Source organism: Stenotrophomonas africana, from assembly GCF_013004645.1.
Lineage (GTDB): Bacteria > Pseudomonadota > Gammaproteobacteria > Xanthomonadales > Xanthomonadaceae > Stenotrophomonas > Stenotrophomonas africana.
The window spans coordinates 1-54,222 of record NZ_JABEME010000001.1 but is presented as its reverse complement, the minus strand read 5'-3'; the positions used below and the strand labels follow the sequence as shown (position 1 = coordinate 54,222).

The 54,222-nt window shown below is 65.5% G+C and carries 61 protein-coding genes and 1 tRNA gene (1 of these 62 only partly in view); 49 read left to right on the top strand and 13 right to left on the bottom strand.

Annotated features, from left to right (window positions below):
• From HLA98_RS00310 to HLA98_RS21080, 13 genes are all read left to right on the top strand, one after another.
• A protein-coding gene (locus HLA98_RS00310) for a hypothetical protein (protein ID WP_232015554.1) crosses the window boundary here: on the top strand, positions 1-817 show its 3' portion. Its footprint begins 275 nt before the window's first position; the window shows 817 of its 1,092 coding nt (coding positions 276-1,092); its start codon lies off the left edge, out of view; the stop codon is at positions 815-817.
• A 212-nt stretch (positions 818-1,029) separates the two neighbouring features.
• The gene (locus tag HLA98_RS00305) at positions 1,030-2,076 is read left to right on the top strand and encodes a phage major capsid protein (RefSeq protein WP_232015553.1); all 1,047 of its coding nucleotides are present in this window, start codon (positions 1,030-1,032) and stop codon (positions 2,074-2,076) included.
• 79 nt (positions 2,077-2,155) lie between these two features.
• Positions 2,156-2,398 carry a hypothetical protein gene (locus HLA98_RS00300; RefSeq protein ID WP_032127453.1) on the top strand — a complete coding sequence of 81 codons (243 nt, stop codon included), beginning with the start codon at positions 2,156-2,158 and terminating at the stop codon, positions 2,396-2,398.
• Positions 2,399-2,410: 12 nt separating this feature from the next.
• The gene (locus tag HLA98_RS00295; RefSeq protein WP_057499565.1) at positions 2,411-2,956 is read left to right on the top strand and encodes a hypothetical protein; all 546 of its coding nucleotides are present in this window, start codon (positions 2,411-2,413) and stop codon (positions 2,954-2,956) included.
• A 66-nt stretch (positions 2,957-3,022) separates the two neighbouring features.
• Complete coding sequence (locus HLA98_RS00290) at positions 3,023-3,769, top strand: phage adaptor protein (RefSeq protein WP_057499566.1); 747 nt, start codon at positions 3,023-3,025, stop codon at positions 3,767-3,769.
• A complete protein-coding gene (locus HLA98_RS00285; protein WP_057499567.1) occupies positions 3,766-4,569 on the top strand; it encodes a hypothetical protein in 804 nt (267 codons plus the stop codon). The genes HLA98_RS00290 and HLA98_RS00285 overlap by 4 nt, the downstream gene beginning before the upstream one ends.
• A complete protein-coding gene (locus HLA98_RS21130) occupies positions 4,569-7,067 on the top strand; it encodes a putative Ig domain-containing protein (RefSeq protein WP_232015552.1) in 2,499 nt (832 codons plus the stop codon). The genes HLA98_RS00285 and HLA98_RS21130 overlap by 1 nt, the downstream gene beginning before the upstream one ends.
• Before the next feature lies 1 nt (position 7,068).
• Positions 7,069-7,563 carry a hypothetical protein gene (locus HLA98_RS00275; RefSeq protein WP_057499568.1) on the top strand — a complete coding sequence of 165 codons (495 nt, stop codon included), beginning with the start codon at positions 7,069-7,071 and terminating at the stop codon, positions 7,561-7,563.
• Positions 7,560-8,051, top strand: a complete 492-nt coding sequence (locus tag HLA98_RS00270) for a hypothetical protein (protein ID WP_232015551.1) — start codon at positions 7,560-7,562, stop codon at positions 8,049-8,051. Before HLA98_RS00275 ends, HLA98_RS00270 begins: the two co-directional genes overlap by 4 nt.
• Entirely contained in the window at positions 8,048-8,659 is a 612-nt protein-coding gene (locus HLA98_RS00265) for a hypothetical protein (RefSeq protein ID WP_232015550.1), read from the top strand. Before HLA98_RS00270 ends, HLA98_RS00265 begins: the two co-directional genes overlap by 4 nt.
• 3 nt (positions 8,660-8,662) lie before the next feature.
• Positions 8,663-9,367, top strand: a complete 705-nt coding sequence (locus HLA98_RS00260; RefSeq protein WP_057499569.1) for a hypothetical protein — start codon at positions 8,663-8,665, stop codon at positions 9,365-9,367.
• 1 nt (position 9,368) lies between these two features.
• The gene (locus HLA98_RS00255) at positions 9,369-10,700 is read left to right on the top strand and encodes a hypothetical protein (protein WP_129550544.1); all 1,332 of its coding nucleotides are present in this window, start codon (positions 9,369-9,371) and stop codon (positions 10,698-10,700) included.
• Positions 10,700-13,246, top strand: coding sequence for a hypothetical protein (locus HLA98_RS21080; protein ID WP_057499571.1), 2,547 nt, complete (start codon positions 10,700-10,702; stop codon positions 13,244-13,246). Before HLA98_RS00255 ends, HLA98_RS21080 begins: the two co-directional genes overlap by 1 nt.
• On the opposite strand, the gene HLA98_RS00245 is transcribed toward HLA98_RS21080, so the two are convergent.
• The gene (locus HLA98_RS00245) at positions 13,237-13,593 is read right to left on the bottom strand and encodes a hypothetical protein (RefSeq protein ID WP_129550543.1); all 357 of its coding nucleotides are present in this window, start codon (positions 13,591-13,593) and stop codon (positions 13,237-13,239) included. The two genes, HLA98_RS21080 and HLA98_RS00245, sit on opposite strands and share 10 nt — an antisense overlap.
• A 148-nt stretch (positions 13,594-13,741) precedes the next feature.
• Between HLA98_RS00245 and HLA98_RS00240 the strand changes: the two genes are divergently transcribed.
• The 8 genes from HLA98_RS00240 (at position 13,742) to HLA98_RS00205 (ending at position 18,487) form a co-directional block, all read left to right on the top strand.
• A complete protein-coding gene (locus tag HLA98_RS00240) occupies positions 13,742-14,725 on the top strand; it encodes a P63C domain-containing protein (protein WP_057499573.1) in 984 nt (327 codons plus the stop codon).
• 133 nt (positions 14,726-14,858) lie between these two features.
• Positions 14,859-15,311, top strand: a complete 453-nt coding sequence (locus tag HLA98_RS00235) for a lysozyme (protein WP_057499574.1) — start codon at positions 14,859-14,861, stop codon at positions 15,309-15,311.
• On the top strand, positions 15,308-15,625 hold the full coding sequence (locus HLA98_RS00230) for a hypothetical protein (protein ID WP_005412901.1): 318 nt from the start codon (positions 15,308-15,310) through the stop codon (positions 15,623-15,625). The genes HLA98_RS00235 and HLA98_RS00230 overlap by 4 nt, the downstream gene beginning before the upstream one ends.
• Positions 15,622-15,864 (top strand): hypothetical protein, encoded by a 243-nt coding sequence (locus HLA98_RS00225; protein ID WP_129550542.1) that lies wholly within the window; start codon positions 15,622-15,624, stop codon positions 15,862-15,864. Before HLA98_RS00230 ends, HLA98_RS00225 begins: the two co-directional genes overlap by 4 nt.
• Positions 15,851-16,285 (top strand): hypothetical protein, encoded by a 435-nt coding sequence (locus tag HLA98_RS00220; protein WP_057499575.1) that lies wholly within the window; start codon positions 15,851-15,853, stop codon positions 16,283-16,285. The genes HLA98_RS00225 and HLA98_RS00220 overlap by 14 nt, the downstream gene beginning before the upstream one ends.
• A complete protein-coding gene (gene lysC / locus HLA98_RS00215) occupies positions 16,261-16,524 on the top strand; it encodes an Rz1-like lysis system protein LysC (RefSeq protein ID WP_057499576.1) in 264 nt (87 codons plus the stop codon). Before HLA98_RS00220 ends, lysC begins: the two co-directional genes overlap by 25 nt.
• Positions 16,524-17,303, top strand: coding sequence for a hypothetical protein (locus HLA98_RS00210; protein ID WP_057499577.1), 780 nt, complete (start codon positions 16,524-16,526; stop codon positions 17,301-17,303). The genes lysC and HLA98_RS00210 overlap by 1 nt, the downstream gene beginning before the upstream one ends.
• Positions 17,303-18,487 (top strand): tail fiber domain-containing protein, encoded by a 1,185-nt coding sequence (locus HLA98_RS00205; protein WP_057499578.1) that lies wholly within the window; start codon positions 17,303-17,305, stop codon positions 18,485-18,487. The genes HLA98_RS00210 and HLA98_RS00205 overlap by 1 nt, the downstream gene beginning before the upstream one ends.
• Positions 18,488-18,496: 9 nt before the next feature.
• On the opposite strand, the gene HLA98_RS00200 is transcribed toward HLA98_RS00205, so the two are convergent.
• Positions 18,497-19,162, bottom strand: a complete 666-nt coding sequence (locus HLA98_RS00200; protein ID WP_057499579.1) for an SOS response-associated peptidase — start codon at positions 19,160-19,162, stop codon at positions 18,497-18,499.
• A 245-nt stretch (positions 19,163-19,407) separates the two neighbouring features.
• Between HLA98_RS00200 and HLA98_RS00195 the strand changes: the two genes are divergently transcribed.
• Positions 19,408-19,911, top strand: coding sequence for a hypothetical protein (locus tag HLA98_RS00195; protein WP_057499580.1), 504 nt, complete (start codon positions 19,408-19,410; stop codon positions 19,909-19,911).
• Between the two features lie 125 nt (positions 19,912-20,036).
• On the opposite strand, the gene HLA98_RS00190 is transcribed toward HLA98_RS00195, so the two are convergent.
• Positions 20,037-20,123 (bottom strand) — tRNA-Leu (locus HLA98_RS00190).
• 131 nt (positions 20,124-20,254) lie between these two features.
• On the opposite strand from HLA98_RS00190, the gene HLA98_RS00185 reads away from it, so the two are divergent.
• The 4 genes from HLA98_RS00185 to HLA98_RS00170 all read left to right on the top strand — a co-directional run bounded on the left by HLA98_RS00185 (position 20,255) and on the right by HLA98_RS00170 (position 24,359).
• Entirely contained in the window at positions 20,255-20,689 is a 435-nt protein-coding gene (locus tag HLA98_RS00185; RefSeq protein ID WP_049447502.1) for a BLUF domain-containing protein, read from the top strand.
• Between the two features lie 141 nt (positions 20,690-20,830).
• Positions 20,831-22,117 (top strand): nucleotide sugar dehydrogenase, encoded by a 1,287-nt coding sequence (locus HLA98_RS00180; RefSeq protein WP_057499581.1) that lies wholly within the window; start codon positions 20,831-20,833, stop codon positions 22,115-22,117.
• 55 nt (positions 22,118-22,172) lie between these two features.
• Complete coding sequence (locus tag HLA98_RS00175; protein ID WP_043402155.1) at positions 22,173-23,795, top strand: FMN-binding glutamate synthase family protein; 1,623 nt, start codon at positions 22,173-22,175, stop codon at positions 23,793-23,795.
• Positions 23,796-23,897: 102 nt separating this feature from the next.
• Entirely contained in the window at positions 23,898-24,359 is a 462-nt protein-coding gene (locus tag HLA98_RS00170) for a GNAT family N-acetyltransferase (RefSeq protein WP_057499582.1), read from the top strand.
• A 97-nt stretch (positions 24,360-24,456) separates the two neighbouring features.
• On the opposite strand, the gene HLA98_RS00165 is transcribed toward HLA98_RS00170, so the two are convergent.
• Both HLA98_RS00165 and HLA98_RS00160 read right to left on the bottom strand, forming a co-directional pair.
• Positions 24,457-25,704, bottom strand: coding sequence for a TIGR03862 family flavoprotein (locus HLA98_RS00165; protein WP_057499583.1), 1,248 nt, complete (start codon positions 25,702-25,704; stop codon positions 24,457-24,459).
• Positions 25,691-26,125 carry an FKBP-type peptidyl-prolyl cis-trans isomerase gene (locus tag HLA98_RS00160; protein ID WP_057499584.1) on the bottom strand — a complete coding sequence of 145 codons (435 nt, stop codon included), beginning with the start codon at positions 26,123-26,125 and terminating at the stop codon, positions 25,691-25,693. The genes HLA98_RS00165 and HLA98_RS00160 overlap by 14 nt, the downstream gene beginning before the upstream one ends.
• Before the next feature lie 69 nt (positions 26,126-26,194).
• Here HLA98_RS00160 and HLA98_RS00155 point away from each other — a divergent pair, with 69 nt between their 5' ends.
• From HLA98_RS00155 to HLA98_RS00140, 4 genes are all read left to right on the top strand, one after another.
• Positions 26,195-26,560 (top strand): DUF6164 family protein, encoded by a 366-nt coding sequence (locus HLA98_RS00155; RefSeq protein ID WP_057499585.1) that lies wholly within the window; start codon positions 26,195-26,197, stop codon positions 26,558-26,560.
• A gap of 290 nt (positions 26,561-26,850) precedes the next feature.
• Positions 26,851-27,618, top strand: a complete 768-nt coding sequence (locus HLA98_RS00150) for a sulfurtransferase (RefSeq protein ID WP_057499500.1) — start codon at positions 26,851-26,853, stop codon at positions 27,616-27,618.
• Positions 27,619-27,810: 192 nt separating this feature from the next.
• Positions 27,811-28,806, top strand: a complete 996-nt coding sequence (locus HLA98_RS00145; protein WP_057499499.1) for an LLM class flavin-dependent oxidoreductase — start codon at positions 27,811-27,813, stop codon at positions 28,804-28,806.
• A 68-nt stretch (positions 28,807-28,874) separates the two neighbouring features.
• Positions 28,875-29,372: a pyridoxamine 5'-phosphate oxidase family protein gene (locus tag HLA98_RS00140; protein WP_049448161.1), complete on the top strand. Its 498-nt coding sequence runs from the start codon at positions 28,875-28,877 to the stop codon at positions 29,370-29,372.
• A gap of 92 nt (positions 29,373-29,464) precedes the next feature.
• Here the strand turns inward: HLA98_RS00140 and HLA98_RS00135 are convergent, their stop codons facing one another.
• Together HLA98_RS00135 and HLA98_RS00130 are read right to left on the bottom strand one after the other, a co-directional pair.
• Positions 29,465-30,124, bottom strand: a complete 660-nt coding sequence (locus HLA98_RS00135; protein ID WP_049448162.1) for an exopolysaccharide biosynthesis protein — start codon at positions 30,122-30,124, stop codon at positions 29,465-29,467.
• Positions 30,108-31,412 (bottom strand): hemolysin family protein, encoded by a 1,305-nt coding sequence (locus HLA98_RS00130; RefSeq protein WP_057499498.1) that lies wholly within the window; start codon positions 31,410-31,412, stop codon positions 30,108-30,110. The genes HLA98_RS00135 and HLA98_RS00130 overlap by 17 nt, the downstream gene beginning before the upstream one ends.
• Positions 31,413-31,704: 292 nt before the next feature.
• Here HLA98_RS00130 and HLA98_RS00125 point away from each other — a divergent pair, with 292 nt between their 5' ends.
• Both HLA98_RS00125 and HLA98_RS00120 read left to right on the top strand, forming a co-directional pair.
• Positions 31,705-32,331, top strand: coding sequence for a DUF47 domain-containing protein (locus tag HLA98_RS00125; protein WP_004152833.1), 627 nt, complete (start codon positions 31,705-31,707; stop codon positions 32,329-32,331).
• Positions 32,332-32,344: 13 nt separating this feature from the next.
• Positions 32,345-33,466 (top strand): inorganic phosphate transporter, encoded by a 1,122-nt coding sequence (locus tag HLA98_RS00120; protein WP_057499497.1) that lies wholly within the window; start codon positions 32,345-32,347, stop codon positions 33,464-33,466.
• 260 nt (positions 33,467-33,726) lie between these two features.
• On the opposite strand, the gene HLA98_RS00115 is transcribed toward HLA98_RS00120, so the two are convergent.
• The 3 genes from HLA98_RS00115 to parE all read right to left on the bottom strand — a co-directional run bounded on the left by HLA98_RS00115 (position 33,727) and on the right by parE (position 37,950).
• Positions 33,727-35,223: a S10 family peptidase gene (locus HLA98_RS00115; RefSeq protein ID WP_057499496.1), complete on the bottom strand. Its 1,497-nt coding sequence runs from the start codon at positions 35,221-35,223 to the stop codon at positions 33,727-33,729.
• 109 nt (positions 35,224-35,332) lie between these two features.
• On the bottom strand, positions 35,333-35,908 hold the full coding sequence (locus tag HLA98_RS00110; protein ID WP_057499501.1) for a GNAT family N-acetyltransferase: 576 nt from the start codon (positions 35,906-35,908) through the stop codon (positions 35,333-35,335).
• Positions 35,909-36,060: 152 nt separating this feature from the next.
• Positions 36,061-37,950 carry a DNA topoisomerase IV subunit B gene (gene parE / locus HLA98_RS00105; protein WP_049447768.1) on the bottom strand — a complete coding sequence of 630 codons (1,890 nt, stop codon included), beginning with the start codon at positions 37,948-37,950 and terminating at the stop codon, positions 36,061-36,063.
• Between the two features lie 172 nt (positions 37,951-38,122).
• Between parE and HLA98_RS00100 the strand changes: the two genes are divergently transcribed.
• The 10 genes from HLA98_RS00100 (at position 38,123) to truD (ending at position 46,016) form a co-directional block, all read left to right on the top strand.
• Positions 38,123-38,356: a hypothetical protein gene (locus HLA98_RS00100; protein WP_014036734.1), complete on the top strand. Its 234-nt coding sequence runs from the start codon at positions 38,123-38,125 to the stop codon at positions 38,354-38,356.
• A gap of 400 nt (positions 38,357-38,756) precedes the next feature.
• On the top strand, positions 38,757-40,421 hold the full coding sequence (gene pyrG, locus HLA98_RS00095) for a CTP synthase (RefSeq protein ID WP_014036735.1): 1,665 nt from the start codon (positions 38,757-38,759) through the stop codon (positions 40,419-40,421).
• 89 nt (positions 40,422-40,510) lie between these two features.
• Positions 40,511-41,341 carry a 3-deoxy-8-phosphooctulonate synthase gene (kdsA, locus tag HLA98_RS00090; protein WP_014036736.1) on the top strand — a complete coding sequence of 277 codons (831 nt, stop codon included), beginning with the start codon at positions 40,511-40,513 and terminating at the stop codon, positions 41,339-41,341.
• A complete protein-coding gene (locus tag HLA98_RS00085; protein ID WP_057499495.1) occupies positions 41,338-41,685 on the top strand; it encodes a hypothetical protein in 348 nt (115 codons plus the stop codon). Before kdsA ends, HLA98_RS00085 begins: the two co-directional genes overlap by 4 nt.
• Positions 41,685-42,014, top strand: coding sequence for a hypothetical protein (locus HLA98_RS00080; protein ID WP_057499494.1), 330 nt, complete (start codon positions 41,685-41,687; stop codon positions 42,012-42,014). Before HLA98_RS00085 ends, HLA98_RS00080 begins: the two co-directional genes overlap by 1 nt.
• A 96-nt stretch (positions 42,015-42,110) precedes the next feature.
• Positions 42,111-43,403 carry a phosphopyruvate hydratase gene (gene eno / locus HLA98_RS00075; protein WP_057499493.1) on the top strand — a complete coding sequence of 431 codons (1,293 nt, stop codon included), beginning with the start codon at positions 42,111-42,113 and terminating at the stop codon, positions 43,401-43,403.
• 4 nt (positions 43,404-43,407) lie between these two features.
• Positions 43,408-43,761 (top strand): cell division protein FtsB, encoded by a 354-nt coding sequence (gene ftsB / locus HLA98_RS00070; protein ID WP_049447762.1) that lies wholly within the window; start codon positions 43,408-43,410, stop codon positions 43,759-43,761.
• Complete coding sequence (gene ispD, locus HLA98_RS00065; protein ID WP_057499492.1) at positions 43,758-44,456, top strand: 2-C-methyl-D-erythritol 4-phosphate cytidylyltransferase; 699 nt, start codon at positions 43,758-43,760, stop codon at positions 44,454-44,456. Before ftsB ends, ispD begins: the two co-directional genes overlap by 4 nt.
• A 34-nt stretch (positions 44,457-44,490) precedes the next feature.
• Complete coding sequence (gene ispF / locus HLA98_RS00060) at positions 44,491-44,988, top strand: 2-C-methyl-D-erythritol 2,4-cyclodiphosphate synthase (protein WP_005409005.1); 498 nt, start codon at positions 44,491-44,493, stop codon at positions 44,986-44,988.
• The gene (gene truD / locus HLA98_RS00055; protein WP_057499491.1) at positions 44,985-46,016 is read left to right on the top strand and encodes a tRNA pseudouridine(13) synthase TruD; all 1,032 of its coding nucleotides are present in this window, start codon (positions 44,985-44,987) and stop codon (positions 46,014-46,016) included. The genes ispF and truD overlap by 4 nt, the downstream gene beginning before the upstream one ends.
• Positions 46,017-46,085: 69 nt before the next feature.
• Here truD and HLA98_RS00050 read toward each other — a convergent pair whose 3' ends face one another.
• On the bottom strand, positions 46,086-46,625 hold the full coding sequence (locus HLA98_RS00050) for a Smr/MutS family protein (RefSeq protein ID WP_049447759.1): 540 nt from the start codon (positions 46,623-46,625) through the stop codon (positions 46,086-46,088).
• Between the two features lie 209 nt (positions 46,626-46,834).
• On the opposite strand from HLA98_RS00050, the gene surE reads away from it, so the two are divergent.
• From surE to HLA98_RS00030, 4 genes are read left to right on the top strand one after another with little or no spacing between them, the layout of a single operon-like run.
• On the top strand, positions 46,835-47,614 hold the full coding sequence (gene surE / locus HLA98_RS00045; protein WP_025878905.1) for a 5'/3'-nucleotidase SurE: 780 nt from the start codon (positions 46,835-46,837) through the stop codon (positions 47,612-47,614).
• Positions 47,611-48,288, top strand: a complete 678-nt coding sequence (locus HLA98_RS00040) for a protein-L-isoaspartate(D-aspartate) O-methyltransferase (protein WP_010485977.1) — start codon at positions 47,611-47,613, stop codon at positions 48,286-48,288. Before surE ends, HLA98_RS00040 begins: the two co-directional genes overlap by 4 nt.
• Before the next feature lie 18 nt (positions 48,289-48,306).
• Complete coding sequence (locus HLA98_RS00035; RefSeq protein WP_005409010.1) at positions 48,307-48,921, top strand: YqaA family protein; 615 nt, start codon at positions 48,307-48,309, stop codon at positions 48,919-48,921.
• Positions 48,918-49,703 (top strand): peptidoglycan DD-metalloendopeptidase family protein, encoded by a 786-nt coding sequence (locus HLA98_RS00030; RefSeq protein ID WP_057499490.1) that lies wholly within the window; start codon positions 48,918-48,920, stop codon positions 49,701-49,703. Before HLA98_RS00035 ends, HLA98_RS00030 begins: the two co-directional genes overlap by 4 nt.
• 321 nt (positions 49,704-50,024) lie before the next feature.
• Here the strand turns inward: HLA98_RS00030 and HLA98_RS00025 are convergent, their stop codons facing one another.
• Positions 50,025-50,399, bottom strand: a complete 375-nt coding sequence (locus tag HLA98_RS00025; protein WP_005412930.1) for an Mth938-like domain-containing protein — start codon at positions 50,397-50,399, stop codon at positions 50,025-50,027.
• 13 nt (positions 50,400-50,412) lie between these two features.
• On the bottom strand, positions 50,413-50,718 hold the full coding sequence (yhbY, locus tag HLA98_RS00020) for a ribosome assembly RNA-binding protein YhbY (RefSeq protein WP_004152868.1): 306 nt from the start codon (positions 50,716-50,718) through the stop codon (positions 50,413-50,415).
• A gap of 65 nt (positions 50,719-50,783) precedes the next feature.
• On the opposite strand from yhbY, the gene rlmE reads away from it, so the two are divergent.
• From rlmE to HLA98_RS00005, 3 genes are all read left to right on the top strand, one after another.
• Positions 50,784-51,416, top strand: a complete 633-nt coding sequence (rlmE, locus tag HLA98_RS00015) for a 23S rRNA (uridine(2552)-2'-O)-methyltransferase RlmE (RefSeq protein ID WP_005409014.1) — start codon at positions 50,784-50,786, stop codon at positions 51,414-51,416.
• A 69-nt stretch (positions 51,417-51,485) separates the two neighbouring features.
• On the top strand, positions 51,486-53,420 hold the full coding sequence (gene ftsH, locus HLA98_RS00010; RefSeq protein WP_010485966.1) for an ATP-dependent zinc metalloprotease FtsH: 1,935 nt from the start codon (positions 51,486-51,488) through the stop codon (positions 53,418-53,420).
• A 102-nt stretch (positions 53,421-53,522) separates the two neighbouring features.
• On the top strand, positions 53,523-53,708 hold the full coding sequence (locus HLA98_RS00005) for a hypothetical protein (RefSeq protein ID WP_021202558.1): 186 nt from the start codon (positions 53,523-53,525) through the stop codon (positions 53,706-53,708).
• The last annotated feature ends 514 nt before the right edge of the window (positions 53,709-54,222 follow it).

Genomic DNA, 54,222 nt, shown 5'->3' with positions numbered 1-54,222 from the left:
CGAGCGGTTCCGCGGCATGGCCGCCGAGATCAAGGAGCTTGCCCCGCTGCGAGAGGCGATGAAGGCGGCCGGCATCGAGGACGTGGCTCGCCTGCCGGAGCTGGTCCAGCGCTCCAAAGTGGGCGAGGACATGGTTCAGATGGTGATGGAGACCGGCGCCAGCTCCGAGCAGTACGGCATGGCGCTGGACTACCTGAGCCTGATCAGCAAGGCGGGGCAGGGCGATCTTGAGGCGGCGGAGAAGGCCTACAAGGTCATGGGCAAGGAGTACGCCGCCCTGGCCAAGATTCTGGGCAAGGAGGCGCCTGGCATCCACGACCCGCTGGCCAACCACCAAGACCTGCGCGCCGAGGTTGAAGCTGGCGACCTGCCGCGCGCGCGTGCCGTCGAGATCGCTGGCCAGCGTGACCGTGCCGCCTACACCGGCACCGTCGAGCGGCAGCGGACCGAGACGCAGCAGGCAATGACACAGGCACAGAAGGATGCCTTTGACGGCCTTCAAGCTTACGACGCGGAGATGACTGCGGCCGATCCGAGCTATCTGGCCAAGCGCGACATCCTCCAGGTGCACGTCAACGAAATCATGGCCAAATACCCGCCGCGGGAGTGGGAGCGCCGTACCGCGATCGCGTACACAAGAATCAAGCTTCCGGCCCAGGCTGCCGCTGCCGCTGCTACGCCAACGCCAGCCCCGCCGCTGCAGCCGCGCCCTGGCCCAATTCGGCCGGGTGGTCCTGGCCCGGCGCTGGTGCCGACTACCTTCGCCAGCCCGATGGACGCGCTGGAGTTTGGCATTCAGCAAGCCACCAACGGCTGAGCAGAGCCAAGCTCTGTCCTGACAAGACCCCGCTCCGGCGGGGTTTCTTGTGTCCGTTGACGCATCCCGCAACACGGGCAATCTGGCCCTGCGGCTGACAACCGCGCCACGCAGCAGTACGCCGGAGTCGCGCCCGGTAGGGCAGTGAGAGGCCTCGCCCCCCTCGAACGTGGATGGAAGCAAGACACCCATTCCCCTTCGAGGACATCATCATGGCCTGGACCACTGCCCAGCTCACGCAGGGCGCCAACTACACCTTGGAGAGCTACTCCACCAAGGACCCCGTCGACCAGATCAACGTCGCGCACCGCACGCTGGACCTGTTCGTCACCAACAAGCAGGTTTCGTTCTTCGGCAACGGCATCTTCAACGAGAAGCTGTTCACCTCGAACGACAGCAACTACCAGAACTACGAAGGCGCCGACCAGGTCACCTACAACGAGCGTGACCCGAACCGCTTCGCCAAGTTCCAGTACTACTCGAACCACGAGGGCTTCTGGTTCGATGAAGACCGCCTGATCCGCAACGGCATCCTGATCGATGATTCCGGCGTCGCGGTGCCGAGCTCGCAGGAGAAGGAACAGCTGGTCAACCTGCTGCAGTCGAGCTGGACTGCCATGAAGAATGGCCTGCAGGAAGGCCTTGCGCTGGAGACCCTACAGAACGGTTCGCAGTCGGCCAAGGCCGTACCCGGCCTGGACCACATCGTCTCGACTACCCCGGGCACCGGCGACATCGTCGGCGGAATCAACGCCAGCACCAGCACCTACTGGCGCAACAACGCCAGCATGGCCATCGCCTCGGGCGGTGTCGTTGCTGCGCTGGACGCGATGTATGACGCCTGCGTGCGCTACGGCGGCGCGATCCCGACCGACATCCGCTGCGGCCAAGCGTTCCTCAACGCCTACAAGGCCGAGGCAAAGATCGAGATCAACCGGCAGATCATCGTCGGCGCCAACGGCGGTACCGGCCTGGACGCTTCGGTCACTGCGGTGTTCTACCGCGGCATCGAGCTGATCTGGGATCCGACCTTCGAGCTGCTCGACGCCAAGCTCGGCGCGATCACCTACCCCTGGACCAAGCGCTGCTACCTGCTGAACCGCAACTTCATCACTTTCCGCCCGGTGAAGGGCAACTGGATGAAGAAGCGCAAGCCGGAAAAGCTGCCGGACCGCTACGTCACGTACTACGCGCAGACCAACAAGTACGGCCTGACCACCGGCAAGCGCAACGTGCACGCCGTGCTGTCCATCGCCTGATCGGGCCTGGCCTGATCCGAGCGTCCCGGCTTCGGCCGGGCGCTCATGGGAACCCCAATCGGCTACAGGAGCCATCCCCATGAAGTCCACCCCGATCACCGATACCGCCTTCAAGACTGGCAACAGCCCGTTCCTGCGCGGCGGCAGCGCGACCTTCTCCAATCTGTCCGGCACCGCGGCAACCCTGCAGGGTTCCGACACCCAGACCGGCACCTACACGACCCTCGCGACCCTGGCCGCCAACAGCCAGACCGAGGTCCAGAACCTGCCGCAGTGGATCAAGCTCTCCGCCGCCGGCACCGTCTACGCCCTGGCGGGCTGAAAGGAGCCGCACATGAGCAAGTCCACCGTCATCGTTCCCGTCGTGCTGCTGACCATCATGCGCAGTACCGAGGTCACCATCACCGAATCCGTGTTCAAGCACGAGGTGCCGATCCTCGAATTGATTCACGGCGAGGACAACGTGGAGGTCATCAACGATGACTACCACGCGATCGAACTTCCGGACAACGCCACGCAGGAGTACCAGCGCCTGCTGACCAAGTACGGCGACAAGTACCGCCCGGTGATTGACCAGGTATTCCGCAACGGGCCGCGCGACATTGCCAAGGAAGTCGGCATGGAGCTGGGCAAGGACAGCTTCAAGAAGCAGTCCGAGGCCGTGATCATCAGCCGCCTGCCGGCACGTCCGGGCCAGGCCAGCGACGCCGCGCAGGCCGGCGCCGATGGAGAAGGCGGCGAACAGCCGGAACTGACCCACAGCGAGCTGCGCGGCGAACTGACCCGCCTGGGCATCGAGCACAAGGGGAACGCGCCGAAGGCCGAACTGCAGGCGCTGTATGACGCCGCGCAGGCCGGCGCCGGCACCCTGGGCGGATGATCGCCAGCACGACGCGGTAAACCGACGGGCTGGGGAAACCCGGCCCGTCTCCACAAGAGGGCTCTCATGAGCATCACCGACGGCATCCAGTGCGCCTGTTCCAGCACCGACGGTAACGCGACGCTGGCAGACCTGCGTAAGCGGCTGATGATCCGGCTGGGCTTTGCCGCGCAGGCGAACAACCCACCGCCGGGCATGAAGGAGCTGCTCAACGAATTCCTGCAGAGCGCGCAGGTGGCGCTGTTCCGGCGCCCGACCGGCGAGTTCCGCAACGAGCGCTGGTTCTCCTGGCCTCTGGTGGCCGGCCAGCGCCTCTACGACTACCCGGACAACGACGAGAAAAACGGCCCGCAGACCTGCCCGGCCACTTTGGACCCGCGCAAGGTGACTTGGGTGGGCCGCGAGCGGGATGGCGTCTGGGCCGAGATGCACCAGGGCATCAACCTGCGGAGCTACACGACCAGCGAGCTGACCGGCTTGCCGCAGCGCTACGAGTTCCGCAACTGCATCGAGATCTGGCCGGCGCCCGACGAGACGCTGGGCAATCTGGTCATCAAGGGCAAGTTCGACCTCAACCGGTTCACCGAGGACGCGGACAAGACCACGATCGACAGCGAGATCGTGTTTCTGCTGGCGCTGGCCAACGGCAAGGCGCACTACCGCCAAGCTGATGCGCAGGCCTACATCCAGCAGCTGGAGGTGATGATCACCAATCTGGTGGCCGGCACGCATGCCACGGCTCGCTATATCCCCGGGCCACCGTCTGGTGAAGGCGTCTACGTTCCGCCGCGGCCGGAGGTGCCATTCCCATGACCGGCCGCATTGTCACGCTCAATGCCGCCAAGGGCGGGATCAACCGCCTACGGGTGAAGGGTGGCGCAGACCCGGCGACGCTGTACGACCTGGTAGACGGATACGTCGATCAGGCGGGCGTACTGCGATCGCGCCCTGGCTCCGAGAACACGGTGGTCTTGCCTACAAACGCTACGAAGGGTATGTGCGCCTACGACGGCAAGCTGATCGTCTTCAGCCACACCCCGCAGACCATTCCGGCGAGCACGCCTAGCGTGGAATGCGAGGTCCTGCGGCACCCGTCACTCCCCGCGATGCCAATCAAGGAAATCCACTTCGCTGGACCGTTCCTTGGCTACCTGTACGTGGTCCCTGAGTTCGACAACGGCGAGGTGTTTCACTACTGGCTGCAGCGCGGCAGCACCTGGGAGCCCGGAAAGATCTACCTTCCCGGGTCGTTGGTCGCCCCGACCAACTCAAACGGCATCGCCTACCAGCTGGATAGCGGAACGGAACAGTTTGAGGTTTGGCTCAAGAACTTGGCGCGCGCGGTGGGCGACAAGGTCGTGCCGACCACTGACAACGGCTACTACTACACGGTCACCGACGCCTTCGGTCCTGCGCCTCGGTCGGGAGCCACTGAGCCCTCGTGGCCGACATCGCCGGGCGCGACCGTATTTGAGGATAGCGACGTGGCCAACCCAGCGCCGATTCCGGGTGAGCAGTCTGGGAACCAACTGCCGCCGGACGTGACAGACCGCTACGGCAGTAGTGGCGGCAACAGCCCTTGGCGCAGCATGAACAATCAGGAGATCCAGTAATGGCCGCGCCTGTCTGGCAGCCGGGAACCCTGTACCTGCCCGGTGATCTGGTTCAGCCGATCACTCAGCCAGCGCCGAACAATCCGCAGGTCGCCAACGGCGATTTCTCGGCCGGCAACACGGGCTGGACCTTCAGCGGCGATGCCGCCTACACGCCTACCGACGGATACGGGGGCGGCGGCCCATCGATGATCCTGCCCGGAAACAAGCCGGACGGTCTGGGCATCAACAACACGACGCTGGTCGTCCCGGTTGGCGGCCAGCTCGTCGCCACCTCGATGATCAACCAAGGCGCGTCATCTGCCGGCAAGACGGCAGGCTGGACCGAGATCCGCTGGTTCGACTCGCTCAACACGCTGCTGCAGACGGACAAAGGCAACGTCGTTGATAGTGGATCTGGCGGCGCGTGGCACCAGTCCAAGGTCACCGGTACCGCCCCAGCATCGGCCGCATACGCCAAGGCTGCGATTCACTTGACCTCGGTGGCCGACCACAATGCGCCGATCTGGGGCGACAACCTGTCTGTGAGCGGCGCTTCCGCTGGCCTGCCTGACGGCCTGGTCTACAAAGCCGTGCAGGCGGAGTCGGGGACTTCCGGCAGCAGCGAGCCGGCGTGGCCAGGAATCCTTGGCCAGCAGGTTGTAGACAACGAGGTCATCTGGGAGGCGGTCACCACCAGCCGTGTGACCTGGACGGCTTCGCCGCGGTACGTGAGCGGTGCCACGGAACCAGTGTGGCCAACCGACATCGGCGCCATGGTCAAGGACGGGACCATCAACTGGCGCGCAATCTCTCGCCGGGTTGAAGATGAGAAGTGCCCGCAGTCGAAGGTTGTGGCCATCGTTGCGTCCAAGGTGTTCGCAGCGGACAAGGACATCGTCCGTTTCAGCGCCACGGCCAACCCGCTGGATTGGTCCACTGCCGACGACGCCGGGTATCTGCCGACGGGGCTGCAACAGGCGAACGCCAACGATATGGCGGTGCTTCAACAGTACCGATCAAACCTGGTAGCACTCAACGCGAGCAGCTTCCAGAACTGGCAGGTCGATCCCGATCCGGCATCGATGGCGATCCTGGACCAGATGGACGGTATCGGCTCTATCTGGCCAAAGGCGGCGGTCCCGGTCTCCAATGACCTGTTCTACCTTTCCCAGCTCGGTGTGCGCACGGTGGGCATCGCCAACGCAGCTGAGAATCTTGCGGCAGGTGACGTTGGCGCTCCGATCGATGATCTGGTCAGGGTGGCGCTGCGCGTGTCGAGCGGGAACAGTTCGAAGGTGATCGGCGCCTACTACCCGGGCGCCGGCCAGTATTGGCTGGCCTTCAGCGAGTACCCGCAAGCACCGTTGTCGCTGTCTGGCGGCATCCAAGGCGACGCCTACATGAACCAGACTGTAGACGCCCGTTACATCGCATTGGGCGGCGTGACGCCATATCGCTTCGACATTGTGGCCGGCAGCCTGCCAACCGGCATCAACATGGACCCCAACTCTGGTGTGCTGACTGGAGGCTTCGCCCAAAAGGGCAACTTCGCGTGGACAGTGCGCGTGACGGATGCCCTCGGCGACTCTGTGCAGCTCAACGACCACACCTTCGTGTGCAATCTGCTATGGAACTTCACCACATGGTTTGCAGGAGGATCGTATGCGTCCCCATACGGTGTGGGCCAGGTAATTTGGTCATCCTATTGGAACCGATTCGTCTCGTGCACCGGGCCTGGGCGGAAGATCAGCGCAGATGGCATCACATGGACCGCAAACGGGGCCGCGAACTACTTCGATGGAGCAGAGAATCCAACCACTGGCATAATGGCGTTTGCAACCGGCTCAACCATCGTGAGCTCCATTGACGGCGGAACGACCGTTGTTTCGCGGTCCACTTCTTTCACTATCGACATCGCGACGTTGCAGTTTGCCAATGGTTCGTTCCTTGCAATAGAGGGATCAAACGTGGTGTCGGGCAGTGCTAATGCACTCACATGGGTTCGCGGCGCCAGCTTCTCCGCGTTGGTGGGCAGCTCTCCGAAGTGGGCGTACATGGCGCATCTCGGGAAATACGTGTTCATCTCTGGCCAGGACGGCAGGGTAGCCACCTCGCTCATTGACGTTGGGCCCTACACCGCATCCACGACCGTTCCCTCCTGGGGTGGCAACAGCGCGATCGGACTCACCTACGTTGCGCGGCTCCAGAAACTGTTCATCTGGCGCAGCGACGGCGTGATCCTGGAAACCAAGGACCTTGTCACCTTCACGGTGCGCAGGAACGTCCCTGGTCTTGCGTTCTCCAGCCTCATTGATGTTCCAGAGATGAACGCGCTGATCGCGGTAGGCAGTGGATCGCAGCCAAGCACGCATGTGAGCAGGGATGGCGGCGTTACCTGGGCGGGCTACACGGGCCTCAACTCCTACCGGCTGCTGGCTTGGTCCGAGCCGCTGAAGAAGATTGTGGCCATCGGCCAGAACGTGGCCAGCTACGCAACTCCGACATGCGAGGTGTGAGATGACGACAACGACTTGCTACGTCTACACCATGCGCGGGACAGGGAAGCAGGGGGCGTGGAGCCGCTACCTGTTCCCGTTCGCCGTTGATGCCTTTGCCCAGCTCGGCAACGATCTCTATATGCGGCACGGGGACGAGATCTGCAAGGTTTCCGAGTACGCGGTTGGCGATGAAGTCGGCGGAACTGTGATCCCGTTCGGCGGCACTGTCCAGTGGCCATGGCTCGACTTTGGGACGCCTGGGGTGACCAAGATGATGGAGGGTTTCGACATCGTGAGCCAGGGCACGCCCAGCATCAGCATTGGCTACGACCAGCGCAACCTGGCCGCATTCACTGCGCCGTACACGGTCGATGCCGACACGCTGCCCGGTGGAGTCATTCCTTTCCCGCTGTCTGCGCCAACTTTCAGCCTGCGCGTGGATTTCGTGCCTGGGCAAAAGTGGGCGCTGACGCAGGCATCCCTCAGCTTCTTCGATTTGGGGAACGGTCCGTGAGCATCCTCCAGACCACCAGCCGCGTGATGTTCGAGGATCTGGCCTACCTCGCGCGTAACATGCGCCCGGACGAGGTCGCACAGGACATCGCATTCAGCGGCACGGAGGTGCACGACATTGAATCGGCCATCCTGCGCATGGTGAATGTGGATGGGCCAAAGTTCGTCATGTTCGCCGATGGTCTTCCCATTCTGGGCGGTGGCTTTTACTGCATTCGCCCTGGTGTCTGGGAGGGCTGGCAGGCCGGGACCGTGGCCGGCTGGGATCGCTATTGGCGGTCGATCACCAAGGTGACGCGCAAGATCAATGACCAGATGCTGGCAGATCCGAATGTGCACCGGCTGCAGCTATGCGCCATGGCTGGCCGTGACAAGACATTCGAGTGGTACGAGCGAAGCCTTGGCTACCAGCGTGAGGCCACACTGCGCCGATACTGCGCCAGCGGAGCGGATGCGGTGATGTTCGCCCGCGTGAAGGAGGCTGCATGAGCGGTTCCCCAAAGCCGAGCAAGGCGTCTGAACAGGCCGCGCGGATGGAGCAGGAGCGACAGGCGGCCATTCGAGACACGCAAGGACGTGTCAATGCGGTGTTCGACAACCCACGGCGCGCACGCGACATCTCGGACTTCGTCTCAGCGGTCCGCAGCCGGGCACTGATCGATCTGGATCGGCAGAACACGGACGCACAGCGCGAGCTGAAGTTCGCGTTGGCCCGAGGGGGCCTGTCTGGAGGAAGCGTGAGTGTCGACCAGAACCGCCGGCTTGGCGACGACTACAACCGCGGGCTGATTAACGTGGAGAACCGAGCGCAGGGTGCTGGCGCGCAGCTGGAAGCTGCCGACCAGGATGCGCGCTCGCGCCTGATCCAGCTGGCTACGTCTGGCCTCGACGCGACGACGGCCGCCTCACAAGCCGCGTCCAGCCTGCGTTCGAACATCGGAAATGCACAGGCGCAGGCCTACGGCGAGCAACTGGGCGACCAGTTCGCCAATGTGGGTGCATTCGTGAAGCAGCGCCGTGAAGAGTCTGCCCGCCGGCAGGCGAATCGCGACGCCAACTACAACTTGTACGGCGGCGGTGCCGCTTACGGAGGTTGACCCATGGGCGCCGCACTACCGCTCGTCATCTCGGCCGCCGCCATGGTTGGCGGCAAGATGATCCAAGACAACGAGACCAACCGCTACCTGCGCAAGCAGGACGAGGCGACGGCCCAGAGCATCCTCAGCCAGACCAAGAAGCAGCGCGAGGCTGACGAGGTGGTGCGCAACCAGGTCGGTCAGCTGGAGGGAAGTACGTCGGGTGACGAACGGGCCCAGCGACTTGACCAGTACATGCAGGTCCTGCGTCGCGGCCAGCGCCAAGCCAACAGCGGCCTCGAAGGCCCGGTCGGCGGCGCAACCTTCCAGGCGGACGCCGGCACTGCGCGCGGCGCAGCCGATGCTGCTGCGGCTACGACCGCAGGCTTGCAGGCGCGTATCGATGCGCCGGCACTGCAGCGACAGGGTGAGGCGTTCGACTATGGCCGGCTGGCGACGGATCTGAACCTGATCGGCCGCGAGTCGCAAGGGCAGTCCTTCGTGGACGAGCTTCGCCGTCGCCAGATTCGCCGCCGGCCCGGCATGGACATGCTTGGTGGGGTGATCTCTGGCATCGGCTCCAGCATGTTGGGCAATGCTGCATTGGGCGCGGCTGGCAAGACTGCGTCTCAGGGCTTCGGGAACAACATGGATGCCTTGAAGAACCTGCCGGGTGCTGGGGCGCGCGCCAGCTATGGCATGCCTGGCTACGGTTTGGTGGGGGGCTGACATGGCAGATCCGTACAACGCAGGGCAGGCGCTGGGTTCTGCACTCTTCGGTAGCACCCGCGACACCTACAACACTGAGATGAGCCGGGCCTACAAGTTGGAGCAGGCGTTGCAGGACGCCCGCCAAGCGCGCTCCAAAGCCGTGCTGGCCAACCAGATCAACGAGCAGCGAGCGCTGGTGAATCCGGAGCTGGTGAGCGGCGTGCTGGGCGGAGACGACACCGCCCGCGCAACGCTTGGCAGCATCGCGCTGCTGGCCAACGACCGATTCGACGCCGGGCAGCTCAACGACGTGCTGGGCGCTGCTGCGCGGAGCTCGGCCCGTGATGCTGCCCTGGGCGGCAACTGGGAGGGTGCGAACGCAAACCTCATGGCAGTGGCCAACGGGCCGCAGGAGCTGGGAGCGGTGCAGGGCCAGAACCTGCTGCAGAACCGATTCAAGGAAGGTGGAGGCGGGATCTCGACCACCGAGCAGGGGCGCGCCGGCATTGCCGCCGACGCAGCGCGTGCCCGCGCCTCGGACGCAAGCGCAGCCAGCTCCTATGCCTCGGCCGCCCGCACACGCCAAGGCATGGCTCTAGATCGTGCTGACGTTCTTGGTAGTGGCGCAACTGCAGGCCGTGGTGGGAAAGCGCCTAGTGGCTATCGCTGGACTCCTGATGGAAACCTGCAGGCGATCCCAGGCGGTCCAGCGGACAAAGACACGCTGGGCGGCCCGATGAAGCTGACCGAAGGGCAGGGTAAGGACATCGTCTATTACAGCCGTGGCCGAGACTCCAATGAGTTGCTGCGGAAGAACGGTAACAGCCTATTGATGACCGAGGGCGGCCAGGGAGCTCGCGGGATTCTGGATTCCGCTTTGCAGGCTTTGCCCTGGGTGGGGGATAGCGGGGCTGTAAACAGTGTGCTTTCGCCCGAACGCAAGCAGGCAAAGCAGGCTGCTGCTGAGTTCCTGTCAGCAATTCTCCGCAAGGACACAGGCGCCGCGATCACGCAGCAGGAATTCGACATCTACGGCCCGATGTATCTGCCGATGCCCGGGGATGATCGGAAGACGCTGGAACAAAAGGCGCTGGCTCGAGAGGGGGCGCTTGAATCCATCAAGGCGGGCCTCGGGAACGCACAGTCAGCAATCCCGGCACCGCGCGGATCGTCCCGCTTGCAAGGCTCTACTCTCGGCGATCGCGCCCCGCTCGGCTCGACTTCGGCCGGCCTGCCGCCGGCTGGGCCGCCGGCCGCCGCCGTGCAAGCCCTGCGTGCAAACCCCGGGCTCGCTCGCCAGTTTGACGCCAAGTACGGCGCCGGTGCCTCTGCCACCTACTTGGGCCGCTGATGATGGACAACTTCTTCGACCAGTTCGACCAGCCAGCCCAGCCAGCCGCCCCCAAGCTGGCTCGCGGCCAGCTGCAGCCTGGGAACATCGACCTGAACAACCGTCCTGTCGTGCGCAACCCGGACGGCTCGATCTCGACCGTGCGCTCGATCTCGGCCAACTTCGATGGCCAGGAGGTACTGATCCCGACGGTGTCGGAAGATGGCCGCGTCCTCAGCGATGACGACGCGATTGCTCAGTACCAGCGCACTGGCAGGAACCTTGGCATCTTCGATACGCCCGATAACGCGACGGCCTATGCCCAAAGCCTCCATCGCGATCAGGAGCAGCAGTACGTGCCGCAGGTTGATGGCGGCAATTTCTTCGATCAGTTCGATGGAGGTGCCACGCCGGCAACGCTCGGCGAGAATCCACTGCGGCATGCAGATGGGCGTCTGACCGAGGCCGGCTGGCAGGCTGAACGCGACGCGCTTGCCGCCGCCAGACAGAAGGAGGTTGAGGGAACGAGTTTCTGGGGCAATCTCATCGCCGGCTACGGGCGGTCGTTGCCCAACCTCGTTCAGGGCGCAAAGCAAGCATACGTCGACTCCGTTGCTGGGCTGTCGGGTACTGCAGCTGACGTGCTGGGCAACTTCGGCGGCCAGACTCTCGGCGATGCCCGTCGCAGTGCGGCCGGCTACTTCGGAGACCTCTCGCGAGATCTCAGGCAGGAGACCAATCAGGAGCGTATCGCGTCGCAGGCCTTGACCGACTCGTGGGGCGGAATTCTCGGTGGCGGCCTCGGTGACGTTATAAATACCGCGCCGCTCCTGCCTGTTGGCGTGGCCGCGCGTAGTGCAGGCGTGACCAAGGCTGTGGGCCAGGCGGCTCTGGGTGGGTCACTGCAGGGTGCCGTCCAGCCCGTAGCCAAAGAGGGCGAGCGGCTCGACAATACCGTACTCGGCGGTGTGCTTGGCGGCGGGTTCTCGGCGCTCGGCCGTGGCGCAATGACGCTGGGCGAGAATGTGATGCCGCAGAATGTGACGGCGCGCGCGCTCAACTTCTTCAACGAGCGTGCGAACGCCAAGCCATTCGCAGCTGAGGGTGAAGCGCTCGCCCAGCGAACCGGCATTGATCTGACGCCGGCGATGGTCAGTGGCAGCAAGAGCCAGACGGCGATGGAAAACATGGCCCGTCAGAGCGTCTTCTCGGCGGACACCGCATTCGAAGCGGACGAGAAGATCGCGAACCAGGCGATCGCCAACATCAATCGGATCATGGACAGGGTCTCGCCCGACACTGCTTCGGCCCAAGGCATTGGCCAGCGGGTCCAGGAGTCCGTCGACAAGGCAGTGAAAAGTGTCGTGGACCGCCGTGAGGAGATGGCCAAGCAGCAGTACGGCGCGATCCGCCGTATGGTTGGCGACGCGCCGGTGGTGGACTACTCCAAGACGCGCCAGGTTCTGCAGGACATCATCGGCGAGAACACCGACGTGTTGGGGGCCGATGCCCGTCGTGTGCGCACGCAGGCCCAGCGGATGCTGGACGAGCTGGGAGCCAAGGATGGATTCAGCCTTGATTCGGCCCGCAAATCGCGCAGCTCCTATGGTGCAGCGGCCCGCGGCCAGGCAAACCTGCTCAGCAACGTGGACCGAAACGTCAACAAGTCGTTTGCCAAGCGGATGTATGCGGCGATCAGCGATGACATTGAGGCTGCCGGGCAGAGGCTGGACGAGGCGGCCGGCTTCGGCCAGAACGGGATGGTTCCTGCCGGCACCAACGTGACGCGTCCGAGCGAGATGCTGAAGGCGGCAAATGATGAGTATCGGAACCATACGGACCTGCTCCGGAAGATCGAGCAGAGTCCGCTTCGCCGGCTACTTGGCGACAAGATCGACGTAGACGGCTTCACCAGCTACTCGCTGCCACCGGAGACCGTCGTGCAGCGAATCGACGCGATGAAGCCCTCGGAGCTGGCCCAGGTCCGCTACTTCATGGAGAAGAACGAGCCGGAGGTGTGGGGGCAGTACAAGCGAATGATCGTGGAAGATGCACTCGGCGCGGCCCAGACTGCGCCGGCGTCTGTTGGTGCCAACCACGTACCGTTCAATGCTGGCGGCTTCATTCGAGCGATCGGTGGCGACAACCCTCAAAAGACCGGACGGCTGCAGCAGATTTTCAATCCGAACGAGATGGCGGAGATCCGCGACGCGATGGAGGCCGCGCGTCGCATGGGCGACAGCTTCGGCAAGAACTTCAGCGGAACCGGCCCCTACAACGAGGTCATGCAGGCGTCCAACGGTTTCATCGACGCTTTCAAGAATGCCAGTGTCCGTGCTGCGGCTGGCACTGCGGCGCCAATTGCCGGGTTCAACAAGGTGGCCAGGATGATGGTCGATTCCAATGGGCGGAAAGCTCTGATCGAGCTTTCACGTCTGCCTCCCGGTACGCGCCGGGCAAATGACTTGGCAGCCTACCTGGCGGCTACGGCTACGGTTGGCAGCGACGAGCCGCTCGACATTGAGATCGTCGGCGGTAAGCGCGAAGGTGCCCCAGCTCAAGAGTAGTAGTTGGCCACCAGGACATAGCCAAGGATGGCTAGAACCATGGCAATGCTCGCCGGGATGATGGGCTTAACCCGAGTGTGAAGCTTGAACCAGCCTGCCAAATATAGGCAAAGGCTCACCAACACAGCTATTGCTACGCCGGCGATGAGTAGGGCAAGCAGAATCATTCCCACTCGCTCGAACATCGAGAAGTGACTGCCGCGCGTCTTGATTGCGATAGACCCGGGCGCAACGATAACTGCCCACCACATGAACTTGGATGCGATCGGCTTGAAGTTCTCCCGCACATACCGCCCGACGGTCATCGGCGGGGGCAGGGCATGCGGGGGACTAGAGCTGTTGGGCATGGCGCGGCCTCGGGTGGAGTGGAGATGGTAGCACCGGCCTTCGGGGGGCCACCCCCGCGTGCCGTTGCGGCATGGAAATTTGCAAGCAAATTGCTTGCAAATGCAAAAGAGCAAGGTAATACTCTAGCCTCCTAGGCGGAGGTGCCAAATGGTCGACGAAAAGAAGTCTGCAACCGGCAAGGCGATAGGCGGGAAGGCAAGAGCTGCGGCTTTGACTCCTGAAAAGCGAAAGGAAATTTCCCAGAAGGCCCTAAGCGCCAAGAGAGAGATGGCCAAGCTCCCAAAGGCCACTCATTCAGGCTCGCTGGAAGTTGGTGGGCAGTCCCTGGCCTGCTTTGTATTGGACGATGGGCGTCGTGTTATTTCCGGCCGCGGTCTAACAGCTGCGATTGGTATGAAAGGGCGTGGCCAAGGAGCCGCGCGAATTGCTGGCCATAAACTGATTAAGTCCTATCAGAACAAGGACTTGTCCGTGGCCATCGACTCGCCAATTAAGTTTGTCGGCAAGTCTCCCCGTGGCGACAACATCCCCAGCGATGGATTTGAGGCCACGGTTCTTCAGGAAATCTGTGAAGCAATATTGACTGCTCGTGATATGGGTCTTGTCACGACCGAGCAGGATCATCGCTACGCCGCGCAGGCAGATCTCTTGATGAGAGGCTTCGCGCGAGTTGGCATCATCGCTCTTGTCGACGAGGCCACTGGATACCAGAAGGATCGTGCACGAGATGCCCTTGCAAAAATCCTTGAGGCATACGTTGCAAAGGAGCTGCAGCCGTGGGTAAAGACCTTCCCAATCGACTACTACGAGCATATGTGCAGGCTGCGTGGGCTGCCATTCCCTTCGGAGGGGAACACGTACCCTCCCTACTTCGGCACCCTAACTAACAACGTGGTTTATGACCGCTTGGCCCCTGGGCTTAGGAAGGAACTTAAGGCGCAGGCCGCCAAGGATCAGAGAAAGGCCCGCTTGCATCAGCGTCTCACTGCGGACATCGGGCATCCTAAGCTGCGTGAACACTTGGCATCCGTTGTTACCGTAATGAAACTCAGTCGGGACTATCAGGATTTCGAGGAGAAGCTGGAGTCAGTTCACCCTAAGCTCAATGACCAGATGAAGCTCGACCTCTAAGATTCATCTCTGCAATTGGCGTTCTTTGATTCTGGCGACAACAAATTGTCGCCAGAATTGCGCATGGTCGCTCCTCCGTTGAAGCCCCAGCCAGCCCCGGCAGCATTGCCCCATCAAACATGGGGGAGCGGGCATGAGCGCCCTGGCATACGCGGTACAGCTGGTGAAGAAGTGGGAGGGGTGCCGTTTGGAGGCCTACCCCGACCCTGCCACCGGTGGAGCGCCATGGACGATCGGCTACGGCGCCACCGGTCCTGGCATTGAAAAGGGCATCCGTTGGAGCCAGAAGCAGGCCGACGACCGGCTGGCGCTCGATCTGGACCGGTTCGCCAAGGGCGTGCGGTCGGCGCTGCGACGGCCGGCAACCGACCGGCAGCTCGGGGCGATGGTCAGCCTGGCCTACAACATCGGCGTCTCTGCATTCCGCAGCTCGACCCTGCTGAAGCTGTTCAACGCCGGCGATGTGGCAGGGGCTGCAGCTCAGTTCCTGCGCTGGAACAGGGCAAACGGCAGGGTCATGCAGGGCCTGTCCAATCGTCGAGCCGATGAGCGCCGCGTGTTCGACGGTCAGGGCGGGAGCGCATGAGCATGGAAGCCCAGCCGAGCCAGGACGGCCGCACCCGCATTTCGCTCGGCCCGGTCGAGAAATGGATCGTTGGCGCCTTCGCCAGCTTCATGATCGCCGGCGGCTACTGGCTGATCAGCTCCATGCAGGCCGTGCTGACGCAGCAGCAGGTCACGAACCAGCAGATGGCCACCGTGCAGCAGCAGCTGCAGACCTTCAACACCCAGCTGGCCGACGTGCCGGCGCTGAAGCTCGAACTGGCCAAGCAGGCCGTGCAGGTCGAGCAGAACAAGCAGGACATCAAGGAGCTGAAGCAGCTCAGGGGGCTGAAGTGAAGGACCGATTCAACTGGCGAGGGGTTGCCGGTCGGGCCAGCACTTGGCTGGCCACTGTTGCGGCGGCTGCGGCTGCTGCCCTTGGCGCCTACGCGCTGCTGCCGGAGCGCGCGCAGAACCTGTTTCCAGAGTGGGGTCTGATCGTGCTGGGCGGCCTGGCCGTCGGCGGCGCCTTCCTGGTCCCGGTGGCCACCAGCTTCAAGCAGAAGCCGAGGGGCAGCCGCCATGCTGATCCCTGATCCGCTCCGCCCGTACGTGGGTCTGATCCGCATTGGCGTCTGGTGCGCGCTAGCCGGTGGCATCTTCGTGGCCGGCTGCCAGCGCGGCGAGGACCGCCAGGCCGCTGCTGACCGGGAGCAGATCGGCGCGGTTCAGCGCCAGCTCGACGTCGCGCGCGCGGAGGCGGCAGAGAACCTGCGCGCGGCCAACGCTGCCGGCGAGCTTCTGCAGGAGGTGAACCGACAGACCCAGGCATCGATCGACGCCGCCGAGGTGGCGCGCAAGGCATCGGCTGCTGCTGCGAGCCGGGCCGAAGCGGCAGCGGCCGAGGGTCAGCGCCGGGCCACTGCGGCAGAGAAGGCGCTACAGGCCGCCAAGACCACACCGGCATGCCGGTCCCAACTGGAGATGGAGCTGTGCAGCTCAATTCCTTTGCTCTGATCACCACAATGCTGCTGGCCGGCTGCGCGCACCAGCCCGAGCAGCCGAAGCTGCCCGAGAAGGTCCATGTGACCGTGGAGAAGCTGGTCCCGGTCGATGACCGGCTCACGCGACCGTGCCCAGCAACCCGGGCAGCGTCGCGCACGGTCGAGGCGGTGGTCAGCGCGTACAACGCCAATCTGCTCGCCCTGCAGGACTGCAACACCCGCATGGGCGAGATCCGCGCGCTGGGACGGTAATGGCGAAGCAGCGCGTCCCGCTTCATCAGAACCCCCGGAACTTCGTCACGGTCGAGGACGGGGCGACGAAGGGTGCTCAGGTGGGCGTCGACCTGAGGGGCCCTGACGGGACGGTGCTGCGGCCGGACCAGATCATCAACCCGACAACCTCCACCGACCCGAACGCCAACCGGTGGACTGTTTGGAAGCTGATTCGCGAGGTGCCCGCAAACCTGGTCAAGATTGCGGCCCTTGTTGGAAAGGGGTTCTTGATCCGCAGGACTGACGGCGAATGGGCGCTTCGCACGTTTCAGCAGGGGCCGGGCATCGAGATCGCCAACCCGGATGGCGAGGCGGGCAACCCAACGATCGGGCTAGCCGACGTCCCTGACTCTGGCGCTGGCACGCTGCTGGCGATCACCAAAGACGCGAAGGGTCGAATCACCGGGACCAAGCCGGCCACGATCACCGGCACGGCGCAGCAGATCGAAGTGGCGAATGGCGATGCGGTGGCAGGGCTGCCGACCTTGTCGCTGGCTGCGGAGGTGCTCGCCTCGCTCGGCAAGGCCGACAGCGCGGTGCAGGAGGTTCTCCCAGGCACAAACGTCACCGTCGACAACACTGACCCGCGTAGGCCCGTCATCAGCGCCACTGCGAGCGGCGGATTCGTCCCGTACTTCATCCCTGACGGGCAGACGTTCGTTGTTCCGGCCTACCAGCAGGCGCTTTTCACACTTCCTATCGAATTCGGAGCCGGATCCAGCATTGAACTGGACGGCGCGCTTGTGGAGGTTTCCTGATGTTCGTTCTTACCAATACCGCAGGCGCTTCGGCCACGACCCCGCCTGCCAGCAAGACGACGCTGTTTGTTGATGCCAGCGGCGTCCCGTCCACGAAGAACAGCGGCGGCACGGTGACCCCGCTGCTGACTGGTCCAGCTGCAGCTGCTGCCTACCAGCCATTGGACGCTGACCTGACCGGCATCGCGGGCCTGACCTACGCCGCTGACAAGTCGATCTACTACAGCGGCTCGGCATGGGCGACCTACGACCTGACCAGCGCCGGCCGCACCCTCCTTGCAGCTACCACTCAAGCAGCGCAGAGGACGGCTATCGGGGCTGTTGGCCTTACTGGGGATGAGTCCGTCGATGGCTACAAGACTTGGAATTCCCAGCACACGTGGAACCTAAGCGCGACTGGGCAGATCATCTACGGTCAGCCTGGGGGGACATCCACTGGTATTTCGATGTTCTTCGGAAGCGCTGGCGCAAGGCGACGGTCCGACATCCGGGCGCGCAGTGCCGACATCCTGATCGGTTGCTCCGATACCAATGAGACACAGCCGACTCAATTTCTCTCAATTGCGCACGCCAACGTAAAGCCAAACGTTACAAACGTTATGAGTCTCGGGTTGGCATCCAACCTATGGACTCAGGTTTTTGCAACGAATACCACCATTAGCACTTCCGACGCCCGCCTCAAGACCGAGCCGCGCCCGCAGTCAGTGGCGGAACGAAAGGCAGGCTCCGCGCTGGCTCGTGAGCCGATGATCTGGGAGTGGCTGACCGGCGACCGGCTGCACGCTGGCCCGACTGTGCAGGCTGCAATAGCTGTGATGGAGGCGCATGGCCTCGATCCGTTCGCCTACTCCTTCATCTGTTACGACGAGTGGGAGGCCGAGCCGGAGCAGTGGCACGAGTGGCCTGCAGAGGAGGCGGTGTATGAGGAGGTCCCTGACTACATCTATGGAGAGAATGGCACGGTCCTCACGGTGCACCGTACGAAAAGGGTTCTGGTCAAGGCAGCAGTCGAGGCAGGCCGTGAGCTGATCCAGGCGGCCCGCGAGGCTGGCAACCGCTACAGCTTCCGCAAAGAGGAGCTGCTGTGTTTCATGGTCTCGGCGCTGGCTGCGGAGAATGACCTTCAGGCTGCCAAGGTCGAGGCGCTAGACGCACGGCTGGCAGCCATTGAGGCAAGAACCTGACGGTGGCGATCACGCGGTCGGCTGCAACAGGTCCTCGCGGTTGTTCCGCGGCGTGTTCACCGCGCGGCTGACGCGGTAGGCCTCCATCGCCGGCGGCTCGCTGGCCAGCAGCATGGCCATAGCATCGTCCGGATTGGCGGCCATCCACTCATCGATCTGGCCGGCCTGTAGCCACACAGGCATGCGGTCGTGAATGTCGGCCGAGACTCCGCTGCTGTCACCGGTGATGATGGTGAAGGTTCCCAGGTTGCCGTCGGGCAGCAGGGGGCTGGTGTCCTCCCACAGGCCAGCGGCCAGCAGCGGCCCGGTGGCATGGATGAACCAGGGGTCTTTTTTCTCGTCGATCGAGCTGACCGACCACTCGTAGTAGCCGGCCATCGGGATCACGCAGCGGCGCTTCTTGAAGGCTGACCGGAAGGCCGGCTTGGTGGCCACCGTCTCGATGCGGGCGTTGATGGTCGAGCCCTGCAGTCCCTTGGCCTTGGCCCAGAACGGCAGCAGGCCCCACGCCAGCCGGGTGACCTGCCGGCCCTCGCCGCGGTCCAGGATCACCGACGCGCGCTGCGTCGGCGCCAGGTTGTAGCTTGGCTGGATCTCGGCCAGGCCGGGGGCAAGGTCAGCCAGCCCCGGCTGGCCGAAGTCGATCACGGGGAGCTGGACGAATCGGCCGCACATGGCCGGAGGGTAGCCCGGCCGGCCGTGCCCGGGGCGTGTAGGGACAGCCCGACCCGACAGGGCGAGGTTGCCCGATGGCGGCCGGCCGGCCAAGGCGGGCATCCTGACCTTGCCGGATCCGGGGCCACAGGCAGCTCAACCCGGGGGCGCGTGAGCAGCGCCGCGCCGGCACCCATCCCGAACGATTCAGGCAGGTCGCTGCCGCGTTCGCAGGATCTGCGACGGCCGGTCGTATCCTTCCGGCCATGCGTTCCTCCCACGGCTTCCGCACCGCTCCGATTCCCTCTGGCTGGGTCCAGACGGGTGAGCGCTGGGCGCTCTGGTACAACGGCCGCGAGACGGCCAGCGTCACGCCTGATGGCGGTCCTGGGGTCCGGCTATGGATGGAAGGCCAGAAGATGTGGCACACCAAGGAAGTGCGCGCCGCCAATGTCCGACAGGCGAAGCGGTACGCCGAGCGCTGGTGTGCGGCCAGGCTCTATCCCGATCTGGCGCTGCGTGAGGCTGTTGCCCGGCTGACCGACAGCACGCCGATCCAGCCGGAGCCGCCGCTGCCCGGTCTGCCGCCTACGCGCGAGCAGCAGCAACAGGCCCGGCGCCTGGCCGAGGCTGGGGTGAAGGAGATCGAGCGGATCAAGGCAGCGCTCGAACCGCGCAAGCCGCCGGCAGAGACGAAGCCCCGAGCGAGGGACGTCCGCAGCAAGGCGCGGGTGAGTGCAGGGCTGCAGCAGATGCGGCGGAGTGTTTGAGGCATCCGCGACATTGCGTCGCAGACATCATCTGCTGCTCGCTTGGCATCATGCGTTGGAGCAGATTGCGGAGCGTCGAGAAAATTGCGGAGCGAAAACGCGATCGATGATCGTCGCAAAAGCCTTGGTGCCCGGAGCCGGAATCGAACCGGCATGGGGTTGCCCCCGGCGGATTTTAAGTCCGATGCGTCTACCAGTTTCGCCATCCGGGCCTGCAGCGCGGCGCCGATTGTAGCCCACCTGCGGTAGCGCGACCGGATTCCATCGCGGCGGCAGCGTGCTTAACTGTCGATCGCATTCATGTCATAGTCCCTGCCACCGTTCCCAGGGGGGGAGCCACCTGATGTCGCTGCACGCGATCGCCTATACCAGTGAGGCCCGCGCCGATCTGCAGGCAACCGATCTTGACCGCCTGCTGGCCGACGCCACGGCATTCAATCGTGTAGCCGGTGTCACCGGTGTCCTGATGTTCGACGGAGCACGCTTCCTCCAGCATCTGGAAGGCCCGGAGGACGGCATCGATTCGGTGTTCCAGCGCATCCTCAATGCGCGCAGCCACGGGCAGCTGAAAGTGCTGTGCCGTGCCCCCGTGGTGCAGCGCGTATTTCCGCGCTGGTCGATGGGCACGCGACGGATCGAGCCGGAGCTGCTGGCGCAGATTGCCGATGCCGCGTGGCCCGGCTTCCTGCTTGGCAGCGGTGGATTTGAGCGTCTGCTGCAGGCCTGGACCGGCGCCGACGGTGAACTGGAACCGGCCGCGGTGGCGTTGGGGTCCTGAGCCCGCCTTGGCGACAGGGTGCCGGGGCCGGTAGGCTGTAGCCTTTCTGGCGCAGGTTTCCGGAGTGGTGCAGCAAATGAGTGTGTTGGCCGAAACCCTGCCAGCGTGTGTGCGATTGCATCCGTTGCACGGGATGTGCCGATGAGTGCGCCGGTAGCGGCGGCCAGCGCGCCCCGGTTTGCGGTGATCGGCCTGGGCTACGTCGGCCTGCCGTTGGCGGTGGCGTTTGGCCGGCAGTGGCCGACGTTGGGCTTCGATATCGATGCCGGCCGCATCGCCGAGCTGCGCAGCGGCCAGGACCACACGCTGGAAGTGGAAGCCGACGAGCTGGCCAGTGCACAGCAGCTGCAGTACGGCAGCGATCCGGTCCTGCTCGATGCATGCAACGTCTACATCGTCACCGTGCCGACCCCGATCGATGCATACGAGCAGCCTGATCTGGAGCCCCTGCGTTCGGCGACACGGCTGATTGCCAGTCATCTTCGCGCCGGCGATCTGGTGATCTACGAGTCCACGGTGTACCCCGGTACCACCGAGGAAGTGTGCGTGCCGCTGCTGGAACAGGGTTCGGGCCTGCGCTTCAACGAAGACTTCTACTGCGGCTACAGCCCGGAACGGGTCAGTCCCGGCGACCGCCAGCGGCGCCTGGCCGACATCCGCAAGATCACTTCCGGCTCGACACCGGAAGTCGCTGCGGTGATTGATGGCCTCTACCAGCGCATCATCGCCGCCGGTACGTTCCCGGCGCCTTCGATGCGGGTGGCCGAAGCGGCCAAGGTGGTCGAGAACATCCAGCGCGACGTCAACATCGCGCTGGTCAACGAGCTGGCCCTGATCTTCGACAGGCTTGGCATCGATACCCAGGACGTGCTGGACGCCGCCGGCAGCAAGTGGAATTTCCTGCCGTTCCGGCCGGGGCTGGTCGGTGGTCACTGCATCGGCGTCGATCCGTACTATCTGCTGCACAAGTCCGAGAGCGTGGGCTATCACCCGGACCTGATCCACACCGCGCGACAGGTCAACAACCGCGTAGGCGAGCACGTGGCGGCGCGGGTGCTGGCGATGCTGGCCGAGCGTGGCCGTGTGCCGGCGGACGCACGCATCCTGGTGCTGGGCGTGACCTTCAAGGAGGACTGCCCGGACCTGCGCAACAGCCGCGCGCTGGAACTGGCGCAACGGCTGCGCGATGCCGGTGCGCAGGTGGAGGTCAGCGATCCGTGGGTCGGCCCGGCGGCATTGACCGGCGAGGGCTTGGACTGGCTGGCCGAGCCTGGGGCGGGGCGCTATGACGCGGTGGTGCTGGCAGTGGCCCATGCCCGCTTCAAGGCGATGGATGAAGGTGCAATCCGGGCGCTGCTGGCGCCAGGTGGCCTGGTCTACGACGTGAAGTCGGCCTGGCCGCGCAACGTGGTTGACGATCGTTTGTAAGCCTTGGCAGCGAGCGGCGCGGTAGACTCGGGGGCAGTTGCAACCGAGGAAAGCCATGCACCGGTATATCGTCTACCTGCTCGCCATCCTGATGTTCCCGATATGCCTGTGGCTGGCCACGATCTGGCCGGCCTGGTATTGGGGCGTCGGCCTGACTGCCGCGATGGTGGCGCTGGGGACCTGGGATCTGCTGCAGAAGCGCAGCACGCTGCGCCGCAACTATCCGGTGATGGCGCACTTCCGCTACGGGCTGGAATCGATCGGCCCGGAGATCCGCCAGTACTTCGTGCAGAGTGACCTGGAAGACGTGCCGTTCTCGCGCCAGCAGCGGGCACTGATCTACCAGCGCGCCAAGAACGAGATGGACACGGTGCCGTTCGGTACCCTGCGCAGCACCTATGCGGTGGACTACGAGTGGATCAACCATTCGCTGGCGCCAACCGCCATCGCCAAGCATGACTTCCGCGTGTTGATCGGCCCGAACTGTGCCAAGCCCTATTCGGCCAGCGTGTTCAACATCTCGGCGATGAGCTTCGGTTCACTGTCGGCCAACGCCATCCGTGCGCTGAACGAAGGCGCGCGCCAGGGCGGCTTCTACCACGACACCGGCGAGGGCTCGATTTCGCCCTACCACCGCGAGATGGGCGGTGACCTGGTGTGGGAGATCGGCTCGGGCTACTTCGGTTGCCGTGACGAGAAGGGCGGTTTCAGCGAGGAGCGCTTCGTTGCCAACGCCACCCATGACCAGGTCAAGATGATCGAGATCAAGCTGTCGCAGGGCGCCAAGCCGGGCCACGGTGGCGTGCTGCCGGCGCCGAAGGTGACGGCCGAGATCTCGGTGACGCGTGGCGTGCCGATGGGGGTGGACTGCGTGTCGCCATCGCGTCACTCGGCGTTCTCGACGCCGGTCGAGCTGCTGCAGTTCGTCGCCCGCCTGCGCGAGCTTTCCGGTGGCAAGCCGGTCGGTTTCAAGCTGGCCATCGGCCACCCGTGGGAGTGGTTCGGCATTGCCAAGGCGATGCAGGAAACCGGATTGCTGCCGGATTTCATCGTGGTCGACGGCGCCGAGGGCGGCACCGGTGCGGCACCGGCAGAGTTCGTCGACCATGTCGGCGTGCCGATGCACGAGGCGCTGCTGCTGGTGCATAACACCCTGGTCGGCCTCGACCTGCGCGACCGCATCCGCATCGGTGCGGCGGGCAAGATCACCAGCGCGTTCGATATCGCGCGGACCATCGCGCTGGGGGCCGACTGGTGCAATGCCGGGCGAGGCTTCATGTTCGCGCTGGGCTGCATCCAATCACTGAGCTGCCACACCGACAAGTGCCCGACCGGCATCGCGACCCAGGATCCCGCGCGCTGGAAGCATCTGGATGCACCGGACAAGGCCACCCGTGTGTACAGCTACCACGAGCACACGCTGCATGCCTTGAAGGAACTGCTGTGTGCCGCGGGCCTGAACGATCCGGCTGAACTGGGGCCGGAACACATCCTGCGCCGTGTTTCGCCGGTGGAGATCCGTTCGCTGGCCTCGCTGTACCGCTACCTGGAACCGGGCGAGCTGCTGCACAAGGTGCCAGACCATGCGGTGTTCCATGCGTTCTGGGCCGATGCGCGCAGCGACTCGTTCCAGCCGCCGCCGAAGATCCAGGCGCTGCGCGCCAGCAAGTCGCGATAACGATTCTGTAGAGTCGAGCCATGCTCGACTGCCTTTCGATCGGGCATCGCGACGTCGGAACGAAGAACGGTCGAGCATGGCTCGACGCTACAAGGAGATGTCATGCAGTTCAGGACCGGCACCATGGACGACGTGGCCACGCTGTGGGCATTGCGTACGCGGTGCGTTCGCGAGACCTGCAGCAGTCATTACCCACCCGAGGTCATCGCGCCATGGTCGGCCTCGCCGCCACCGTTGCAGTACGCGCGGCTGTTGTCGCAGGGCGGGTGCGTGGTGGCCGAGGACCGCGAGGGTGTCCTGCTTGGTTTCGGGGTGTTCGATGTCGATGCCAATGAAGTCGATGCGTTGTTTGTTGATCCCGATCGTGGCGGCCAGGGCATCGGTCAGGCGCTGATGCAGCGGCTGCTGGCAATGGCCGATCGTGAGCGTGAGGTGGTGCTGTCGGCCTCGCTCAATGCCGTGCCGTTCTATCAACGGCACGGCTTCGTCAGCGTGCGCGAAGAGGCCTACCCACATCCCAGCGGCGTGGCGCTGGCCTCGGTGAGCATGCGCCGGCCGTGGTGATGTAGCTCGACGGCTTTTGTGGAGTCGAGCCATGCTCGACTGCTTTTGATTCAATCGATGAAGCAGTCGAGCATGGCTCGACGCTACAAGGCAGGCGTCACCGCTCCGCCAGCCACCCGATCACGCCTTCCGCAGCACGCAGGCCACTGGCGTAGCACGCGGTCAGCAGGTAGCCACCCGTCGGTGCCTCCCAGTCCAGCATCTCGCCGGCACAGAACACGCCGGGCACTGCCCGCAGCATCAGGCCATCATCCAGCGCATCCAGGCGTACGCCACCGGCGGTGCTGATCACCTCGGCCATCGGCCGGGGACGCAGCAGCCGTAGCGGCAGGCGCTTGAGCGTAGCCGCCACGGCAGGCAGGTCGTTGCCCGCTTCTTTACCCAGAATCTCGAACACCAGTGCGGCCTTCACTGCATCCAGGCCGGCCTGGCGGCGCAGGTGCTCGCCGAAGCTGCGGCCCTTGCGCGGGCGTGACAGATCGGCCAGCAGGCGCGCCTCGTCGCGGCCCGGCACCAGGTCCAGCCACAGCATCGCGTGGCCATCGCGGTTGATGGTCTCGCGCAGGTCCGCCGCCAACGCATAGATCAGGCTGCCTTCGATGCCGTACTCGCTGGCCACGCATTCGCCCTGCAGCGACTGTGGCCGTCCGGCCAGATCGATCAAGTGTGCGATCACCGGCTTCAACGGCGCGCCGGCATTGCGCTGGGCGAAGAACGGGGTCCAGTCCACGTCGAAACCGCAGTTGGCCGACTGCAGCGGTGCGATGTCCACGCCACGGGCCAGCAATGGCGGGACCCAGGCGCCGTCGCTGCCCAGCTGCGGCCAGCTGCCGCCGCCCATTGCCAGTAGTGTGGCATCGGCATGCACTTCAACGGCGTCGCTTTCGGTTTCAAATCGCAGGGCGCCGTCGTCACTCCAGCCGACCCAGCGGTGGTTGGCATGCAGGCGCACCCCCTGTTCTTTCAGGCGGCGCACCCAGCCGCGCAGCAGGGGCGCAGCCTTGCGGTCGACCGGGAACACGCGGCCGGAGCTGCCGACATAGGTCTCCACGCCAAAGCCGGCAGCCCAGTCGCGCAGCGCCTGCGCGTCGAAGCCATCCAGCCAGCTGCCGACGGCAGAGGCCCGCTCGCGGTAACGGCTGTCGAACAGTGGCCGCGGATCGGAATGGGTGAGATTGAGACCGCCCTTGCCGGCGATCAGGAACTTGCGGCCGGGCGAACCCTTGGCCTCGTACAGGTCCACGTCCAGCCCAGCGGCGCGCAGGCGCTCGGCGGCGAACAGGCCGGCCGGGCCGCCGCCGATGACGGCGACCCGATGGGGCGTTGCGGTATTACGGTTTGACATCGAGCAGCTCGACATCGAACACCAGCGACGAGCCGGCCGGGATCTGGCCAACCCGGCGGTCGCCGTAGCCGTAGTCCGGCGGGATCATCAGCGTGCGCTTGCCGCCGACCTTCATGCCGGCCACGCCTTCATCCCAGCCGCGGATGACCTGGCCGGCGCCGAGCGCGAAGGTGAACGGTTCGCCACGGCTGACCGAACTGTCGAAGGTCTTGCCGTGCTTGGTTTCGGTGCGGTTGTCGTAGATCCAGCCGGTGTAGTGCACGGTGACCTTGCTGCCGGCAACGGCTTCGGCGCCGGTACCGGGCACGGTGTCGATGCGCTCGAAGGTGGTCAGGGTGCCACCCGGCGGCGGGCCGGACGGTTCGGTCGAGCAGCCAGCGGCGGCGAGGGACAGCAGCAGGGGAAGCAGCAGGCGGCGCATCGGGCGTCTCCGTTAAGGCGCAGGGCGAGGGCGGCAAGGGTAGCGCATCGGCGCCGGGTATCATGGGGCATGGCAAAACTCCTGCTCAATCTGCGCAATGTCGGCGACGACGAATATGCCGATGTCTGCACGCTGCTCGACCAGCACGGCATCGCCTGGTATCGCACCGAACCCAGCCCCTGGGGCATTTCCAACGGCGGCCTGTGGCTGCGCGAGGACGCCGATCATCCGCGTGCGAAGGCGCTGATGGCGGAATACCAAGCCGAACGCGGGCCGCGCATCCGTGCCGAGCGTGAGCACGCGTTGCGCGAGGGCACGGCGGAGACGTTCGGCAGCCTGTTCCGGCGGCGGCCGCTGTTCGTGGTGCTGGTGCTGCTGGCGATGGCCGCTGCGGCGGCGCTGGTGCTGCTGCCGTTCGTGTTGTTGCGGGGGTAAAGGGGGCTTCTGGCCGGGTTGCACCCGGCACCCGCAGACGCAACGGCAACGTCAAAAGCCGGGCTTCAGTGGGAGGGTGGGGCGGTGTGGGCAGGCAGGGGACGGCAAAAGCTGCTCCTGCGTGCCTCGTAGAGCGCCATCCATGGCGCTCTGCGCCCCCGCCTGCCCACACCGCCCCACCCCTGACAGATTCCGGGTGTCTGCCGGGCTTGGGGTCGGATCCCTCTGCTGCGCAGAGGGCACTGACCCCTGAATCTGTCTGTGCGGGCGGGAGGCGCTAAAATGGCGCAATGATCGCCAATACTGCTGCCTACCATTTCGCCGTCATCGACGCTCCCCAGGCCCTGTGCGACCAGCTGCTGGCGCGTGCCGAGGCGGCGCAGCTGCGCGGCACGATCCTGGTGGCGGGCGAGGGACTGAACCTGTTCCTGGCGGGTGCGCCGGAGGCGGTCGAGGGTTTCTACGCGGCGCTGCGTTCTGACGCGCGGTTTGCCGATATGCGGGTCAAGACCAGCCTCAGTCAGCATCAACCGTTCGCGCGGCTGAAGGCCAAGGTGAAGGACGAGATCATCAGCTTCCGCCGCGATGACGGCCAGCCGTTGGAGTACCCGCGCGCGCCGGCGGTCGATCCGGCCACGGTGCAGCGGTGGCTGCGACAGGGGCATGACGACGCCGGCAAGCCGGTGGTGATGCTCGATACCCGCAACCTGCAGGAGGTGGAGTACGGCACCTTCAAGGATGCGCTGGTGCTGCCCATCCACAAGTTCACCGACCTGCCCGAGGCGTTGGCACCGCACCGCGAAGCGCTGAAGGACAGCACCGTGGTCAGTTTCTGCACCGGCGGCATCCGCTGCGAGAAGGCTGCGCTGTGGATGGTCAACGACGGCATGGACAACGTGCTGCAGCTGGACGGTGGCATCCTCGGCTACTTCGAGGAGGTGGGCGGCGAAGGCTACGAAGGCCGCTGCTTTGTGTTCGATGAGCGCGTGGCGCTGGATGCCGAGCTGAAGCCGATGGTCGACCAGCCGCTGGCCGAGCCGCGCCCCAGCGCGTTCTGATCGCGCTTCTGTAGAGCCGAGCCCATGCTCGGCTGCCTTTTATCAACCAACAGCAGCCGAGCATGGGCTCGGCTCTACACGGTCCGGCAGGCGCTGAACCTGCCCCACGGGAATCAGCATCCCGCCACCGTCACTGGCCGCGGCGCCTGGCCGACCCCATGCATGGGGGATCCTGTGACGGAAAAACGCCTGATGATCCCGTTGTCGATCCTTGACCTGGCCCCGGTCTGCGAGGGCAGTGACACCACCGCCGCCTTCGCCAACATGCTGGAACTGGCCCAGCACGCCGATGCGCTGGGCTACCGCCGCTACTGGCTGGCCGAACACCACAACATGCCCGGCATCGCCAGCGCGGCCACGGCCGTGCTGATCGGCCACGTGGCGGGCGGCACCCAGCGCATCCGCGTCGGTGCCGGCGGCATCATGCTGCCCAACCATGCGCCGCTGCAGGTGGCCGAGCAGTTCGGCACGCTGGCCTCGCTGTATCCGGACCGCATCGACCTCGGCCTGGGCCGTGCGCCGGGCACCGATCAGCCCACCGCGCGCGCATTGCGCCGCTACTTCGACAGCGCCGACCAGTTCCCGCAAGACGTGCGCGAGCTGCTGCACTACTTCGAGCCGGTGCAGCCCGGGCAGGCGGTGCAGGCCGTTCCGGGTGGTGGCCTGCGGGTGCCGACCTGGATCCTCGGTTCCAGCCTGTTCGGTGCGCGCATGGCGGCCTCGATGGGCCTGCCGTATGCGTTCGCCTCGCACTTCGCGCCCGATGTGATGGACGAAGCCCTGGCGGTATACCGCCGCGAGTTCCGCCCCTCGGCCACGCTGAAGCAGCCGCACGCGATGCTGGCCCTGAACGTTGTCGCCAGCGACAGCGAGGCCGAATCGCGCCGTCTGTTCACCAGCCAGCAGCAGAGTTTCGTGAACCTGCGTCGCGGCCGACCGGGCAAGATTCCGGCACCCATCGACGACATCGAGTCCTTCTGGGAGCCGCACGAAAAACTGGGCGTGGAGCGGGCACTGGCCTGCACCGTGCTGGGCGATCCGCAGCAGGTGGCGGATGGCATCGCCGCGTTCGTCGAGCGGCACAAGCCGGACGAGCTGATGCTCACCGCCAACCTGTACGACCACCGCGCGCGCCTGCGCTCGTTCGAACTGGCGATGCAGGTCTGGCACGCCCGCCACGCGGGCTGAACAATTGCGTCACGGCCCATTGCGGCCGAACCGCGTCTGATGGGGGCTCACACCAATGGAGCCCCCACATGGCCGACACCCGCGCCGAACACATCGCCCAACTGGCAGAACTGATCAAGGACGTAGAGGTGGCGATGTTCACTACCACCGGCGTCGACGGACGGCTCTACAGCCGGCCCCTGGCCACCCAGCAGGTCACCTTTGACGGTGACCTCTGGTTCGTCATCACTGCCGACAGCCCGAAGGTGGCCGAGATCGCGCTCGACCCGCGCGTCAACGTGGCCTATGCCTCGCCATCGAAGAATACCTATGTGTCTGTGGCGGGGCGCGCGCGGGTTGTCGATGATCGCGCGAAGATCGAGGCGCTGTGGTCGCCGGCGATGAAGCTGTTCTTCCCGGGCGGCAAGGACGACCCGAACCTGCGCCTGATCCATGTACGCGCCGACAGCGCCGAATACTGGGATGGTCCGGGTACGCTGCTGGGCAAGGCGCTGACATTCGTGCTGTCGGCGGTGCAGGATGAACCGGCGGCGTTGGCCGACAACGGATTCATTGACCTACGGTGATGGCTGAGGTCCGGTATTGGTAGTGCCGGCCACTGGCCGGCAACACTGGAAACGTGGCAGCCGGCCAGATGCCGGCTCCAGCGGAGTCCGGTTCAGAACCAGCGCTGGAACAGATCCACGATGTAACCCACCAGCTGCCCCGAACTGAAACCGAAGAACGCGATCGCCACCAACGCCGCGATCCAGTTGAACAGCATCAGCGCGCCGTCACGTTCCAGCAGCGCCAGCGAGAACAGCAGCAGCTGGAAGCCGAACAGGAAGTTGGTGAACGGAATCGGCAGCGACAGCAGGACCCCCAGCAGCACCAGCAGAAGGCCGCTGAAGGCATGCGCCGGCAGCGGTGTCAGCAGTTGCGGCAGGCGCGGCGACAGCATCCGGTCGAGCCGCCGCAGCGGGCGGTCGATGCGGTCCAGGAAACGGTGCATGGTGCTGCGCCTGGGCCCGCGGCGGGCGATGAAACCGGGCAGCCAGGGGCGGCGCAGGCAGAACAGCATCTGCAGGCCGATCAGGATCACCAGGGGACCGCTGACCGCACCGCCCAGGCCTGGAATCGGGATGAACGAGGGCAGGATCGCCACGAACAGGAACACGCCGAACGCGCTCTGCTGCAGGTTGCTGAGGATCTGGCCGAGCGGCATGTGCTCGGCGGGATCGCCGGAGGCGAACATCTCCAGGAGGGTACGGATGCCCTCATTGCGGTAGGCCGGGCGATCAGCGCCCGGACCCTGGCCAGCCTCAGGCGGTGAGCTCATCGGCCTGCTCGTCGGACAGCGTGCGCAGCAGCAGCTTGTCCACCCGCGCACCGTCCAGATCGACCACCTCGAAGCGCCAGCCGGCCCAGTCGAAGTACTCGCCTGCATGCGGAATGCGGCCGAAGTAGTGGATGCACATGCCGGCCAGCGTGTAGTAGTCGCCATCCTCGGCATCGGGCAGGTCGTTGCTGCCGATCAGCTCGCGCAGGTCCTCGATCGGCAGCGAGCCGTCCACCAGCAACGAGCCGTCCTCGCGGGTCACCACCAGCGCATCTTCGTCGGCATTCTCCACTGCCTGCAGGCGGCCGACCACGGCGCCCATCAGGTCGCTGATGGTCACCAGGCCCTGGATCTCGCCGTACTCGTCCACCACCAGCGCCATCGACTGCTGTTCCTCGCGGAAGATCTCCAACAGCTTCATCGCGTGGGTCGATTCGGAGACATACAGCGGTTCGCGCAGGGTCTGGAACAGCGCGTTGTCACCGCGCGCCATGCGCGTGGCCAGCGATTTCAGTTCGAGTACGCCGACCACGTCCATGTCGTTGTCGCGGTACACCGGGTACCGCGAAAACTCGTGCTCGGCCATGATTTCCAGATTGCGCTCCAGCCCGCCCTGGGTATCCAGCCAAGCGATGCGGTTGCGCGGGGTCATCAGGCTGTCGGCGGTGCGGTCGCCCAGGCGCATGACGCGGTTCATCATGTCGCGCTCGTGGGCGTCGATCACGCCGGCCTCGTGGCTTTCGGCCACCAGCATGCGGATCTCTTCTTCCGTCACCGAGGCGACTTCGTCCTTGCCAAGGCCGAACAGGCGCAGCACCAACTGGGTGGTCTTGGACAGCAGCCAGACGAAGGGCAGGGCGAGCTTGGCCAGCCAGCTCATCGGCATCGCGACCAGCCCGGCAATGGCTTCCGAGCGGGTCAGTGCCAGGCGCTTGGGTACCAGTTCACCGAAGATCAGCGTGATGAAAGTGATCAGGCTGACCGCCAGCGCGGTACCGATGCTGCCGGCATAGGCAAAGCCCGGCATCAGGCCCTGGATCCAGCCACCGAAGGCCTCGCCCAGCGCCTCACCGCCAAGGTAGCCGGTCAGTACGCCGATCACGGTGATGCCGATCTGCACGGTGGACAAGAAGCTCTCCGGCTTCTCCGACAGCTCCAGCGCCTTGGCGGCACGCTTGGAGGTGGCGGCCATCTGCTTCAGGCGGCTCTTGCGCGAGGTCATGACCGACATCTCGGACATGGCGAAGAACCCGTTCAGCAGAACAAGCGCAAAGACAATCAGGATCATTTCAAACACGGGCGTCGTCCCCGGTTGGTGGCAGGGAGGGCGTGTGCTGGCGATGGCGGCAGGCGCTCAGGAACAGGGTCCGGCGCGGCGCGGGGGGATAAGGGTCGTCGTCCATAAGGTGCGCCCGAAGGCGCGCTGGCATCTTAGCAAAGGGGCATGGCAGGGTGGCAACCGCCTGTTCAGGTTGGGGGTTCCAGAGCCCCAAAAGAGGTCGGGGATACCCGTGATGGTCATCTAGCCGTCATAATTCCGTCTGGTGCCGTCCTTCCCGCGACGGCTGACAGGTTTCTCAATGTTCTCTCTGCAGACCATTTTCGGTTCCGGCAAACAGTTCTACACCCTGCTCGATGAGGCTGCCGTCGCGGCTTCCGACGCCGCCAAGGCGCTGCATTCCATGCTGCGCGAGGCCGATCGCCAGCCCGCGCTGGACGCCTTCAAGCTGGCCCGCCTGCGCGAACGCGCGGCCTCGGACAAGATCAGCCAGGCGCTGGTGGACAGCTTCATGACCCCGATCGAGCGCGAAGACATCGAAGCGCTGGGCTCGGCGCTGTACAAGATTCCGAAGCAGATCGAGAAGTTCGCCGATCGTTATTCGCTGGCCACGACCCACCTGGAGCACATCGACTTCGCGCCGCGCGCGGCGATGCTGGAACAGGCCGCCGGCGTGGTGGTGGAGATGGTGGCCGACCTGCGCCACATGAACCTGGACCGGATGACCGCGCTCAACGAGAAGCTGCGCTCGCTGGAGAACGAGGCCGACCGCCTGATGCTCGAGCTGTACCGCGACATCTATTCGGGCCGCCTGGACAACCTGCAGATGTTCCTGCTGAAGGAATTCTTCGAGATCCTGGAAAAGGCCATCGACCGTTGCCGCGAGGCCGGCGTGGTGGCGTACCAGATCGTGTTGAAGAACAGCTGACGGACGCCGCCGCATGTTGACCCTTGTCCTGGTGGTGATCCTGGCCGCACTCGTCTTCGAGTTCATCAACGGCTTCCACGACACCGCCAACTCCATTGCCACCGTGGTGGCGACCAAGGTGCTCTCGCCCGGTTGGGCGGTGATGCTGGCCGCCTTCATGAATCTCCTCGGTGCACTGACCGGTACCGCGGTAGCGCTGACCATCGCGTCGGGCCTGCTCAACACCAACGTGGTCGACGTCACCCCGCAGGTGATCCTGTGCGCCCTGCTGGGCGGCATCATCTGGAACCTGATCACCTGGTGGAAGGGCCTGCCGTCCTCGTCCTCGCACGCCCTGATCGGTGGCCTCTGCGGCGCCGGCCTGGCCGCAGCCCACAACAACTGGGACGCCCTGATCTGGTCCGAGCGCCTGGGCAGCTGGGCGCAGAACAAGGGCCTGCTGTGGAAGGTGTTCGTGCCGATGATCACCTCGCCGATCGCCGGCTTCCTGCTCGGCATCGTGGTGATGGTGCTGCTGTGGGCGCTGATCGCCGGCCTGGCCAAGATCGGTGGTGCCATCGGCCGCCTGGCCCGCCCGCGCATCGTCAATGCCTTCTTCGGCAAGGCGCAGATCGCCTCGGCGGCCTACATGGGCTTCGCCCACGGCCACAACGATGCGCAGAAGACCATGGGCATCATCGCCATGACCCTGATCGGTGCCGAAGCCACCGGCGCATTGAACGACCTGCCGTCCTGGCTGGCCTTCATGCACCCGGACGCGCACGCCGGTGACGGCATCGCGATGTGGATCGTGCTGACCTGTGCGGTGGTGATGGCGGCCGGTACCGCTTCGGGCGGCTGGAAGATCATCAAGACCCTGGGCCACAAGATGGTCAAGCTGCACCCGATCCACGGCTTCGCCGCGGAGACCAGCTCGGCCACCATCCTGACCCTGGCCGCGCACTTCGGCATGCCGGTCTCGACCACGCACAGCATCTCCACCGCGATCATGGGCGTCGGCTTCGCCAAGAATCCGCGTTCGCTGAAGTTCGGCGTGATCGAACGCATCGTCTGGGCCTGGATCCTGACCATCCCGGCAGCCGGCGGCTGCGCATACCTGATCCTGAAGCTGTTCGAGCTGTTCGGCTGGACCTGATCGCCACGCCAAGGTTGCAAACGAAAAAGCCCGCCGGATACCGGCGGGCTTTTTTCATGGGCAAAGAATTTTTCCGCACACATCGTGTCGACCAAGGTCGACACCTACCAGAGCAGAAACAGGGATCCGATCCCGTGCCGACCAACGGTCGGCACCCACCAGCAGCAGCGGGAACCTCGCCAGCCCTCAGGACGCCAGCTTTTGCAGTTGCCGTTGCCCTTGATCCAGCGGGTGCCGGGCCGCAGGCCCGGCCGAACCCCTCAATTGCGCTGGAACAACGCCTGCACATCCTTCCGGAACGCCGCCTGGCTGTCGGCCCGGCTGTAGAACATGTGCCCGCCCGGATAGCTCCGCACCTGCACCCGGTCCGGATTGCTGCCCATCGTCGGCATCTGGTCCACCGTCAGGATCGACCCCATGAACGGGCATGACAGGTCATTCCAACCGTGCACGATCAGTACCTGCAGATGTGGGTCGATCGCCACTGCCTGGCGCAGCTGGGTCACCGCACCCTGGCGTAGTTCGCCGTTGCGGTCCCACAGCCGGTTCACGTCGTAGTTCAGCGCCTGGTAGCGCGCATCCACTTTCCAGCCGACCACGCGCGTCACGAAGTCGACCATCGCCGTGGTGGTCGGCGCAATGATGCTGTCCAGCAGCGGGTCATTGGCGCGCTGCTCCGGATCATTCGGGAACGGATCGAACGCGGTCACATTGGAGTCGTAGCGGCTGCCCAGCGTGCCCTTGTCGCGGAATACTTCGCGCAGGTAGGCCTGGGTTTCAAGACGGCCACCGGCGCGGCGCACGAACTGCGGGTCCAACCCGGTCAGCTCGGTCACCCGGCGCAGCATCGCCTCGGTCGTCTGCGGATCGCTGCGACCCTTCATCAGCGCAGTGGCGTAGTCGCCACGGGTGTACTCCACCACGTCACGCATCGCTGCATCGGTCAGCTTGCCCTGGCGCTCCAGGTGCGCGGCGGCGATCGACGGCAGTGTCTGCATCCATGCCATCGGCGAGACATCGGCGTTGTCTTCCAGGGTCGGGCTCAGGTACGGCGAGACCAGCACCAGGCCGTTCATCGCCACGCCCAGACGCGTCTGCAGGAAGTGGGTGATGCGCGGGCCACGGTAGCCACCATAGCTCTCACCGGTCAGGTACTTGCGCGCGCCCATGCGCTGGTTGCGCAGCAGCCAGTCGTAGATCGAGCGCGACAGGTACTCGATGTCGGCACTGGGGTTGTACAACTGCTTCTTCGCCTCGTCATCGCCGATGCGTGCGCGGCTGAAGCCGGTGCCGACCGGATCGATGAACACCAGGTCGGTGAAGTCCAGCCAGGTGCCCGGGTTGTCGTGCAGGGTGGCCGGCGCCGATGCGCTGTCACCCTCCGAACCAAAGGTGACCACCTTGGGCCCGATGGCGCCCATGTTGAGATAGACCGACGACGCCCCGGGACCGCCATTGAGCGCAAAGGTCACCGGCCGGTCCTTGCCCGGCATCGTATAGGCGGTGAACACCACATCGGCGATCACCTTGCCCTTGGCATCGCGTACCGGCAGGGTGCCGACGGTGGCGGTGTAGTCCAGGGTGCGGCCGGCCAGGCGCATGCTCTGGCGGACCGATGCATCGGCGGGCAGCGCAGGCGCTTCGGTCTTGTCGTCTTTCGGATCGGCCTTGGTGTCGACGTCGGGCGCGGCCAGCACGCTGGCAGGGGCGATGAGCAGGCCGACGCAGAGCGCGGCAGTGTGCAGCAGGGACTTCATGTCACCGGATCGGCAGCGGAAGGGGGTTCCGATGCTAGGCCGGTGGCGGGCATGCCGTATGTGTCCAAAGGCATGCCCGCCGGTCGAGGCCGCCACTGGCCAGATTGGGTCAAGCGGGCAGGGGTGTGCGCACGTCGTCCGCCAGCAGACCGTATACCGCCGAATCGGACAGTTCACCCTGGATGCGCCAGCGCTGCCGCAGCACGCCCTCCAGTTGGAAGCCCAGCCGTTCAAGCACGCGTGCCGAGGGCTGGTTGCGCGGGTCGACCTCGGCTTCCACGCGATGCAGGTGCAGGGTCTGGAACAGGTAGTCCAGCAGGTGCTGCAGCGCTTCGTGCATGTAGCCCCGGCCCTGCCTGTCGGGGGCCAGCAGGTAGCCGATCTCGGCACGTGCGGCATCGCGGTCCAGCGCGAACACCACGCAGATGCCCAGTAACGGGCCGTCCAGCGTTTCGCGCACGGCCAGCTTGAGCTGGGTGCCGGTGGCCTGTGCAGCCAGGTCATCGTCGATCTGCGCGCGCGACTCGGCCGGTCGTGTCCACGCCGGGTGGTTCCAGAACCGCATCACGTCCGGATCGGACTGGATCGCGAACAGGGCGGCTGCATCGTCGCGGCGGATCGGGCTCAGGACCAGGCGCGCGCTGTGCAGTGGCAGGCCCGGGAACAGTAGCGAGTGGCTGGCCAATACGATGGTCCACACGGATGGACGCGCATTATGGCGCCACCGGGTTTGCCGATGGGGGCGTGATCTCTGTAGAGCCGAGCCGATGCTCGGCTGCCCGGCACGGCGCGAAATGCAGCCGAGCGTGGGCTCGGCTCTACAGGAGGGCTGCGGGATCAGACTTCCAGCGAAGCCAGGTCGCCCTTCGACTCCAGCCAGCCCTTGCGGTCGGACGCACGCTTCTTGGCCAGCAGCATGTCCATCAGCGAGCTCGTCTGCTCGCGATCGTCCACGGTCAGCTGCACCAGGCGGCGGGTGTCGGGGTGGATGGTCGACTCGCGCAGCTGTGGCGGATTCATCTCGCCCAGGCCCTTGAAGCGGGTGACGTTGATCGCGCCCTTGATCTTCTCGCGTTCGATCTTGTCCAGCATCGAGCGCTTTTCTTCCTCGTCCAGGGCGTAGAACACCTGCTTGCCCACGTCGATGCGGAACAGCGGCGGCATCGCCACGAACACGTGGCCGGCATCGACCAGCGCCGGGAAGTGCTTGAGGAACAGAGCGGTGAGCAGGGTGGCGATGTGCAGACCGTCCGAGTCCGCGTCGGCCAGGATGATGACCTTGCCGTAGCGTAGGCCGCTGATGTCGTCCTTGCCGGGATCGCAACCGATGGCGATGGCCAGGTTGTGCACTTCCTCCGAGGCCAGCACGCTGTTGGACGAGACTTCCCAGGTGTTCAGGATCTTGCCGCGCAACGGCATGATGGCCTGGAAATCCTTGTCGCGCGCCTGCTTGGCGCTGCCACCTGCCGAGTCACCTTCCACCAGGAACAGCTCGGTACGCGACAGGTCCTGGCTGATGCAGTCGGCCAGCTTGCCAGGCAGGGCCGGGCCCTGGGTGACCTTCTTGCGGACGACCAGCTTTTCGGTCTTCAGGCGCGCGCTGGCGCGTTCGATGGCGATCTGCGCGATTTTCTCGCCCAGGTCCACGTTCTGGTTCAGCAGCAGGCTGAAGGCATCGTGGGCGGCGCCTTCAACGAAGCCGGCGGCCTGGCGTGAGGACAGGCGCTCCTTGGTCTGGCCGCTGAACTGCGGATCGGTCATCTTCAGCGACAGCACGAACGACACCCGGTCCCATACGTCTTCCGGCGCCAGCTTGACGCCGCGCGGCAGCAGGTTGCGGAAGTCGCAGAACTCGCGCAGCGCCTCGGTCAGGCCGGTACGCAGGCCGTTGACGTGGGTGCCGTGCTGGGCAGTGGGGATCAGGTTGACGTAGCTTTCCTGCACCAGCTCGCCTTCCGGCAGCCAGGCCACGGCCCAGTCAACAATTTCGGTGTCCTTCTTCAGGTTGCCGACGAACAGCTCGGCCGGCAGCATCTCGCGATCGCCCAGTTCCAGCTTCAGGTAATCGCGCAGACCGTCTTCGTAGTACCAGGTATCGACTTCACCGGTGGCTTCATCCGTCAGCTTCACGGTCAGGCCCGGGCACAGCACAGCCTTGGCGCGCAGCAGGTGCTTGAGCGCGCGCACCGCGAACTTGGGCGTGTCGAAGTACTTCGGGTCGGGCCAGAAGCGCACGCGGGTGCCGGTGTTCTTCTTGCCGACGCTGCCGACCACTTCCAGCGGCGTGGCGCGGTCGCCATTGCGGAAGGTGATGCGGTGTTCGGCGCCTTCGCGCTTGATGTGCACCTCCACCAGGGTCGACAGCGCGTTGACCACGCTGACGCCGACGCCGTGCAGGCCGCCGGAGAAGGTGTAGTTGTTGTTGCTGAACTTGCCGCCGGCATGCAGGCGGGTCAGGATCAGCTCGACACCCGGGATCTTCTCTTCCGGATGGATGTCCACCGGCATGCCGCGGCCGTCATCGCTGACCTCCACGCTGCCGTCCTTGTACAGGGTGATCTCGATCGAGCGGGCGTGGCCGGCGAGGGCCTCGTCCACCGAGTTGTCGATCACTTCCTGCGCCAGGTGGTTCGGGCGCGCGGTGTCGGTATACATGCCGGGACGGCGCTTGACCGGGTCAAGGCCGGACAGGACTTCAATATCGGCGGCGTTATAGCGGGCGTTCATCTGTCTTCGAAAGCTTGGAGCGACGGGCAAGTGTGGGGTCTGGCACGGGATTTTGCACGCCTGCGGTTCAGTCTCGGCGACGCAGAGGGGGTAAAATGGCAGCCGCTGGAATCTGAACGCCGGCGACCCCCGTTGGGTCGAAACATCCAAGCCATACCGCGAGGAGGACCTCATGAAGAAGTTGCTGACCATTGCGATCCTGGCCGCTGCCGCTGTTGCAGTGCCGCTGGTGGTGGCGCAGAACGCCGGCCAGCCGGCCCCGCAGCAGGGCGACCAGGCCGACAAGGCGCAGGCCGAGGCGGACGCCAAGGCCAAGCGCCGTGCCCAGGCCAATGCCGAAATGAAGGCGCAGGGCCAGCCGGCCCCGCAGAAGGAAGAAGAGGAAGAAGCGCGCAAGAAGCGCTGATCCCGCTACCTGCCAGGCGCCCTTGCGACAAGGGTTGCGCTCCGGAACGCCCCGCTTTGCGGGGCGTTTCTTTTTAGCAACGTGGCGTCTGCCCCTTGGGTTGGCGGCCATCAATCTGTAAACTATGGCTTTCCGGGAGTAAGTGCGTGTCCACCCTTTGCGAATGGGCTGGAGCGGCCAAGCGTGGCTTCCAGCATGGCGGGTCGCAGGTGACGGTCGAATTGACCGGCACGGCCACCCCGACCTCGCACGATGGTCCCCGTCCGGCGCCTGCCGCCGCACGGATCCGCACCTCCCTCGCTGTCCCAGCGAACCGGAAAACCCCCTCTGAGCACCATGCCTGCCCTACGGGCGCGCGTGGTGCTGCCGTTTTCCATTTCCAGACAGGATGCTTGCAGCCATGACTCCCTTGATTTTCGTAACCGGCGGCGTGGTGTCCTCGCTCGGCAAAGGCATTGCCGCCGCGTCGCTGGCCGCCATTCTTGAAGCCCGTGGCCTGAAGGTCACGATGATGAAGCTCGACCCGTACATCAACGTCGACCCGGGCACCATGAGCCCGTTCCAGCACGGTGAGGTCTACGTCACCGACGACGGCGCCGAGACCGACCTCGACCTGGGCCACTACGAGCGCTTCGTGCGCACCCGCCTGAGCCGCAAGAACTCGGTCACCACCGGCCGCATCTACGAGAACGTGATCCGCAAGGAGCGCCGCGGCGACTACCTGGGCGCGACCGTGCAGGTCATTCCGCACATCACCGACGAGATCCGCCGCTGCATCGACGAAGCCACCGAAGGCTACGACGTGGCACTGGTCGAGATCGGCGGTACCGTCGGCGACATCGAGTCGCTGCCGTTCCTGGAAGCGATCCGCCAGGTGCGCACCGAGCGTGGCCCGGAGAAGGCGCTGTTCATGCACCTCACCCTGGTGCCGTACATCGGCGCCGCTGGTGAGCTGAAGACCAAGCCGACCCAGCATTCGGTGAAGGAACTGCGCTCGATCGGCATCCAGCCGGACGTGCTGCTGTGCCGCTCCGAGCAGGCGGTGCCGGATTCGGAGCGCCGCAAGATCGCCCAGTTCACCAACGTCTCCGAGCGCGCGGTGATCAGCGTGCCGGACGTGGACGTGCTGTACCGCATCCCGTCGGGCCTGCACGCACAGGGCCTGGACGAGATCGTGGTCAACCAGCTGAAGCTGGCCGACAAGGCCGGTCCGGTCGATCTGTCGATGTGGGAGGACGCGGTCGACGCGACCCTGCATCCGCTGGACGAAGTGACCATCGCCGTGGTCGGCAAGTACGTCGATCACCAGGATGCCTACAAGTCGGTCGGTGAAGCACTCAAGCATGGCGGCCTGCGTCAGCGCACCAAGGTCAACCTGAAGTGGCTGGAAGCACAGGACCTGGAAGGCACCGACATGGCCGCGCTGGCCGATGTCGACGGCATCCTGGTGCCGGGTGGCTTCGGTGACCGTGGTTTCGAAGGCAAGGTGCTGACTTCGAAGTTCGCCCGCGAGCAGCACGTGCCGTACTTCGGCATCTGCTACGGCATGCAGGCGGCCGTGGTCGACTACGCGCGCAACGTGGTCGGCCTGGAAGGCGCCAACAGCACCGAGAATGATCGCCAGTCGCCGAACCCGGTGATCGGCCTGATCACCGAATGGCGCACCGCCACCGGCGATGTCGAGAAGCGTGACGACAAGAGCGACCTGGGTGGCACCATGCGCCTGGGCCTGCAGGAGCAGCGCCTGAAGCCGGGCACGCTGGCCCGCGAGCTGTACGGCAAGGATGTGGTCGCCGAGCGCCACCGCCACCGTTACGAGTTCAACAACCGCTACCGCACCCAGCTGGAAGATGCGGGCCTGGTGATCGCCGGCAAGTCGATGGACGACACCCTGGTGGAAGTGGTGGAACTGCCGCGCGATGCGCACCCGTGGTTCCTGGCCTGCCAGGCGCATCCGGAATTCCTGTCCACGCCGCGTGACGGCCATCCGCTGTTCATCGGTTTCATCCGCGCCGCACGCGAGCGCAAGGCCGGCGGCAAGCTGCTGCAGGAAGCCCGCGCCTGACTTGTGATGGGGGCCGTCGGCCCCCATCTTGCACGCTTCAACCCCCAGCGCACCGGCCCGTTCGGTACCGCGGACAACAAGGAAACGCCATGAAACTGTGTGGATTCGAGGTCGGGCTGGACCAGCCCCTGTTCCTGATCGCCGGCCCCTGCGTGATCGAGTCGATGCAGCTGCAGCTCGATACCGCCGGCAAGCTGAAGGAAGTCACCGATAAGCTCGGCGTCAACTTCATCTTCAAGTCCAGCTTCGACAAGGCCAACCGTACTTCGGGCACCGCGTTCCGTGGCCCGGGCATGGAAGAGGGCCTGAAGGTCCTGGCCGAGGTCAAGAAGCAGATCGGCGTGCCGGTGCTGACCGACGTCCACGAATACACCCCGATGGACGAAGTGGCCTCGGTGGTGGACGTGCTGCAGACCCCGGCGTTCCTGGTCCGCCAGACCGACTTCATCCGCAAGGTGTGCTCGGCCGGCAAGCCGGTCAACATCAAGAAGGGCCAGTTCCTGGCGCCGTGGGACATGAAGCCGGTCGTGGAGAAGGCCAAGGCCACCGGCAACGAGCAGATCATGGTCTGCGAGCGTGGTGCCAGCTTCGGCTACAACAATCTTGTCAGCGACATGCGTTCGCTGGCGGTGATGCGCGATACCGGTTGCCCGGTGGTGTTCGACGCCACCCATTCGGTGCAGCTGCCGGGCGGGCAGGGCACCAGTTCCGGTGGCCAGCGCGAGCACGTGCCGGTGCTGGCCCGTGCCGCGGTGGCGGTGGGCATCTCCGGCCTGTTCGCCGAGACCCATCCGGATCCGTCCAAGGCCCTGTCCGATGGACCCAACGCGTGGCCGCTGGACCAGATGGAAGCGCTGCTCGAGACCCTGATGGAACTCGATGCGGTGACCAAGAAGCACGGCTTCTCGCGCTTCGCGTGAGTCGAGACCCGTGGCTGGCGCTGGAAACCCAGCGCCACCGCCGGCGCTGGAGACAGTGGCCGTGGGGCCCGATCGCGCTGGGCCTGGCCGTGCTGTTCACCGTGGGCATGTTCGGCCTGGTGCTGATCGGCGCCGCGTCCGTGCGGTCACCCGGTGATGGCAGCAGCGCACTCGATCTGCGGGCGTACTTCATTGCGCTGCTGGTGGCAGAGCTGCTCGGTGCCGTGGGATGCGTCGCTGCCGCTGTGCTGGCCTGGCGGCTGAATCGCGGCAAGGTGGCCGCGGGCCTGGCGATCATCCTGCTCTCGCTGTGGCTGGGCGCCCTGTTCTACGGATTTCTTTGATGAATACGACCTCATCAGCGCGTGGCTGGCCGTGGGGTCTGGTCGCGCTGGGGCTGTCCGTGCTTGCCTGGGCATCGGTGCTGATGGGTGTGCTGGCCTTTGCTGCAAGCTTCGGCTCGCCGGGTGACGGCAACCATGGCATACAGGCCATGCAGTACTGGATTCTGGCCGCACTGGTTACGCTGGGTCTGTCTTTCGTCGGCAGCCTGATGGCGATGGTGGTGGCCTGGCGTCGCAGCCGTGGTCCCGTCGCGGCGGCGTTGGCCGGTGTGTTGCTGGTGATGCTGGTGTCGCTGGCCCTGATCGTGATCGGGTCCAGCTGGGGCTGAGGTTGCCCACGCCATTTGGCAAGTGGCGGGCAGCCGGGGATAATCACGCGGCATTCGTTTTGTCGCCCCCTCTCCAGACAGGTAACCGGCCCGACCATGAGTACGATCCGCAGCATCCACGCCCGTGAAATCCTCGACAGCCGTGGCAACCCCACGCTGGAAGCCGAAGTCATCCTGGAGGACGGTTCGTTCGGTCGTGCCGCGGTTCCCTCCGGCGCCTCGACCGGCACCAAGGAAGCGGTCGAGCTGCGTGATGGCGACAAGACCCGTTACCTGGGCAAGGGCGTGCGCAAGGCCGTCGATAACGTCAACACCACCATCGCCAACGCGCTGAAGGGTTTTGAAGCCACCGACCAGGCCGGCCTCGACCGTCGCCTGATCGATCTTGATGGCACCGAGAACAAGGGCCGCCTGGGCGCCAACGCGCTGCTGGGGGTTTCGATGGCCGCCGCGCACGCCGCCGCCGTATCGAACAAGCAGGCGCTGTGGCAGTACCTGGCCGCCAAGACCGGCGTTACCCCGTCGCTGCCGGTGCCGATGATGAACATCATCAACGGCGGTGCGCATGCCGACAACAACGTGGACTTCCAGGAGTTCATGGTGCTGCCGGTCGGCTTCACCTCGTTCTCTGAAGCGCTGCGTGCCGGTACCGAAATCTTCCATTCGCTGAAGTCGGTGCTGAAGGGCCACGGCCTGAGCACGGCGGTGGGCGACGAAGGTGGCTTCGCGCCGGACTTCCGCAGCAACGTTGAAGCGCTGGACACCATCCTCGAGGCGATCGGCAAGGCCGGCTACACCGCCGGTGAAGACGTGCTGCTGGGCCTGGACGTGGCCTCCAGCGAATTCTTCGAGAACGGCAAGTACAACCTGGTCGGCGAGAACAAGCGCCTGACCTCCGAGCAGTTCGTCGACTTCCTCGCCGACTGGGCCGCGCAGTACCCGATCATCACGATTGAAGACGGCCTGGCCGAGAACGACTGGGCTGGCTGGAAGCTGCTGACCGACCGCATCGGCAAGAAGGTGCAGCTGGTCGGTGACGACCTGTTCGTGACCAACCCGAAGATCTTCCAGGAAGGCATCGACTCGGGCACCGCCAACGCGATCCTGATCAAGGTCAACCAGATCGGCACCCTGAGCGAAACCCTGGAAGCGATCGCCATGGCAGACCGCGCTGGCTACGCCGCCGTGGTCTCGCACCGTTCGGGCGAAACCGAAGACACCACCATCGCCGACATCGCAGTGGCCACCACCGCCACCCAGATCAAGACCGGCTCGCTGTGCCGCAGCGATCGCGTGGCCAAGTACAACCAGCTGCTGCGCATCGAGGAAGCCCTCGGCGCCGGCGCGCGTTACGCCGGTCGTGACGCGTTCGTTTCGCTGAAGCGCTGAGCCGATGCGCGACTGGCGCTGGATGCTGCTGGTGCTGGCCCTGCTGCTGGGCTGGCTGCAGTACCGCTTCTGGTTCGGTCCGGGCAATTCGGGCGAAGTGATGATGCTCGAAGCCCAGGTCGCCAACCAGGAGCGGGACAATGAGGGTCTGCAGCAGCGCAACGATGCGCTGGCTGCCGAAGTGAAGGACCTCAAGGAAGGCCAGTCCGCCATCGAGGAACGCGCACGCAGCGAGCTGGGCATGATCAAGCCCGGCGAGAAGTTCTACCGCGTGGTCGAGGATGCGCCGGTCCAGCCGGTGCAGCCTGCCGCTGGCGTCAGTGCCCAGGCCGGCGAACACCCGGCAGACGTGCCATGAGCGCGGCGATCTGGGTGGTGGTTCCGGCCGCCGGCCGTGGTGCCCGCTTCGGTGCGCCGCTGCCCAAGCAGTACCTGCAGGCAGGTGGGCAGATCCTGCTCGCCCATACCCTGGATGCACTGCTGGCGCACCCGGCCGTGGCCGGTGCGATGGTGGTGATCGGCCAGGACGACGCCGACTGGCCAGGCTGGAACGAGTGGGCGGGCAAGCCGGTGCTGACCTGCATCGGTGGCGCGACCCGTGCCGCTTCGGTGCTGGCTGGTCTGCAGGCGCTGCCGGACTCGGTGCGCGCCGATGAGTTCGTCCTGGTCCACGATGCGGCGCGGCCGAACCTGTCGCTGGCCGATCTCGGCCGCCTGCTTGAAGTCGGTCGTACCGACCCGGTCGGGGCGATCCTGGCCGCACCGGTGCGTGACACACTCAAGCGCGCTGGCGATGACGGTGGCATCGATGGCACCGAGCCGCGCGAGCGCCTGTGGCGTGCACTGACCCCACAGCTGTTCCGCCGCCACCAGCTCAGCCGCGCGCTGTCCGACGCCGCGGCCGCCGGTGTTGAAGTCACCGACGAGGCCATGGCCATGGAGCGCCAGGGCCAACGCCCGCTGCTGGTGGAAGGCAGCGAGGACAACTTCAAGGTCACCACCCCGGCCGATCTGGACCGGTTCGAATTCGTACTTTCCCGCCGCGCTGGCTGACCGTCCGCGCGGCCCTGCTGCAAGGGTTGCATCCATGAGCACCGCACCGTTCCCGCCCGTCCGCATCGGCCAGGGCTACGACGTCCATGCCTTCGGTGAAGGCGATCACATCATGCTCGGCGGCGTGAACGTGCCGCACAGCTGCGGCGTGCTCGCGCACAGCGATGGCGACGTGATCCTGCACGCCCTCTGCGATGCGATGCTCGGCGCGCTGGCGCTGGGTGACATCGGCCAGCATTTCCCGCCGAGTGACGACCGCTGGAAGGGCGCCGACAGCAGCGATTTCGTGCGCCACTGCGACAGCCTGCTGCGCGAGCGCGGCTGGCGCGTCGGCAACACCGACATCACCGTGATCTGCGAGCGTCCGAAGGTCGGCCCGCATGCGCTGGCCATGCGGGAGCGCATCGGTGGGTTGCTGCAGCTGCCGCTGGATGCGGTCAGCGTCAAGGCCACCACCTCGGAGAAGCTGGGCTTCACCGGCCGTGGCGAAGGCATCGCTGCACAGGCCGTTGTGCTGCTGGTGGCGGCATGATTCCGCTGCCCTTGGCGTTTGGTGCGCCGTTGTTGACGGCGCGCATCCGCACCACGCCGGACGATTTCCAGGTTGACGAGCTGCCGGCCTTCGAGGCCACCGGTGAAGGCGAGCACCTGCTGCTGCACATCCGCAAGCGCGGCGCCAACACCGTGCATGTGGCCAAGGTACTGGCCAAGTGGGCGGGCCTGCCGGAAATGGCAGTGAGCTACGCCGGCATGAAAGACCGCCACGCGGTCACTACCCAGCGTTTCAGCGTGCACCTGCCCAAGCGCGTCGCGCCGGACCTGGCCGAGCTGGCCAGTGACGAGATCGAAGTCCTCGAAGCCACCTGGCACAACCGCAAGCTGCAGCGTGGCGCATTGGCCGGCAACCGCTTCAAGCTGGTGCTGCGCGAAGTGCAGGGCGATGCCGCAGCAATCAGCGAGCGCCTGCAGCAGATTGCCGAGCGCGGCTTGCCGAACTGGTTCGGCGAGCAGCGCTTTGGCCGCGACGGCGGCAATGTGCCGGCGGCACTGGCGATGTTCGGTGGCCGCCGCATGCGCAAGGACCAGCGTTCGCTGCTGCTGTCAGCTGCCCGCTCGGCGCTGTTCAATCGCGTGCTGGCCGCGCGCGTGGAGCAGGGCAACTGGGATCAGCCGCTTGAAGGTGAAGTGTGGATGCTCGATGGCAGCCGCAGCGTGTTCGGACCCGAGCCGTACACCGATGTCCTGGCCGAGCGCCTGGCGCGTTTCGACATCCATCCCAGCGCGCCGCTGTGGGGCGAAGGCGAGCTGCGCAGCACCGATGCGGCACGCGAGCTGGAGCTGGCCGCGCTGGACGACGAAGAGTCGAAGGCACTGCGGGCCGGCCTGGAAGACGCGCGCCTGAAGCAGGAGCGCCGCGCGCTGCGCCTGCGCCCGGCGCTGCTGCAGCACCATTGGTTGGCCGATGACGTGCTGGAGCTGTCGTTCGCGCTGCCACCGGGTTGCTACGCCACCGCCGTGCTGCACGAGCTCGGCCCGGTCGAAGACGCCTCGCAGGCCTGACAGAAAAAGGGGACGGAGGGAATTAAGTCGTTTGTGGCACAAACGACTTAATTCCCTCCGTCCCCTTTTTCATCTACGTGCAAGCAGCACCAGCATCGCGCCGGTACCGCCTTGCCCGGTCGGCGCCGAATGGAACGCCAGCACGTCGTTGCGCAGCCGCAGCAGGCGGTCGACCAGGTTCTTCAGTACCGGCGCACCGCCATCGGACTGCAATCCCTTGCCGTGGATGATGCGCACGCAGCCATAGTCGTGTGCATGCGCTTCCAGCAGGAACTGGCGCAGCAGTGTCTCCGCCTGCGACGCGGTGGCGCCGTGCAGGTCCAGTTCGTCCTGCACCGAGTACTGGCCACGCTTCAGCCGCTGGAACATGCGAGGTGGGAGGTTGTCGCGGCGATAGCTGGCCACGTCGCCGGCTTCCAGTGGCGTGCTGTCGCGCAGCAGCCGTGCGAACTCGCCGGCGGCTTCGGCCTCGTCACGTTCGGCCATGCGCGCGCGCGGCTTCGGCCGGGGCGCAGCCGGTGCCGGCTCGGCATCCTTGCGCAGCGGCGTCACTTCGCCGATGGCCGCACGGAACAATGCGGCCGGGTCTTCGTCTTCAGGGTGCGACATGCGCACAGGGTAAACCGCCGGCGCAGGTCTGCCTATGACGGTTCGATGTCGGTCGTGACCGCCGGCAGGGTAGGACCGGCGGCTCGCATGCGGCACAATAGACGATGCCCTTGCAGGGTCGACGGCTTCCGCAGGGAAGTACGACGGTCCCGCCCACACTGCACGGTGATGGAATCGAATTCTTGGAAAATCAAGCGGTTAAATCGAAGATGCGAATCCTGGTCAGTAACGACGATGGCGTCGACGCCGCAGGCATCCGGATGCTTGCTTCGGTGTTGCGTGAGGCCGGTCACGAAGTCACGGTGGTCGCGCCCGACCGCGATCGTTCCGGCGCCAGCAATTCGCTGACCCTCGACCTGCCGATCCGCCTCAAGCGCATCGACCATTACACCGTCTCGGTGGCCGGCACCCCGACCGACTGCGTGCACCTGGCGCTGACCGGGCTGCTCGAGTTCGAACCCGATATTGTCGTGTCCGGCATCAACAATGCCGCCAATCTCGGCGATGACGTGATCTATTCCGGCACCGTCTCGGCGGCGATGGAAGGTCGCTTCCTCGGCCTGCCGGCGGTGGCGGTCTCGCTGGTTACCCGCAACCATGATCCGAAGCACTTCGAGACCGCCGCGCGCGCCGCGGTGGAGATCGTCGCCCGGCTCAAGGCCGATCCGTTGCCGGCTGACACCATCCTCAACGTCAACGTGCCTGACCTGCCGTGGAGCGAAGTCAAGGGCTTCGAGGTCACCCGCCTGGGCAACCGCCATCGCGCCGAAGGTTGCATCGCGCAGAAGGATCCGCGCGGCAACGAGGTGTACTGGATCGGCCCGGCCGGTCGTGAGCAGGACTCCGGCCCCGGCACCGATTTCCATGCGGTGCGCACCGGCCACATCTCGATCACCCCGATCCAGGTCGACCTGACCCGTTACCAGGCACTGGAGAAGGTGGCCAGCTGGGTCGGCGGCCTCAGTGCCGCGCTGGACCGGCCAGCATGAGCCCACGCCTGCGCCTGCAACCGGAAGCCGTCGGTATCGGCATGACCTCGCAGCGCGTGCGTGACCGCCTGGTCGACCGCCTTCGCGAAGCCGGGATTGTCGACGAGCCGACCTTGAACGCGATCCGGGTGGTGCCGCGCCATCTGTTCATCGACGAGGCACTGGCCTCGCGTGCGTATGAAGACACCGCGCTGCCGATCGGTCACGGCCAGACCATCTCGCAACCCTGGGTGGTCGCGCGGATGACCGAGGCGGTGCTCCAGGTCGCGCCGAAGCGGGTGCTGGAAGTCGGCACCGGATCCGGTTACCAGGCCGCCATCCTCGGTGCGCTGGGCCTGGAGGTCTACACCGTGGAGCGCATCGGTGACCTGCTGCGCCAGGCGCGCAAGCGCTTCCGTGCGCTGGGCATGAACATCCGCACCAAGCATGACGACGGCCGCGTCGGCTGGGCCGAGCACGGACCGTTCGATGCCATCGTGGTCACTGCGGCGGCGCCGGCACTGGTCGACGCCCTGATCGAGCAGCTCGCCGAGGGCGGCCGCCTGGTGGCGCCGGTCGGTGGCCCAGGGGCGCAGTCGCTGGTACAGCTGGACCGCAAGGCCGACGGCAGCATCGAACAACACGTGTTGGCGCCGGTCACGTTCGTGCCGCTGCTGTCTGGCATGCTCGACTAATCCACGGAGCAGGGTTGCATGAAGATTTTCGGGCCGCTGTACGAGCGGGCGATGAAGTGGGCGGCGCACGAACGCGCGCCGACCTACCTGACGGTGTTGAGCTTCTTCGAGGCGATCATCTTCCCGGTGATGCCGGAGGTGATGCTGGCACCGATGTGCGTGGCCCAGCCCAAGCGCGGCTGGTGGTTCGCCACCCTCAGCCTGGCCGGCTCGATGGTCGGCGCGCTGATTGGCTATGCACTGGGTCATTACGCCTTCGAAGCGATCAAGCCGTTGTTCGAAGCACTGGGCATGCTGCCGGCCATCGAGCAGGGCATCACCACCGTGCAGGCGAAGATGGCCGAGTCGCCGTGGGCGGTGTTCACCTTCCTGGTGCTGGGCGGATTCATGCCCATCCCGATGAAGGTCTTCACGTGGGCATCGGGTATCGTCGGCGTGCCGATGCCGCAGTACCTGCTGAGCATGCTGATCGGTCGCGGCAAGCGCGTATTCGTGCTGGCTGCGGTCATCCGTATCGGTGGTGCGCGTGCTGAAGCGGCACTGCGTCGCTGGATTGAACCGCTGGGCTGGATCGCCACCGCGTTGGTGGTGGTGCTGATCGCCTGGCTTGTATGGAGGTCGAAGTTCGCATGAGTCCTGATCGTCTGAGCAAAGGAGTGCGCATCGGCGCGCTGGCGTTGCTGGTTTCCACCCTGGCCGCCTGCGGTACCGCGACTGTGGTTCGTCCTGGTGGTGGCAGCACAGCGGGTGGTGTGACCACGCCGAAGACCTCGGTGCCGAAGCCCGGGCAGACCGTGGTGGTGCGCAAGGGCGACACCATCTATGCGCTGGCCCGCATCCATGACATCACCCCGGCCGACCTGATCGCCTGGAACAGCCTGGACAACCCCTCGACCATCCATCCGGGGCAGGTGATCCGGCTGTATCCGGCCGGTGCCAGCGCCGGCCGCGCGCCGACCACGGTGGTGACCCCGCCGCGTTCCGGTGCCAGCAGTGGCGGCAGCACCACACCGGCCCCGGCGCCGGTGGGACCGGTGAAGAGCAACATCGCCTGGCGGTGGCCGGCTGACGGCGCCATCGTTGGTCGCTACGTGGCCGGTGACGCGACCAAGCAGGGCGTGGACATCGCCGGCACCAGCGGCCAGGCGGTCAAGGCCACCGCCAATGGCGTGGTGGTGTATTCCGGTGCCGGTCTGGTCGGCTACGGCGAGCTGATCATCATCAAGCACAGCGACCAGTGGTTGTCGGCCTATGGCCACAACCGCAAGCGCCTGGTGAATGAAGGGCAGAGCGTGAAGGCTGGCGAGCAGATCGCCGAAATGGGCCGTACCGGTGCGAACCGCGACATGGTGCACTTCGAGATCCGCTACAACGGCAAGCCGGTCGACCCGCAGCAGTACCTGCCGGCGCGCTGATCGTCGATTCATAATCCGGGCGGATCCCCGGCCCGGCGCAGCGCGCCGGGCGTTCGCCGACGGTGCGGCCCATGGGCCGCAAACACCGCCGGCTCACCCGCTACAACGGCAAGCCGGTCGACCCGCAGCAGTACCTGCCGGCACGCTGATCGCCGTTGGATCGGGGAGCGACGGGCCATGCCCGGCGTGCTTCACCTGTACAGCCGAGCCCACGCTCGGCTGCTCTTCGCCGATAAACGACGACGCCCGAGCATGAGCTCGGGCGCTACAGGCGGTGTGTGATCCAGGGTAGCGCCGGGCCATGCCCGGCGGCTCCAGCCCTCAACCTTCCAGAATGAAGGCGGCGGCAACCTTGCGGCCTTCGCCCGCCAGGATGTTGAAGGTGCGCGCGGCGGCCGGGTTGTTCATCACTTCCAGGCCGATGCCGCGTGACAGGCAGGCGGCCATCACCACCGCCGGCGGGAACACCTGGCGATCACCGGTACCGAGCACGATCAGCGCCGGGTTCAGCGCCAGGATCGGCTCCAGGTCAGCCAGCTGCAGCGCAGTGGCGCTCACCACCGGCCATTGCGTGACCAGCTGGTCCGGGGTCAGGAAGAAGCTGCTGCCCAGCGCCTGGTCATTCACCTTGGCAGAGCGGCCATCGGCGGCACGCAGGCTGTAGGCGTAATCCGGCGGTTCGTGGTTCAGCTGCATGGCAGTGGGGCGATCAGCCGCGCGGCAGCACGATCTGGCGCTGTTCCTTGCTCGGGCGGTACAGCACGGCGACGTGGCCGATGCGCTGCACCAGCGCGCTTTCGGTGGCTTCGACGATCTCGCCGATCATCACGTCACGGGCGTCGCGGTCTTCGGCAGCGACCTTCACCTTGACCAGCTCGTGGCGCTCCAGCACTTCGTTCAGCTCAGCGATGAAGGCCGGGGTCACACCCTTGCCGCCGGTCTGCAGCAGGGCCTTCAGGTCGTGGGCTTGGCCGCGCAGGAAACGGGTCTGGGAGGCGGTCAGGGCGATGGACATGCAGGAAAACACGGTTGAATGGGGCGATCAGGGTATCATGAGGACCCCATCAGCCCCTATTTTCAATGGCTACCCGCAGCAAAAGCAGCCAGCGCTGGCTCAAGGAACACTTCTCCGACCCCTTCGTGAAGAAGGCCCAGGCCGAAGGCATGCGCTCGCGCGCCGCCTACAAGCTCGAAGAGCTGCTGGAACGTGACCGGTTGCTGAAGCCGCACATGGTGGTGGTCGACTTGGGCGCCGCCCCGGGCGGCTGGTCTCAGCAGGTGCGGAGACAGATCGGCGACACCGGTCGCGTGCTGGCGCTGGACATCCTGGACATGCCGCCGCTGGCCGGCGTGGAGTTCCTTCATGGTGACTTCAGGGAAGAAGCCGTTCTATCGCAGTTTGAAGCCATGCTCGGGGATCAGCCGGTAGACCTTGTGCTGTCGGACATGGCCCCCAATAAGAGTGGTGTAGGCGCGGTCGACCAGCCGCGGATGATGCACCTGGCGGAGCTGGCCCTGGATTTTGCCGACAACCACCTGAAGACCGGTGGGGCGTTCCTGATCAAGCTGTTCCAGGGCGAAGGCTTTGACGACTACGTGCGTGACATGCGCCGCCGGTACGACAAGGTCTCCATCCGCAAGCCGGAAGCCTCGCGCAAGCGCTCTCCCGAGGTGTATGCCTTGGGTCAGGGAAAACGCGCCCACATGAAGTAAGCTCGCAACGTACGCAAGTTCGACCCCAACGCAACGCCAGCACTGAGAGGAACACCGGAGCCAATGAGGATGAACGACTTGACCAAGAACCTCCTGCTATGGGTGGTCGTCGCCGTCGTGCTGATGGTGGTCTTCCAGAGCTTCTCGCCGAAGTCCTCCGGGGCCGGCGCGCAGGGCGCGTCGTACTCGCAGTTCCTGGACCAGGTGGACAGCGGCAACGTGCAGAAGGTCGCCTTTGGCGGCGACATGCGCGGCGGCACCAGCCAGCTGACCTACACCACCCGCGGTGGGCAGTCGTCCACCATCACCGCGCCGTTCGATCGTGACCTGATCAACGTGCTGCGTACCAAGAACGTGGAGATCGTGCAGGAGGAGCCGTCCAGCGGCATTTCCCTCGGCGCGATCCTGATGAATTTCCTGCCGGTCATCCTGATCATCGGCTTCTGGTTGTTCATCATGCGCCAGATGCAGGGCGGTGGCGGCGGTGCCAAGGGCGCAATGTCCTTCGGCAAGTCGCGCGCCAAGCTGCAGGGCGAAGACCAGATCAAGGTCACCTTCGCCGACGTCGCCGGCTGCGACGAGGCCAAGGAAGAAGTGGGCGAACTGGTCGACTTCCTGCGCGACCCGTCCAAGTTCACCAAGCTGGGCGGCAAGATTCCGCGCGGCGTGCTGATGGTGGGCCCGCCCGGTACCGGCAAGACGCTGCTGGCCAAGGCCATCGCCGGCGAGGCCAAGGTGCCGTTCTTCTCGATCTCCGGTTCGGACTTCGTGGAAATGTTCGTTGGCGTCGGCGCCAGCCGCGTACGCGACATGTTCGAGCAGGCCAAGAAGCACGCGCCGTGCATCATCTTCATCGACGAAATCGACGCCGTCGGTCGCCACCGTGGTGCCGGCCTGGGCGGCGGTCACGACGAGCGCGAGCAGACCCTGAACCAGCTGCTGGTCGAGATGGACGGTTTTGAAGGCGGCGAAGGCGTGATCGTGATCGCCGCGACCAACCGTCCTGACGTGCTGGACCCGGCACTGCTGCGTCCGGGCCGCTTCGACCGCCAGGTCGTGGTCGGCCTGCCGGACGTGAAGGGCCGCGAGCACATCCTGAAGGTCCACATGCGCAAGCTGCCGCTGGCCGACGACGTCGAGCCGATGGTGATCGCGCGTGGTACTCCGGGCTTCTCCGGTGCCGACCTGGCCAACCTCTGCAACGAGGCCGCCCTGTTCGCCGCGCGTGGCAACGAGAAGGAAGTCCGCATGGACCACTTCGACCGTGCCCGCGACAAGATCCTGATGGGTGCCGAGCGCCGCTCGATGGCCATGAGCGAAGAAGAGAAGACCCTCACCGCCTACCACGAAGCCGGTCACGCCATCGTCGGCCGTCTGGTGCCCGAGCATGACCCGGTCTACAAGGTCACCATCATTCCGCGCGGTCGCGCGCTGGGTGTGACCATGTACCTGCCGGAAGGCGACAAGTACTCGATGAACCGCGTGGCGATCAAGTCGCAGCTGTGCTCGCTGTACGGTGGCCGCGTGGCCGAGGAGCTGATCTTCGGTGCCGACAAGGTCACCACCGGTGCCTCCAACGACATCGAACGTGCCACCAAGATGGCCCGCAACATGGTCACCAAGTGGGGCCTGTCCGACCAGCTCGGCCCGATCGCGTATGGCGAAGAGGACGACGAGGTGTTCCTGGGCCGTTCGGTCACCCAGCACAAGAGCGTGTCCAACGACACTGCGCGCCGCATCGACGAGGAAGTGCGCAACATCCTCGACGAGGCATACGCACGCACCACCGAGCTGATGACCGCCAACCTGGACAAGCTGCACGCGATGTCCCAGCTGCTGCTGCAGTACGAAACCATCGACGCGCCGCAGATCGACGCCATCATGGAAGGCCGCGATCCGCCGCCGCCGGCCGGCTGGAACAAGTCCAACAAGGATGGTGGCAACGACAAGGGCGGCGACGCCCGTCCGCTGCCGCCGATCGCGGGCCCGGCCGAATCGCACTGACGGCCCGCTGCACGTGACACCAGACGAGGCCGGGGCAACCCGGCTTCGTCGTTTCCGGGCCACTGGCCCATCCCGAAGAACCGAACTGACGCTGGAGCCCGCATGTCCGCCCCGAAGCCCGAACCGATTTCCCACACTGCCGAAATGGTCATCGCCACCGTGGTCGGCGTGGGTGTGGGCCTGGGGGCCGACAACCTGCTGCTGGGCTGCGTGGTGGGTATCGGTGTCGGCATCGTGCTGAGCATTGCCAGGACCCTGTACGTGGACCGCAAGCGCCGCCGCCGGTGAGGGGGTGTCGGCAGGGCTGCGCCCTGCACCCGTGGTAGTGCCGGCCGCTGGCCGGCAACCTCAGCAGCAACAGCAACAGCAACAGCAACATTCCGTGGTTTGGCGGGGCGGTGTCGGAGCGCGGGGACGCCGCAAGTACGTCCGTGTAGGCTTGGCAGCCGCTTGCTCGTGTGCGCTGTCCTGCGCACACGGCAAGACCGGGGTTGGGCATCCAGCCCAACCCGCCCGAGGCATGCCTCGGGCCCATGCGGCTGACACCCCGCACTCCGACACCACCCCACCTCTGACAGATTCCGGTCGCTGTTGGTAGGTGTCGACCTTGGTCGACACGTAGATCCACGCCATGCGTGGATGAATCTCCATCTAAATCGAACATCTCGATATCCGGGAGATCTGAGCCGAGCATGGCTCGGCTCTACAGAAAACAAGGCCCGACAGATCGCGGAAATCTGTCGAAGGCGGGGTGGGTCCGGTTGCGGGGGCGTGAGCCGCATGGATGCGGCGACCGAGCTTA

Coding starts and splice junctions, on each gene's coding strand:
- HLA98_RS00305 (WP_232015553.1), top strand. CDS start 1,030: ATGGCCTGGACCACTGCCCAGCTCACGCAGGGCGCCAACTACACCTTG.
- HLA98_RS00300 (WP_032127453.1), top strand. CDS start 2,156: ATGAAGTCCACCCCGATCACCGATACCGCCTTCAAGACTGGCAACAGC.
- HLA98_RS00295 (WP_057499565.1), top strand. CDS start 2,411: ATGAGCAAGTCCACCGTCATCGTTCCCGTCGTGCTGCTGACCATCATG.
- HLA98_RS00290 (WP_057499566.1), top strand. CDS start 3,023: ATGAGCATCACCGACGGCATCCAGTGCGCCTGTTCCAGCACCGACGGT.
- HLA98_RS00285 (WP_057499567.1), top strand. CDS start 3,766: ATGACCGGCCGCATTGTCACGCTCAATGCCGCCAAGGGCGGGATCAAC.
- HLA98_RS21130 (WP_232015552.1), top strand. CDS start 4,569: ATGGCCGCGCCTGTCTGGCAGCCGGGAACCCTGTACCTGCCCGGTGAT.
- HLA98_RS00275 (WP_057499568.1), top strand. CDS start 7,069: ATGACGACAACGACTTGCTACGTCTACACCATGCGCGGGACAGGGAAG.
- HLA98_RS00265 (WP_232015550.1), top strand. CDS start 8,048: ATGAGCGGTTCCCCAAAGCCGAGCAAGGCGTCTGAACAGGCCGCGCGG.
- HLA98_RS00260 (WP_057499569.1), top strand. CDS start 8,663: ATGGGCGCCGCACTACCGCTCGTCATCTCGGCCGCCGCCATGGTTGGC.
- HLA98_RS00255 (WP_129550544.1), top strand. CDS start 9,369: ATGGCAGATCCGTACAACGCAGGGCAGGCGCTGGGTTCTGCACTCTTC.
- HLA98_RS21080 (WP_057499571.1), top strand. CDS start 10,700: ATGATGGACAACTTCTTCGACCAGTTCGACCAGCCAGCCCAGCCAGCC.
- HLA98_RS00245 (WP_129550543.1), bottom strand. CDS start 13,593: ATGCCCAACAGCTCTAGTCCCCCGCATGCCCTGCCCCCGCCGATGACC.
- HLA98_RS00240 (WP_057499573.1), top strand. CDS start 13,742: ATGGTCGACGAAAAGAAGTCTGCAACCGGCAAGGCGATAGGCGGGAAG.
- HLA98_RS00235 (WP_057499574.1), top strand. CDS start 14,859: ATGAGCGCCCTGGCATACGCGGTACAGCTGGTGAAGAAGTGGGAGGGG.
- HLA98_RS00230 (WP_005412901.1), top strand. CDS start 15,308: ATGAGCATGGAAGCCCAGCCGAGCCAGGACGGCCGCACCCGCATTTCG.
- HLA98_RS00220 (WP_057499575.1), top strand. CDS start 15,851: ATGCTGATCCCTGATCCGCTCCGCCCGTACGTGGGTCTGATCCGCATT.
- HLA98_RS00210 (WP_057499577.1), top strand. CDS start 16,524: ATGGCGAAGCAGCGCGTCCCGCTTCATCAGAACCCCCGGAACTTCGTC.
- HLA98_RS00205 (WP_057499578.1), top strand. CDS start 17,303: ATGTTCGTTCTTACCAATACCGCAGGCGCTTCGGCCACGACCCCGCCT.
- HLA98_RS00200 (WP_057499579.1), bottom strand. CDS start 19,162: ATGTGCGGCCGATTCGTCCAGCTCCCCGTGATCGACTTCGGCCAGCCG.
- HLA98_RS00195 (WP_057499580.1), top strand. CDS start 19,408: ATGCGTTCCTCCCACGGCTTCCGCACCGCTCCGATTCCCTCTGGCTGG.
- HLA98_RS00185 (WP_049447502.1), top strand. CDS start 20,255: ATGTCGCTGCACGCGATCGCCTATACCAGTGAGGCCCGCGCCGATCTG.
- HLA98_RS00180 (WP_057499581.1), top strand. CDS start 20,831: ATGAGTGCGCCGGTAGCGGCGGCCAGCGCGCCCCGGTTTGCGGTGATC.
- HLA98_RS00175 (WP_043402155.1), top strand. CDS start 22,173: ATGCACCGGTATATCGTCTACCTGCTCGCCATCCTGATGTTCCCGATA.
- HLA98_RS00170 (WP_057499582.1), top strand. CDS start 23,898: ATGCAGTTCAGGACCGGCACCATGGACGACGTGGCCACGCTGTGGGCA.
- HLA98_RS00165 (WP_057499583.1), bottom strand. CDS start 25,704: ATGTCAAACCGTAATACCGCAACGCCCCATCGGGTCGCCGTCATCGGC.
- HLA98_RS00160 (WP_057499584.1), bottom strand. CDS start 26,125: ATGCGCCGCCTGCTGCTTCCCCTGCTGCTGTCCCTCGCCGCCGCTGGC.
- HLA98_RS00155 (WP_057499585.1), top strand. CDS start 26,195: ATGGCAAAACTCCTGCTCAATCTGCGCAATGTCGGCGACGACGAATAT.
- HLA98_RS00150 (WP_057499500.1), top strand. CDS start 26,851: ATGATCGCCAATACTGCTGCCTACCATTTCGCCGTCATCGACGCTCCC.
- HLA98_RS00145 (WP_057499499.1), top strand. CDS start 27,811: ATGATCCCGTTGTCGATCCTTGACCTGGCCCCGGTCTGCGAGGGCAGT.
- HLA98_RS00140 (WP_049448161.1), top strand. CDS start 28,875: ATGGCCGACACCCGCGCCGAACACATCGCCCAACTGGCAGAACTGATC.
- HLA98_RS00135 (WP_049448162.1), bottom strand. CDS start 30,124: ATGAGCTCACCGCCTGAGGCTGGCCAGGGTCCGGGCGCTGATCGCCCG.
- HLA98_RS00130 (WP_057499498.1), bottom strand. CDS start 31,412: ATGATCCTGATTGTCTTTGCGCTTGTTCTGCTGAACGGGTTCTTCGCC.
- HLA98_RS00125 (WP_004152833.1), top strand. CDS start 31,705: ATGTTCTCTCTGCAGACCATTTTCGGTTCCGGCAAACAGTTCTACACC.
- HLA98_RS00120 (WP_057499497.1), top strand. CDS start 32,345: ATGTTGACCCTTGTCCTGGTGGTGATCCTGGCCGCACTCGTCTTCGAG.
- HLA98_RS00115 (WP_057499496.1), bottom strand. CDS start 35,223: ATGAAGTCCCTGCTGCACACTGCCGCGCTCTGCGTCGGCCTGCTCATC.
- parE (WP_049447768.1), bottom strand. CDS start 37,950: ATGAACGCCCGCTATAACGCCGCCGATATTGAAGTCCTGTCCGGCCTT.
- HLA98_RS00100 (WP_014036734.1), top strand. CDS start 38,123: ATGAAGAAGTTGCTGACCATTGCGATCCTGGCCGCTGCCGCTGTTGCA.
- pyrG (WP_014036735.1), top strand. CDS start 38,757: ATGACTCCCTTGATTTTCGTAACCGGCGGCGTGGTGTCCTCGCTCGGC.
- kdsA (WP_014036736.1), top strand. CDS start 40,511: ATGAAACTGTGTGGATTCGAGGTCGGGCTGGACCAGCCCCTGTTCCTG.
- HLA98_RS00080 (WP_057499494.1), top strand. CDS start 41,685: ATGAATACGACCTCATCAGCGCGTGGCTGGCCGTGGGGTCTGGTCGCG.
- eno (WP_057499493.1), top strand. CDS start 42,111: ATGAGTACGATCCGCAGCATCCACGCCCGTGAAATCCTCGACAGCCGT.
- ftsB (WP_049447762.1), top strand. CDS start 43,408: ATGCGCGACTGGCGCTGGATGCTGCTGGTGCTGGCCCTGCTGCTGGGC.
- ispD (WP_057499492.1), top strand. CDS start 43,758: ATGAGCGCGGCGATCTGGGTGGTGGTTCCGGCCGCCGGCCGTGGTGCC.
- ispF (WP_005409005.1), top strand. CDS start 44,491: ATGAGCACCGCACCGTTCCCGCCCGTCCGCATCGGCCAGGGCTACGAC.
- truD (WP_057499491.1), top strand. CDS start 44,985: ATGATTCCGCTGCCCTTGGCGTTTGGTGCGCCGTTGTTGACGGCGCGC.
- HLA98_RS00050 (WP_049447759.1), bottom strand. CDS start 46,625: ATGTCGCACCCTGAAGACGAAGACCCGGCCGCATTGTTCCGTGCGGCC.
- surE (WP_025878905.1), top strand. CDS start 46,835: ATGCGAATCCTGGTCAGTAACGACGATGGCGTCGACGCCGCAGGCATC.
- HLA98_RS00040 (WP_010485977.1), top strand. CDS start 47,611: ATGAGCCCACGCCTGCGCCTGCAACCGGAAGCCGTCGGTATCGGCATG.
- HLA98_RS00035 (WP_005409010.1), top strand. CDS start 48,307: ATGAAGATTTTCGGGCCGCTGTACGAGCGGGCGATGAAGTGGGCGGCG.
- HLA98_RS00030 (WP_057499490.1), top strand. CDS start 48,918: ATGAGTCCTGATCGTCTGAGCAAAGGAGTGCGCATCGGCGCGCTGGCG.
- HLA98_RS00025 (WP_005412930.1), bottom strand. CDS start 50,399: ATGCAGCTGAACCACGAACCGCCGGATTACGCCTACAGCCTGCGTGCC.
- yhbY (WP_004152868.1), bottom strand. CDS start 50,718: ATGTCCATCGCCCTGACCGCCTCCCAGACCCGTTTCCTGCGCGGCCAA.
- rlmE (WP_005409014.1), top strand. CDS start 50,784: ATGGCTACCCGCAGCAAAAGCAGCCAGCGCTGGCTCAAGGAACACTTC.
- ftsH (WP_010485966.1), top strand. CDS start 51,486: ATGAACGACTTGACCAAGAACCTCCTGCTATGGGTGGTCGTCGCCGTC.
- HLA98_RS00005 (WP_021202558.1), top strand. CDS start 53,523: ATGTCCGCCCCGAAGCCCGAACCGATTTCCCACACTGCCGAAATGGTC.